The organism is Kitasatospora sp. Ki12 (assembly GCF_054601375.1).
The window spans coordinates 54628-96924 of sequence record NZ_BAAIHT010000007.1; the positions used below are offsets into that span (position 1 = coordinate 54628).

48 protein-coding genes and 6 pseudogenes (1 of these 54 only partly in view) are annotated in these 42297 nt (G+C 73.7%); 34 read left to right on the forward strand and 20 right to left on the reverse strand.

Translation table 11 applies throughout. From position 1 onward, the window contains the following. The 3 genes from ACYP53_RS43275 to ACYP53_RS43285 all read left to right on the forward strand — a co-directional run. Window positions 1-255: the 3' portion of a hypothetical protein gene (locus ACYP53_RS43275; RefSeq protein ID WP_459651337.1), read on the forward strand. It extends 615 nt beyond the left edge of the window; the window shows 255 of its 870 coding nt (coding positions 616-870); its start codon lies off the left edge, out of view; its stop codon occupies window positions 253-255. Beyond that, window positions 252-1145, forward strand: coding sequence for a hypothetical protein (locus tag ACYP53_RS43280; RefSeq protein WP_459651338.1), 894 nt, complete (start codon window positions 252-254; stop codon window positions 1143-1145). The genes ACYP53_RS43275 and ACYP53_RS43280 overlap by 4 nt, the downstream gene beginning before the upstream one ends. 340 nt (window positions 1146-1485) lie before the next feature. Continuing rightward, window positions 1486-2127, forward strand: coding sequence for a hypothetical protein (locus tag ACYP53_RS43285; protein ID WP_459651339.1), 642 nt, complete (start codon window positions 1486-1488; stop codon window positions 2125-2127). Between the two features lie 182 nt (window positions 2128-2309). Here the strand turns inward: ACYP53_RS43285 and ACYP53_RS43290 are convergent, their stop codons facing one another. The 3 genes from ACYP53_RS43290 to ACYP53_RS43300 form a co-directional block, all read right to left on the reverse strand. Next, window positions 2310-2732, reverse strand: coding sequence for a carboxymuconolactone decarboxylase family protein (locus ACYP53_RS43290; RefSeq protein ID WP_189924348.1), 423 nt, complete (start codon window positions 2730-2732; stop codon window positions 2310-2312). A gap of 164 nt (window positions 2733-2896) precedes the next feature. Beyond that, complete coding sequence (locus ACYP53_RS43295; RefSeq protein WP_459651340.1) at window positions 2897-4000, reverse strand: NADH:flavin oxidoreductase/NADH oxidase; 1104 nt, start codon at window positions 3998-4000, stop codon at window positions 2897-2899. A gap of 139 nt (window positions 4001-4139) precedes the next feature. Continuing rightward, window positions 4140-6854, reverse strand: coding sequence for an ATP-binding protein (locus tag ACYP53_RS43300; RefSeq protein ID WP_459651519.1), 2715 nt, complete (start codon window positions 6852-6854; stop codon window positions 4140-4142). A 364-nt stretch (window positions 6855-7218) separates the two neighbouring features. Between ACYP53_RS43300 and ACYP53_RS43305 the strand changes: the two genes are divergently transcribed. After that, the gene (locus ACYP53_RS43305; protein WP_459651343.1) at window positions 7219-8178 is read left to right on the forward strand and encodes a hypothetical protein; all 960 of its coding nucleotides are present in this window, start codon (window positions 7219-7221) and stop codon (window positions 8176-8178) included. 100 nt (window positions 8179-8278) lie between these two features. Here ACYP53_RS43305 and cspE read toward each other — a convergent pair whose 3' ends face one another. The 4 genes from cspE to ACYP53_RS43325 all read right to left on the reverse strand — a co-directional run bounded on the left by cspE (window position 8279) and on the right by ACYP53_RS43325 (window position 12036). Then, complete coding sequence (gene cspE, locus ACYP53_RS43310) at window positions 8279-8488, reverse strand: transcription antiterminator/RNA stability regulator CspE (RefSeq protein WP_117123100.1); 210 nt, start codon at window positions 8486-8488, stop codon at window positions 8279-8281. Window positions 8489-8653: 165 nt separating this feature from the next. Next, window positions 8654-10039: an MFS transporter gene (locus ACYP53_RS43315; protein ID WP_459651344.1), complete on the reverse strand. Its 1386-nt coding sequence runs from the start codon at window positions 10037-10039 to the stop codon at window positions 8654-8656. Window positions 10040-10384: 345 nt separating this feature from the next. Further along, window positions 10385-11017 carry a TetR/AcrR family transcriptional regulator gene (locus ACYP53_RS43320; RefSeq protein ID WP_459651345.1) on the reverse strand — a complete coding sequence of 211 codons (633 nt, stop codon included), beginning with the start codon at window positions 11015-11017 and terminating at the stop codon, window positions 10385-10387. 56 nt (window positions 11018-11073) lie between these two features. Then, window positions 11074-12036 (reverse strand): quinone oxidoreductase family protein, encoded by a 963-nt coding sequence (locus ACYP53_RS43325; protein ID WP_459651346.1) that lies wholly within the window; start codon window positions 12034-12036, stop codon window positions 11074-11076. 140 nt (window positions 12037-12176) lie between these two features. On the opposite strand from ACYP53_RS43325, the gene ACYP53_RS43330 reads away from it, so the two are divergent. From ACYP53_RS43330 to ACYP53_RS43350, 5 genes are all read left to right on the forward strand, one after another. Beyond that, complete coding sequence (locus ACYP53_RS43330) at window positions 12177-12668, forward strand: NUDIX hydrolase (RefSeq protein WP_459651347.1); 492 nt, start codon at window positions 12177-12179, stop codon at window positions 12666-12668. Between the two features lie 80 nt (window positions 12669-12748). Continuing rightward, window positions 12749-13144 (forward strand): hypothetical protein, encoded by a 396-nt coding sequence (locus ACYP53_RS43335; RefSeq protein ID WP_459651348.1) that lies wholly within the window; start codon window positions 12749-12751, stop codon window positions 13142-13144. Window positions 13145-13199: 55 nt separating this feature from the next. Then, entirely contained in the window at window positions 13200-14396 is a 1197-nt protein-coding gene (locus ACYP53_RS43340) for an erythromycin esterase family protein (protein ID WP_189924366.1), read from the forward strand. Between the two features lie 277 nt (window positions 14397-14673). Then, a complete protein-coding gene (locus tag ACYP53_RS43345) occupies window positions 14674-15039 on the forward strand; it encodes a hypothetical protein (RefSeq protein ID WP_459651349.1) in 366 nt (121 codons plus the stop codon). Then, the gene (locus ACYP53_RS43350) at window positions 15036-15830 is read left to right on the forward strand and encodes an alpha/beta fold hydrolase (RefSeq protein WP_459651350.1); all 795 of its coding nucleotides are present in this window, start codon (window positions 15036-15038) and stop codon (window positions 15828-15830) included. The genes ACYP53_RS43345 and ACYP53_RS43350 overlap by 4 nt, the downstream gene beginning before the upstream one ends. Window positions 15831-16028: 198 nt before the next feature. Here the strand turns inward: ACYP53_RS43350 and ACYP53_RS43355 are convergent, their stop codons facing one another. Both ACYP53_RS43355 and ACYP53_RS43360 read right to left on the reverse strand, forming a co-directional pair. Beyond that, complete coding sequence (locus tag ACYP53_RS43355; RefSeq protein WP_459651351.1) at window positions 16029-16559, reverse strand: hypothetical protein; 531 nt, start codon at window positions 16557-16559, stop codon at window positions 16029-16031. Beyond that, on the reverse strand, window positions 16531-17175 hold the full coding sequence (locus tag ACYP53_RS43360; protein WP_459651352.1) for a helix-turn-helix domain-containing protein: 645 nt from the start codon (window positions 17173-17175) through the stop codon (window positions 16531-16533). Before ACYP53_RS43360 ends, ACYP53_RS43355 begins: the two co-directional genes overlap by 29 nt. Before the next feature lie 186 nt (window positions 17176-17361). Here ACYP53_RS43360 and ACYP53_RS43365 point away from each other — a divergent pair, with 186 nt between their 5' ends. The 3 genes from ACYP53_RS43365 to ACYP53_RS43375 all read left to right on the forward strand — a co-directional run bounded on the left by ACYP53_RS43365 (window position 17362) and on the right by ACYP53_RS43375 (window position 19777). After that, window positions 17362-17901 carry an NUDIX hydrolase gene (locus tag ACYP53_RS43365; protein WP_189924372.1) on the forward strand — a complete coding sequence of 180 codons (540 nt, stop codon included), beginning with the start codon at window positions 17362-17364 and terminating at the stop codon, window positions 17899-17901. Window positions 17902-17962: 61 nt separating this feature from the next. Continuing rightward, window positions 17963-18829: a nucleotidyltransferase family protein gene (locus ACYP53_RS43370; RefSeq protein ID WP_459651353.1), complete on the forward strand. Its 867-nt coding sequence runs from the start codon at window positions 17963-17965 to the stop codon at window positions 18827-18829. A gap of 15 nt (window positions 18830-18844) precedes the next feature. Beyond that, window positions 18845-19777, forward strand: coding sequence for a phytanoyl-CoA dioxygenase family protein (locus ACYP53_RS43375; RefSeq protein ID WP_459651354.1), 933 nt, complete (start codon window positions 18845-18847; stop codon window positions 19775-19777). On the opposite strand, the gene ACYP53_RS43380 is transcribed toward ACYP53_RS43375, so the two are convergent. Together ACYP53_RS43380 and ACYP53_RS43385 are read right to left on the reverse strand one after the other, a co-directional pair. Then, window positions 19671-20177 carry an NUDIX domain-containing protein gene (locus ACYP53_RS43380; protein WP_459651355.1) on the reverse strand — a complete coding sequence of 169 codons (507 nt, stop codon included), beginning with the start codon at window positions 20175-20177 and terminating at the stop codon, window positions 19671-19673. The two genes, ACYP53_RS43375 and ACYP53_RS43380, sit on opposite strands and share 107 nt — an antisense overlap. Further along, the gene (locus tag ACYP53_RS43385) at window positions 20174-20449 is read right to left on the reverse strand and encodes a hypothetical protein (RefSeq protein ID WP_459651356.1); all 276 of its coding nucleotides are present in this window, start codon (window positions 20447-20449) and stop codon (window positions 20174-20176) included. The genes ACYP53_RS43380 and ACYP53_RS43385 overlap by 4 nt, the downstream gene beginning before the upstream one ends. 138 nt (window positions 20450-20587) lie before the next feature. On the opposite strand from ACYP53_RS43385, the gene ACYP53_RS43390 reads away from it, so the two are divergent. The 8 genes from ACYP53_RS43390 to ACYP53_RS43425 all read left to right on the forward strand — a co-directional run bounded on the left by ACYP53_RS43390 (window position 20588) and on the right by ACYP53_RS43425 (window position 25132). Further along, on the forward strand, window positions 20588-21418 hold the full coding sequence (locus ACYP53_RS43390; RefSeq protein WP_189924378.1) for a helix-turn-helix domain-containing protein: 831 nt from the start codon (window positions 20588-20590) through the stop codon (window positions 21416-21418). Next, the gene (locus tag ACYP53_RS43395; protein WP_189924380.1) at window positions 21415-21627 is read left to right on the forward strand and encodes a DUF397 domain-containing protein; all 213 of its coding nucleotides are present in this window, start codon (window positions 21415-21417) and stop codon (window positions 21625-21627) included. The genes ACYP53_RS43390 and ACYP53_RS43395 overlap by 4 nt, the downstream gene beginning before the upstream one ends. Window positions 21628-21637: 10 nt before the next feature. Next, window positions 21638-21850 (forward strand): DUF397 domain-containing protein, encoded by a 213-nt coding sequence (locus ACYP53_RS43400; RefSeq protein WP_459651357.1) that lies wholly within the window; start codon window positions 21638-21640, stop codon window positions 21848-21850. A gap of 275 nt (window positions 21851-22125) precedes the next feature. Then, window positions 22126-22368 (forward strand): hypothetical protein, encoded by a 243-nt coding sequence (locus ACYP53_RS43405; RefSeq protein WP_459651358.1) that lies wholly within the window; start codon window positions 22126-22128, stop codon window positions 22366-22368. Next, complete coding sequence (locus ACYP53_RS43410; protein WP_459651359.1) at window positions 22340-22864, forward strand: DUF6879 family protein; 525 nt, start codon at window positions 22340-22342, stop codon at window positions 22862-22864. The genes ACYP53_RS43405 and ACYP53_RS43410 overlap by 29 nt, the downstream gene beginning before the upstream one ends. Window positions 22865-22891: 27 nt before the next feature. Continuing rightward, entirely contained in the window at window positions 22892-23740 is an 849-nt protein-coding gene (locus ACYP53_RS43415; protein WP_189924388.1) for a helix-turn-helix domain-containing protein, read from the forward strand. Between the two features lie 118 nt (window positions 23741-23858). Further along, on the forward strand, window positions 23859-24314 hold the full coding sequence (locus ACYP53_RS43420) for a glycine-rich domain-containing protein (RefSeq protein ID WP_189924390.1): 456 nt from the start codon (window positions 23859-23861) through the stop codon (window positions 24312-24314). Between the two features lie 107 nt (window positions 24315-24421). Continuing rightward, window positions 24422-25132, forward strand: coding sequence for a class I SAM-dependent methyltransferase (locus ACYP53_RS43425; protein ID WP_459651360.1), 711 nt, complete (start codon window positions 24422-24424; stop codon window positions 25130-25132). Between the two features lie 80 nt (window positions 25133-25212). Here the strand turns inward: ACYP53_RS43425 and ACYP53_RS43430 are convergent, their stop codons facing one another. Both ACYP53_RS43430 and ACYP53_RS43435 read right to left on the reverse strand, forming a co-directional pair. Next, window positions 25213-25935 (reverse strand): heparin lyase I family protein, encoded by a 723-nt coding sequence (locus ACYP53_RS43430; RefSeq protein ID WP_189924400.1) that lies wholly within the window; start codon window positions 25933-25935, stop codon window positions 25213-25215. A 127-nt stretch (window positions 25936-26062) separates the two neighbouring features. After that, window positions 26063-27457, reverse strand: a complete 1395-nt coding sequence (locus ACYP53_RS43435) for a uracil-xanthine permease family protein (protein ID WP_459651361.1) — start codon at window positions 27455-27457, stop codon at window positions 26063-26065. 386 nt (window positions 27458-27843) lie between these two features. Here ACYP53_RS43435 and ACYP53_RS43440 point away from each other — a divergent pair. The 7 genes and pseudogenes from ACYP53_RS43440 to ACYP53_RS43470 all read left to right on the forward strand — a co-directional run. Further along, window positions 27844-28032: pseudogene (locus ACYP53_RS43440) on the forward strand (AfsR/SARP family transcriptional regulator); the annotation flags it as partial. After that, window positions 27960-28472 (forward strand): annotated as a pseudogene (locus ACYP53_RS43445) (AfsR/SARP family transcriptional regulator); the annotation flags it as partial. The pseudogenes ACYP53_RS43440 and ACYP53_RS43445, both read left to right, overlap by 73 nt. Before the next feature lie 350 nt (window positions 28473-28822). Beyond that, complete coding sequence (locus ACYP53_RS43450) at window positions 28823-29746, forward strand: NB-ARC domain-containing protein (RefSeq protein WP_459651362.1); 924 nt, start codon at window positions 28823-28825, stop codon at window positions 29744-29746. 154 nt (window positions 29747-29900) lie between these two features. Further along, window positions 29901-30188: a hypothetical protein gene (locus ACYP53_RS43455; RefSeq protein WP_459651363.1), complete on the forward strand. Its 288-nt coding sequence runs from the start codon at window positions 29901-29903 to the stop codon at window positions 30186-30188. Between the two features lie 307 nt (window positions 30189-30495). Then, window positions 30496-30636: a hypothetical protein gene (locus tag ACYP53_RS43460; RefSeq protein WP_459651364.1), complete on the forward strand. Its 141-nt coding sequence runs from the start codon at window positions 30496-30498 to the stop codon at window positions 30634-30636. A 103-nt stretch (window positions 30637-30739) separates the two neighbouring features. Further along, a complete protein-coding gene (locus tag ACYP53_RS43465; protein ID WP_189924406.1) occupies window positions 30740-31225 on the forward strand; it encodes a RipA family octameric membrane protein in 486 nt (161 codons plus the stop codon). Next, window positions 31222-31515 (forward strand): DUF7701 domain-containing protein, encoded by a 294-nt coding sequence (locus ACYP53_RS43470; RefSeq protein ID WP_189924408.1) that lies wholly within the window; start codon window positions 31222-31224, stop codon window positions 31513-31515. The genes ACYP53_RS43465 and ACYP53_RS43470 overlap by 4 nt, the downstream gene beginning before the upstream one ends. Window positions 31516-31542: 27 nt before the next feature. Here the strand turns inward: ACYP53_RS43470 and ACYP53_RS43475 are convergent, their stop codons facing one another. Then, window positions 31543-31968 carry a tautomerase family protein gene (locus tag ACYP53_RS43475; RefSeq protein ID WP_459651365.1) on the reverse strand — a complete coding sequence of 142 codons (426 nt, stop codon included), beginning with the start codon at window positions 31966-31968 and terminating at the stop codon, window positions 31543-31545. 231 nt (window positions 31969-32199) lie between these two features. On the opposite strand from ACYP53_RS43475, the gene ACYP53_RS43480 reads away from it, so the two are divergent. The 3 genes from ACYP53_RS43480 (at window position 32200) to ACYP53_RS43490 (ending at window position 34318) form a co-directional block, all read left to right on the forward strand. Then, a complete protein-coding gene (locus ACYP53_RS43480) occupies window positions 32200-33102 on the forward strand; it encodes a SigB/SigF/SigG family RNA polymerase sigma factor (RefSeq protein ID WP_459651366.1) in 903 nt (300 codons plus the stop codon). 95 nt (window positions 33103-33197) lie between these two features. Then, the gene (locus ACYP53_RS43485) at window positions 33198-33593 is read left to right on the forward strand and encodes an STAS domain-containing protein (RefSeq protein ID WP_459651367.1); all 396 of its coding nucleotides are present in this window, start codon (window positions 33198-33200) and stop codon (window positions 33591-33593) included. A 260-nt stretch (window positions 33594-33853) separates the two neighbouring features. Next, on the forward strand, window positions 33854-34318 hold the full coding sequence (locus ACYP53_RS43490; RefSeq protein WP_189924417.1) for an ATP-binding protein: 465 nt from the start codon (window positions 33854-33856) through the stop codon (window positions 34316-34318). An 85-nt stretch (window positions 34319-34403) separates the two neighbouring features. On the opposite strand, the pseudogene ACYP53_RS43495 reads toward ACYP53_RS43490, so the two are convergent. Together ACYP53_RS43495 and ACYP53_RS43500 are read right to left on the reverse strand one after the other, a co-directional pair. After that, a pseudogene (locus tag ACYP53_RS43495) lies at window positions 34404-35083 on the reverse strand (glyoxalase). Between the two features lie 180 nt (window positions 35084-35263). After that, window positions 35264-35899, reverse strand: coding sequence for a hypothetical protein (locus ACYP53_RS43500; protein ID WP_459651368.1), 636 nt, complete (start codon window positions 35897-35899; stop codon window positions 35264-35266). Between the two features lie 135 nt (window positions 35900-36034). Here ACYP53_RS43500 and ACYP53_RS43505 point away from each other — a divergent pair, with 135 nt between their 5' ends. Beyond that, the gene (locus ACYP53_RS43505) at window positions 36035-36709 is read left to right on the forward strand and encodes a M14 family zinc carboxypeptidase (protein ID WP_459651369.1); all 675 of its coding nucleotides are present in this window, start codon (window positions 36035-36037) and stop codon (window positions 36707-36709) included. Then, a complete protein-coding gene (locus tag ACYP53_RS43510; protein WP_459651370.1) occupies window positions 36709-37371 on the forward strand; it encodes a hypothetical protein in 663 nt (220 codons plus the stop codon). Before ACYP53_RS43505 ends, ACYP53_RS43510 begins: the two co-directional genes overlap by 1 nt. A gap of 29 nt (window positions 37372-37400) precedes the next feature. Here ACYP53_RS43510 and ACYP53_RS43515 read toward each other — a convergent pair whose 3' ends face one another. Then, window positions 37401-37985, reverse strand: a complete 585-nt coding sequence (locus tag ACYP53_RS43515; RefSeq protein WP_189924425.1) for a TetR/AcrR family transcriptional regulator — start codon at window positions 37983-37985, stop codon at window positions 37401-37403. Window positions 37986-38081: 96 nt separating this feature from the next. On the opposite strand from ACYP53_RS43515, the gene ACYP53_RS43520 reads away from it, so the two are divergent. Next, a complete protein-coding gene (locus ACYP53_RS43520; RefSeq protein WP_459651371.1) occupies window positions 38082-38951 on the forward strand; it encodes a class I SAM-dependent methyltransferase in 870 nt (289 codons plus the stop codon). 118 nt (window positions 38952-39069) lie between these two features. Here the strand turns inward: ACYP53_RS43520 and ACYP53_RS43525 are convergent, their stop codons facing one another. From ACYP53_RS43525 to ACYP53_RS43535, 3 genes and pseudogenes are all read right to left on the reverse strand, one after another. Beyond that, entirely contained in the window at window positions 39070-39492 is a 423-nt protein-coding gene (locus ACYP53_RS43525; protein WP_459651372.1) for a GlcG/HbpS family heme-binding protein, read from the reverse strand. Beyond that, window positions 39489-40719, reverse strand: a pseudogene (locus ACYP53_RS43530) (MFS transporter). Before ACYP53_RS43530 ends, ACYP53_RS43525 begins: the two are co-directional and overlap by 4 nt. Window positions 40720-40975: 256 nt before the next feature. Next, window positions 40976-41440 (reverse strand): annotated as a pseudogene (locus tag ACYP53_RS43535) (MarR family winged helix-turn-helix transcriptional regulator). A 248-nt stretch (window positions 41441-41688) separates the two neighbouring features. Between ACYP53_RS43535 and ACYP53_RS43540 the strand changes: the two are divergent. Beyond that, window positions 41689-42287 (forward strand): annotated as a pseudogene (locus ACYP53_RS43540) (lytic polysaccharide monooxygenase). The last annotated feature ends 10 nt before the right edge of the window (window positions 42288-42297 follow it).

The following is a 42297-nucleotide window of genomic DNA, read 5'->3' on the forward strand; positions in this document are numbered from 1 at the left end:
TACACGGCGGTCTTCACCGGCGACACCGGCCTGTTCCGGATCGGCCCCACGATCCCGGGCCACCCCGAGGCGCACTGCTACCTGATGCCGGCGCCGCCGTCCGCGCCGATCGACTACCTGGAGTGCTCGGCCGCCGAGGGCGACCTCCTGGTCGTCATGAACGCCGAGGGCGTGGCACCGCTGCCCAAGGACAAGATCGTCGCCCTCTTCACCCTGCAGCTCGACCGCCTCGCCCGCCCGGGAGCGACCGCATGACCGACCACGTCACCCCGCCGCCGCCCGCCTCGGACCCGCTCCCGCCGGTCCCGGCCGCGGCCCCGGAGGCCCCGGCCGCTCCGCCGGTCCCGGCTCCGGCCGCCCCGCCGGTGCCGCCGATGGCCGCCCCGCCGGTGGCCGGACCGGCCATCGGGGCACTGGAGTTCACCGATCCCGCGCAGAGCGCCGAGGCGATCGCCGCGCAGGAGGCCCGCCGGGCCCGGCGCCGCAAGGCCGCGGTGCGCTGGAGCTGCGCCGCCCTGGTGTTCGCCCTCGCCGGCACCGGCACCGCGCTGGCCGTCACCGCCCCCGAGCGCACCGACATCCCGGGCCTGGCCACCGCGAGCGACGGCCGCTACACCTTCCCGCCGCTGGCCCTGCCGCCGCTGCCCTCCGGCAAGGCCGCGCCGGACGGCAAGGGCAAGGCCCTCCACTACGCGGACCTGCGCCACCTGCTGCTGCCCGTCCCCAAGGAGGCCGGCGGCGCGCTGACCGCGCCGACCTTCCCGGCCCCGACCGCGAGCCCCGCCGCCTCCGGCTCCCCGACGGCGTCGCCGACCGCGTCCCCGACGGCCTCGCCGACGGCCGCAGCGAGTCCCGGCCCCGCCGCCGTGGCCGACTGGGTGCCCTGCGACGCGATCCTCGCCGAGCAGCAGGACCCGGCCAAGCTGCGCGAACTCCTCCTGACGAACGCCTGCCGCGCGGCCACCGTCCGGGAGTGGACCGCCTCCGACGGCACCCGCACCCAGATCCGGCTGCTGCGCTTCGGCTCCACCGGCGAGTCCTGGGGCACCTACAACTCGCTGCGCGCCAAGAGCGCCCGAAGGCCGCCCCCGACACGAAGTCCACCTCCCACGAGGACTGGGACACCGTCAACGGCGTCGACCTGACCACCCTGGAGTCCACCGGGAACGGCCCCAAGGGCAACCCCACCGCCCGTGTCGCCTACCTCTCCGCCGCCGACATCCTGGCCGTCATCACGATGACCAACCCCGACGGCATCCCCACCGCCCCCTTCCGCCAGGTCGTCACCCTCCAGTCCGACCTCCTGGCCTGACCCCTCGGCGACGGCCGCGCGCGTGGGAAGTCGGCCCGTCCGACTTCCCACGCGCCGAACCGTCCTGCCCCCGTGGTGACTTGCGACGAATCCGGGACACCCCGAGGCCTTGTCGGCCGTCCCGTCGGGGCGGAGCCTGGCCTGGAGACAACGGTCTCCACGGGGGGCAGGCGATGAACCGCGGGCAAGGGGCTCTGTGCTGGGCGGCGCTGCTGGGGGTCGCGGTCGTGGCCGTCTGGGCGGCGCAGACCGGGAGTGGCGGGCCCCACCGCCACAGGGTGGTGCTGCCCGAGCCTGCCCCGGCGTCGGCCCAGTGGATCGTGGACACGGTGACCCCGGCGGACGCGAGGCCAAAGCAGTGCCCGGCGCCGACCCTGGCGACCCTGGCCGTGCTCGACTCCGACGGACAGGGCCGGGCGGAGGCCTTCTGGCTGGTCGACAGCGTGGACGTCTGCTGGGCGGTCATCAGCGCGAACGGCGCCCGGAGCGTCGGGTTCGGCTCCATCGACGGCCTGACCACCGACCGTCTCCTGCCCTTCGACTCGGGGGCGGGAGGGGACTGGTACACGGTCACCGCCTTCCACGGCCGGGTCGAGAACCTGACGGTCACCGGCGACACCGACCACGTCCTCGGCCCCGTCCGCACCCGCACCGTCGACCTCGGCAGCGGCGAGCTCGTCACCTTCGTCTCCTACGGCATCCGGATCCCCGAGGGGGACCAGGACCTCGCCCTGTCCCTGTGCCCCCCGGTCGGCGACTGCCGTGACACCAGCTTCCACCCGTTCGACTCCCATCGGCGCGGGGACCGGGGATAGGAGAAGGAGCAGACCCGCCGGGCCGTCACCCCCGCTCTCCCCGGCGGGGGAGCCCGCGCCCCCCTGCGGCGGGGCCGACAGGTGCGGCAGGTGCGCGACGAGGTCGAGGTGGTGCAGCGTCCACTCGAGTACGTACGCGTCCAGGAAGTCGGCGGTGGTCAGGACCTGTCCGCGGCGGCGTGTCAGTCGGCCGCGACCGGGAGCAGGCCGCGCTCGGCGAACACCTTCTTGGCGACGAAGGTGGCGTTCAGTGCCCGGGGGAAGCCGCAGTAGCCGGCGGAGTGCAGCAGGGCCTCGACGATCTCCTCGGGGGTGAGGCCCACGTTCAGGGCGGCGTTGACGTGGACCTCCAGCTGCGGCTCGCACCCGCCGAGCGCGGTGAGCATGCCCAGGGTGACCAACTGGCGGTCGCGCGGCACGAGTCGGGGGCGGCTGTAGATCTCCCCGAAGCCCCAGGCGACGATCTGGTGCCCGAGTTCGGGGCTGATGTCGTCCAGCGACTCCACGACCCGCCGCCCGACCTCCCCGTCGATGCGCTCCAGCACCTCCATCCCGCGCTCGAAGCGCTCCTGGCGGGCCTGTGCGTCGTTCGCGCTCGTGCTCATCGTGGTGCTCCTGTCTCCCGGCCGCCCGGGCGGCGGCCCACGTCCCGTACCGTTTCGTCCGGCCCGCCGGGGTCGGCGGGTCGGACTTACGGCAGAACCGTAGGACTTGGAGTGCACTCCAACTCAAGTCCGACACGGGGCGGTGCCGGAGCGGTGCCGGGGCGTCAGGCGCGGTGGTACTGGAGCGGGGTGGGGACCTCGCCGCCGAGTTCGGCGGCGGCGTGGCGGGCCCAGTACGGGTTGCGCAGCAGCTCGCGGCCGAGCAGGACGGCGTCGGCGCGGCCCTCGGTGAGGACGGCCTGGGCCTGGGCGGGGTCGGTGATCAGGCCGACGGCGGCCACCGGCAGGCCGGTCCCGGTGCGCACGGCCTCGGCGAAGGGCACCTGGAAGCCGGGCGCGGCCTCGATCCGGGCGTCGGGGACGAGGCCGCCGGTGGAGACGTCCAGCAGGTCCACGCCGTGGGCCTGCAGTTCCTTGGCGAGGCGGACGGTGTCCTGGGAGGTCCAGCCCTCGCGGCCGTCCTCGGGGTTCTCGGTGAGCCAGTCGGTGGCGGAGACGCGGAAGAAGACCGGCAGCTCCTCGGGCCACACCGAGCGCACCGCGTCGACGACCTCCAGCGCGAAGCGGATGCGGCCCTCGAAGGAGCCGCCGTAGCCGTCGGTGCGGCGGTTGGTGTGCGGGGAGAGGAACTGGTGGACGAGGTAGCCGTGGGCGCCGTGGATCTCGGCGACCTGGAAGCCGGCGTCGAGCGCGCGCCGGGCGGCGTCGGCGAACTGGCCGACGATCTCGGCGATCTGCTCCCCGGTCAGTTCGTGCGGCGCGGTGTGGGCGGGGGAGAAGGCCTCGGCGCCGGGGCCGACCGGCGCCCAGCCGTGCTCCTCGTCGGCGCCGAGGGGGCGGCCGCGGTCGACCCAGGTCCGCTCGGTGGAGGCCTTGCGCCCGGCGTGGGCGAGCTGGATCGCGGCGACGGTGCCCTGGGACTTCAGGAAGCCGGTGATCCGGCGGAAGGCCGCGGCCTGCTCGTCGTTCCAGATCCCGAGGTCGTACGGGCTGATGCGGCCCTCGGGGCTGACCGCGGTGGCCTCCGTGACGATCAGTCCGGTGCCGCCGGCGGCGCGCGCCGCGAGGTGGGTGAAGTGCCAGTCCGTCGGCACCCCGGCCGCGTCCCCGTCCGGCTGCGCGCTGTACTGGCACATCGCGGCCATCCAGATCCGGTTGGGGACGGTCAGCTCCCGCAGGGTGTACGGGGTGAAGAGGGTGGTGCTCATGGTCGGACTCCCGGTGGGTCGGCGGCGCCAGGACGCGTGGCGTGCATGCCCGCAACTGATTGCAGCTGCAACTTATGAACCTAAAGATAGTTGCGCGCGCAGGTATCTGCAAGGGTCTGCATCCGGCCCTGCCCCGGTCTCAGCCTGCCCCGCCCGCTCCCAGCAGCCCCCGGGCCCGGGCCGCCAGCCCGTCCGCCCCGCACCGGACGGCCAGCTCCAGCCCCCGGGTGAGCGCCGCCCTGCCGTCCGCCGTCCCCGGATCCACCGCCCCGCCGCCCAGCGCCTCACCCAGGTCCACCAGCGCGAGCGCGTGCTCGTACCGGGCCGGCGACCGCTCCAGCAGGCCGACCGCCTCCACCAGCAGCCCGACCGCCCGGGGCCGCCCGTGCACCGCCGCGCTCAGCCGCAGCGCGCTGCCGACCGCCGACTCCGTCCCCGACACCCGGGCCCGGCGCACCGCCTCCGCCGCCAGCTCCCGGGCCCGCTCCGGCTGCTCGGCGGCCACCGCCCGGGCCAGGTGGCCCAGCCACGGCGCCCACACCGTGTTGCGCCACCCCGCGCGTCCAGCACCTCCCGGCGGCGGCCAGCGCCGCGGCCGCCCCGCCGCGTCGCCCCGCGCCAGCAGCAGCCGCCCGTACAGCGTCTGGGCGTCGGGCAGCACCATCACCGTCGGGTACGGCGGGCCGAACGCGTGCTCGCGCGTCAGCTCCAGGGCCTCCGCCAGCCGCCCGCGCGCGGCCAGGGTCTCCGCCAGCGCCCCGACCGCGTCCCAGTGCAGCGGGATGTCCCGGCCGATCCGCCCGGCGATCCGCAGCGCCCGGCGCAGGTAGTCCTCCGCCGCGGCGAGGTCGCCGCAGCGGAAGCGCAGCATGCCGGTCAGCAGATAGGCGAAACCGAGGTGACCGCCGCTCCACCCGGCGACCTCGTAGGCCCGCACCGCCTCCCCGAACAGCTCCTCCGCCCGGTCGACCCGGTCGGCGTACAGGTAGCTGATGCCCAGGATCCCGGGCAGCTCGAAGCCCCAGGTGGTGTTGGTCCAGCCCAGGCTGCGGGGCAGCCGCCCGCCCGGCAGCGCGGACTCGCCCAGCGCGATCGCCTCCGCCCGGTCGACGCCGCGCAGCGTCAGGTCCCAGCAGCGCAGTACCGCCACCGCGTGCGCCAGGCCGTCGCGTTCGAACACCGTCCCGCCCGGGGTGCCTCCGCCCGCCTCGGTGTCGGCGTCGCTGAAGGCCAGCCCGACCGTCCCCAGCATCCGGTCGAACTCCGCCAGCCGCCGCGAACGCCCGGGCCCGTCCGCGTCCTCGAACTGGAACGCCCCGAACATGAAGTGCGCGACCTCCAGCCGCAGCCGCCCCGGCCCCGGCCCGGTCCGCGCCGCCTCCTCGGCGCACAGCGCCGCCGCCTCACCGACCCGGTTGCCGTGCGCGAGCGCCTGCGCCAGCCGGAACGTCGCGTCCACCCGCAGCTCGGGGCCCAGCCCGTACGGGTCGGCCAGCGCCAGCCGCAGCTGGTTGACCGTGGTCGCCGGGTCGGTGAGCAGCGCCGAACAGCCCAGCTCGTACAGCACCGTCGCCCGGTCCTCGTCCGCCGGCGGCTCGCTGATGGCCCGCCGCAGGCAGCGCTGCGCCGCCTCGGGCGCGCCGATGGCCAGGTGCTCGCGGGCCGCCCGGCGCAGCTTGTCGACGATCTCGCCGTCCCCGTCGGGCAGGATCTCCAGCAGGTGGCGGGAGGCCGCGAGCAGGCCGAGGCCGGCGTTCTCCAGCTCGACGGCGGCGACCCCGTGCATCCCGGTGCGGGCCGCGGGCGGCATCGACTGGTACACCGAGGTGGCGACCAGCGGGTGGACGAACTCCAGCCGGCCCGCCGAGGTGCCGGTCAGCACCCGGTGGTGGCGCAGTTCCCGCACCGACCGGGCGGCGGTCTCCGGGCCCTGGGCGCAGATGGCGGCGGCGAGGTCGGGGCGGATGTCGGTGTCCAGCACGGACGCCGCCCAGGCGAAGCACAGCGCGGTGGGGCCGACCCGGTCCAGCCAGTGACGCAGCGTCATCCCCCGTGCGGTGGCGGCCAGTTCGCGCAACTGACCGGTGCTCTCCTCGACCGGGTCGAGCCGCTGGTCGGCGACCTCGCGCAGCAGGGCGGCGGTCTCGTACGGGTTCCCGCCGGTGACCGCCCACACGTGGCGGCAGAAGGCGTCCTCGGCCGCGGTGCCCAGGGCCGCGCGGACCAGCCGGGCGACCGAGGCGGGCTGCAGCGGGCGCAGTTCGTGCCGGCGGTCGGCCCGCTCGGCGAGGCCGCGCTGCAACGCCAGGGCGTCGTCGGGGAACTCGTCGCGGCAGGCGAGCACCAGCAGGGCCGGCAACTCCCGTACGCGCAGCGCGAAGCCCGCCAGCCAGCCGAGCGACTCCGGGTCCGCCCAGTGCAGGTCGTCGACGATCACCGCCACCGGGGAACGCAGCTGCACGAGGCGGGTGAGGACGAAGTCCAGCCCGTCGCGCACCCCTTGGGGATCGATCTGCCCGCCCGGCGGCAGCAGCCCGGCCGCCGGGCCGACGACGTCCTCCCACGGCCCGAAGACCCGGGCCCGCTCCTCGGCCGACAGGGCCGCCAGCACCGGACGCACCAACTGGCGCACCACATGGAACGGTTCGTGGCACTGCCGCTGCCCGCCCCGGGCGAACAGCACCGTGCAGCCCGCCCGCCGCGCCGCCCGCCGCACCTCGGTCAGCACCGCGGTCTTGCCCAGCCCGGCCGCGCCCGTGTACAGCAGCAGCTCGCCGACCTCGGTGCCCACCGGCCCGGTGAGCGCCTCGATCGCCCGGCCCGCCGAACGGATCTCGGCCTCCCGCTCGTGCAGCGGCCCGCCGCCTCCCGAGCCGGCCCCGCCGTTCCCGTTGCCGTCCCCGGGCTTCGCCTCGGCCACCTGTGCCTCCAATTCACCGTGTCGGAACGGTCGTTGAGAGGACGACGGTACTGCGGCGGGCCCGTGCTCCGGTACGGGCTTGACAAAGCCGTCCGGTGCTTCCGGTGGACGGCCGCCCCTCGGGTACGGACGACCGGCCGCCACCTGCGGGAACCCCGTCCCATGAGGGAGCGGCCGGCCTTGGGTCCGTCGGCCCCCGGCCGGCCGAAAACCCGTTGGCCCCCGGCCGCCCGGCCCGCGATACTCGCCAGCCGGTACCAGCCGGTACCGGACGGGGTCACAAGGGGGAACACGCGGTTTGGACGTCTTCACGTGCGAGGGGTGCGGCGCCGCGCTCACCGCGCCGCTGTCCCGGGTCGCCTTCCCGCTCTACGCGGGCTTCTCCTACGGCAACGGCCACCCCATGCCCGTGCTCATGGAGGCGGGCACCTACGCCGTCGACGAGGACCCGGCCGCCTGGCAGGCCCACTCGATCGTGATCGCCCCCGGTGACGCCCACGGCACCGCCCTGGTCCAGCGCCGCGAGTACGGCGCCTGCTGCGGCATCGACGGCCGCAACGGCCCCAACGTCACCTGCGCGGGCTGCGGCCGCAAGGTGGCCACCCGGGTCGACGACTGCTCGCTCTGGCAGGCCACCTGGCTGGAGCCCGCCGCGGTGCGCCTCGTCGCCGTGGGCCCCGCCCGTCCGGTCGCCGACTGGGCCGAGCTCGCCGAGGACCGGTGCGGCACCCCGCTGCTGGACCTGACGGGGGCGTGGGACCCGCGCTGGGAGTCGGAGGTCTCCGTGACGCTGGCCCACCTGGTCGCCGCCGCGGACGGCTCGCCCGTCACCGTCGACCGGCTCCTCGCCGACGCCTTCCGCCAGTTCCTCGCCGCCCTCCCGCAGACGCGCTCGGCCAAGCGCGCCGTCCTGGCCGGGCCCGGACTGCCCCTGCCCGAGCCCCTGCCGGACATCGCCGTGGTCCCGCGCCACCCGCAGACCGGCGAGCCCTGGCCCGTACCCCCCGGTGTGGCCGCCGCCCCGCTGGACCTCGGGTTCTGGCGCCAGCTCGCCTTCCACCGGGAGCACCCCGCCCGCCCCGCCATCGGCCGCCTGCCCCCGGGCGTCGAACGCGACGACCCGCTGCCGCCCCACCCCTGGCGCCCGGTGATGGTCTGCCACAGCCTCTTCTTCCACGCCCTGTCCCGCATCCCCGACGTCCGCCCGGCCTGGCAGGACCACGTCCGTACCAACGCCGCGGCCCTGCTCCACCCCTGACCCCGTCGGCTCCCCGGCCGGGGGCCGGCGGAAAACCCGTCGGCTCCCCGGCCGCCCGCTTCCGCGACCGCCTGCTCAGGCCGGGACGGCGCGGTTCCGGTCAGACGGCGGTGACATTGACGGCGGCCGGGCCCTTTTGTCCGTCTTGAATCTCGAACTCGACGTTCTGGCCCTCGGCGAGGGTCTTGAAACCGTTGCCCTGGATCGCCGAGAAGTGGACGAACACGTCCTTACTGCCGTCCGCGGGGGTGATGAAGCCGAACCCCTTGCTCTCGTTGAACCACTTGACCTGGCCCTTTATCTTCGCCATCTGCTTCTCTCTTTGATCGAGTCCCGATATCCAGCCGTGAAGCGGCCGAGACTTCTTCGTCGTGCCCACGGAGTGGATCACGCAACCCTGGAACCACACCGACCTGTCAGCACGGCGCCGCCCGGGAGGTCCGGGCGGCGCCGTCGAGGCGTTATGCGGTGGCCGTCAGCGCACCGGCTGGGGGAGGCGCTGGGCGGGGACGGCGGGGGTGTGGGTCCGGGCGGAGGCGGCCGGGGCGGCGCCCAGGGCGGTGCCGCGGGTCTCCTCCGCCCACAGCACGCACACCAGCAGGCCCAGGGCCGTGGTGCCGGCGGCGATCAGCATGGTCGGGCCGGTGCCGAGCCCGGTCAGCGACAGCGGCAGCAGGTAGGTGCCGACGGCCGCGCCGATCCGGCTGACCGAGGTGGCCACGCCCACGGCGGTGGCCCGGATCTCGGTGGGGAACAGCTCGTTGGGGTAGGTCCAGTCGAGGACGTTGGGCCCGCCGCACAGGAAGGCGTACGCGCACAGCGCCAGCAGGGCGACCGCGGCGGGGGCGGTGGGCCACACGCCGAGCAGGGCCAGCGGCACGGTCATCAGGGCGAAGGACCAGATGATGACGGGGCGCCGGCCGCGGCTGTCGATCAGGCGCAGCGCCGGGTAGCAGCCGAGCAGGAAGACGAGGCTGATCAGGCCGGTGCCGAGGGTCTCCATCACGGTGCCGCCCGGCATGCCGAAGGAGGAGAGGATCTGCGGGCCGAAGGTGAGCATCGCGAACAGCGGGCCGACCTGGCAGAGGAAGAACAGGCCGCAGAACAGGGTGCGGCGCCGGTAGGGCTGGGTCATCAGCAGGCGCAGTCCGGCGGGGCGGCCGCGTTCGGCCGGGTCGGGCATCAGCTCGCGGCCGTCGACCCGTACCCCGAGGTGCTTCTCGACCACGCGCACCGCGTCGCCGACCCGCCCGTTGGCGGCGAGCCAGCGCGGCGACTCCGGCGAGCCGCGGCGGATCACCAGGAAGACCGCGCACAGCACCGTGGAGCTCGCCAGCATCCACCGCCAGCTGCCCGGCCCGGCCAGTTCCAGGAACAGGTAGCCCACCACGTAGGCGAGCACGGAGCCGGCGTACCAGGCCACGATCTGCTGGCCGAGCAGGCGGCCGCGCTGCTTGGCGGGCAGCCACTCGGCGAGCAGGGAGGTGGCGATGGGGTAGTCGGCGGCCACGGCCATGCCGAGCACGAAGCGCAGCAGGGTGATCGCCCACACCGCGTCGACCCAGAAGGAGAGCACCGAGCAGGCGACCATCACCAGCAGGTCGGCGGTGTACATCACCTCCCGGCCGATCCTGTCGGTCAGCACGCCGAAGAGCGCGCCGCCGACGAACATGCCGACCAGGGCGGCGGCGCCGATCAGGCTGACCTCGGCGGTGGACAGCCCGAGGTCGGGACGCATCCCGATCAGGGCGACGCCGACGATGCTGAGGATGTAGCCGTCCAGCAGCGGCCCGCCCGAGCAGGCGAGGGCCAGCCTGCGGTGGAAGGCGGTATACGGGGCGTTGTCGATCGTTTGGGACATGTGCTTGGGGTCCTCCGGAGCGTACGGCGGCGGGCGGGGCCCGCCCCCGTGCGCCGGGTAGACGGCGGGGGTACGACGCCGCCCACCTCGGGCGGCGCCACCGCCCGATCACACCGGGCGACCGTCCACGGTTGCCCGGGTCCGCCACCGTCACCACCGGGCCGAAGGTCGACCGGATTCATGACCTTGGTCCCGAAGCGGACGGGCCCTTGGCCTGTGCCGATCAACGGCTTGTCCAGTCCTGCCGGGGCCCGTCGCCGTCCGGGCGCCCGATCGCGCGGGGGGCGTGACCCTGGTCACTTCGGGGGCCTCAACCGGCCTTTATGTGTGGCCCGTGCCACATCGTCAGCCGTTCGCCGTCAGATCCGACCCTCGTCGGGCCGACCCGGGCCGGGCCGCGCGCAGCCGGGCGAGGGAGACGTCCAGGGCGGCCTCCAGGTGCGCGATCGAGCCGGTGGTCATCAGGATCAGCACCCCGCCCTGGACCCCGGCCAGCAGCGCCGCGGCCTCCTGCTCGGCGTCCAGGGCGGGGGAGACCTCGCCGGCGTCCTGGAGGTGGCGGATGCCGGCGGCGAGCTGGTCCTGCCAGCGGGCCAGCAGTTCGCCGGCCACCGTCCGGGCCGCGCCGGTGGCCGAGCCCAGCTCGGACAGGGCCACGTGCAGCGGGCAGTCCGAGCCCTGCGCGCGGTAGCGGGCGACGACCTTGTCGCGCCACCGCTGCCAGGCGTCCCAGGAGGTGAGGGAGCCGAGTTCGGGCTGCTGCTCGTCGAGGACCCGGTCCGCCTCGTGGCGGGCCACGGCCAGCAGCAGTTCGTCCTTGCCACCGGGGAAGTAGTGGAACAGCTGGCTCTTGCTGGTCGCGGTGCGGGCCATGACGTCCTCCAGGCGCAGCCCGAACACGCCCTCCTCGTGGATCTGCCCGGCGGCGCCCTCGACGATGCGCCGCCTGGTTGCGGCGCCCTTGCGGGTCAGCGGCACGTGCCCTCCCGGTGCTGGTGGTCGGGTCCGATCCTCGCGCACTGCGCCCCGTCCGGTCACGGGAGGAGGAGCAGCTTGCCGGTGGTACGGCGGGACTCCAGGTCGGCGTGCGCCCGGGCCGCCTCGGCGAGCGGGTAGCGGCCGGTGATCAGGGGGGTCAGCCGCCCGTCCCGGACCAGGCCGAACACCTCGCCGGCGCGCCGCACCAGGGCCTCGCGGGTGGCGACGTGGTGGTGCACCACCGGGTAGGTGAGCAGGATGCTGTTGGGCAGGTCGGTGGGCCGCAGGGTCGGCACGCCCATGAACGGCCCGTAGTAGGCGTGGACCCCGTGCGGGCGCAGGGCCAGCTGCGAGGAGGCGAAGGTGTCGGCGCCGCCGCCGTCGTAGACGACGTCGGCCCCGCGGCCGCCGGTCAACTCCCGTACCGGTTCCTCGAAACCGGCGCCGGAGTGCACCAGTACGTGGTCGGCACCGGCCCGGCGGGCGGCGTCGGCCTTCTCCGGGCGGGAGACCAGGCCGATCACGTTCCCGCCGCGGGCCTTGACCAGCTGGGTGAGCAGCAGCCCCACCCCGCCCGCCGCCGCGTGCACCACGGCCGTGTCGCCCGGGCCGACCGGGTAGGTCTCGGTGCTCAGGTGATTCGCCGTCAGGCCCTGCATCAGCAGGCCGCCCGCGACCTCGTCCGGCACGTCGTCGTCCACCTTGACCAGCGAGGCGGCCGGGACGGCGAGCAACTCGGCGTAGCTGCCCGGGTGGTAGAACCAGGCGACCCGGTCGCCGACCGCCAGGTCCCACACCCCCGGCCCCAGGGCGGTGACGTACCCCATCCCCTCGGCGCCCAGGACCGTCGGCGCCGCCCAACCGCCCGTGCCCTGCGAACGGGCGCCGACGTCCATGTAGTTCACCCCGGCGGCGCCCAGGCGCACCAGCGCCTCGCCGGGGCCGGGCACCGGGTCCGGCAGCTCGGTCCACCGCATGACCTCGGGGCCGCCGTGCTCCTCGATCCGGATCGCGTACATGGGGTGACCGCCTTCCTGTGCGGGCTCGTTCGGGAGGGAACGAACAGCACGGTAGGCAGCCGAAATTGGACCCACAAGTCCAGAAAGCCGGTGCGGCGGCGGAGGCGAGAACGCTGGCGGGTCGTGCGATCGTTGGTGCCGTGGGTGAACTCGTGGAGCGAGTGGACGATCAGGACCGGGTGCTGGGGGTGGTGGACCGGGGCGAGGCCATCCGTCGGGGCTGGCTGCACCGGGTGGCGACGACGGTCTGCCGCGACCGGCAGGGGCGGGTGCTGGTCCACCGGCGGCCCGAGAACCTGTCCCGGTTCCCCGGCCAGCACGAGGTGATGTTCGGCGGGGCCGTGGGCGTGGGCGAGTCCTATGAGCAGGCGGCGGCCCGGGAGTTGACCGAGGAGCTGGGCGTCCGGGTGCCGGTGCGCCTCCTGTTCACGTTCCTGTGCCGGGGTGTGATCGCCCCGTACTGGCTCGGCGTGCACGAGGCCGTGATCACGGGCGAGGTGACGCCCGACCCGGGGGAGGTCGCCTGGCACGGCTGGCTGACGGAGGCGGAGCTGCGGGAGGCCGTGCGGCGGTGGCGCTTCGTCCCGGACGGGCAGGAGGCGTTCGGCCGCTACCTCACCCACCCGCGGTGACTCGCGCTGACCGCACGGGTTCCGCCGGGCCCGGATCAATTCGGTCGAGACGGGGCCGGCGGCCCCAGTAGCCTCGCCCTGTGACGGAACAGACGGAACAGACGGAACAGACGGAACAGACGGAACATGAGCGGTACGCCCTGTACCGGGAAGACGCGAAGCTGCTGGCGCAGATCGGGGATCACGTCCACGCCCAGGTCGGCCGTGTCACGGTGCGACTGCCCAGGGCGGTGGCCCAGGCCGCGATGGACGCCTGGGAGCGGGACGACTCGGACGGCGAACTCGGCGAGGAGACCCGCGAGCAGTACGAGGCACGGGACCAGGCCGGAAACCTGGCGCTGATCGGCCTGGCGATCTCGGATGACGGCCGCTGGGAGGGCGACGAGGTCGTCGTCGACCTGCATGTCGCCTCCGCGGGGGCGGCCTGGCTCAGTTACGCCGAAGCCGCGGGGACGGCCTACCGGGTGCAGGAGTAGCCGGCGATCGTTGCCGCTTGACCTCAAGTCAGCTTGAGGTACAAGACTGAGCGGCATGCCGAACGACACCGCACCCCTGCACCACCCCGCCCCTTCGAACACTGACCACACCCTGGCCCTCCCGCTGTCCGACACCGTGCTCGACCAGATCGCCGCACACCTGGCCGCCGGGGCGACGGTGATCGGCCTCGGGGAGTCCACGCGCTTCTCCCGGGAGACCTTCGGGGTACGGGACCAGCTGTTCCGCCGGCTGGTCCGCGACCACGGCTTCCGCGCGCTGGCCGTCCAGGACAGCGCGGGCGCCGCCGCGGCCCTCGACGCGTACGTGGGCGGTGACGGGGGCTCCGCCGCGTCCGCGCTGGACGGCGCCTGGCGGCCGTGGCGCACCGAGGAGATGGCCGGCGCCCTGGAGTGGATCCGGGCGTTCAACCGCGACCACGCGGACGACCCCGTCCGGATCTTCGGCGTGAAGCCGGCCCAGGCCGCGCCCGACGACTACGACGCCGTCCTGGCCCACGTCCGCGCGTCGGCACCGGAGCGGCTCGCGCAGCTGGCGGCCCACCTGGACCCCATCCGCACCGCCCACCAGATCGACGAGCACGTGCAGCGGGCGCGGGGAGTCCACCCGGGACGGCCGTTCGCCGAACACGCCCGCGACGCACTCGCGTTGGTCGAGTCCCTGGCGGGTCCCGGCGCCGAGGACGTGGTCGCGAGGATGCGCCTGATCGTCGACTTCCACGAGCACAGCGTCGCCGGGCGCGGCAGCTTCGCGGGCGACGCCGAGGTGGGCGCCGACATCGTCGGAGACTTCCAGCACACGACCGGCCTGCGCACCGTGTACTGGGACGGCATCGCCCACACCTCGGCGACCGAGACGGTGCTGGGCCTGGCCCCCGAACGCGGCCCGCAGACCACCGCCGGCACCCTGCTGCGCAAGCGCTACGGCACGCAGTACGTCTCCGCCGCGATCGGCTTCCACCACGGCGACCTCGGCGTCGCCGTCCTCCCGGCCCCGGGCGCGGACCTGGTCGACGCCAGGCTCGGCGAAGCCGGCCTGCCCGCCCACTGGCTGGACCTGCGCCACGACGACGTCCGCGGCCAGTGGGACGGCCCGGCGAAGGCCCGCGTCATCAGCGGCGTCTACACCCCGGACCGCGACGCCGCCGAACACCTGGCCGTCGCCTCCCTGGCCGACGCCTTCGACGTCCTCATCCACATCCGCGAGGTCACCCCGGTGCACCGGCTCCCGTGAGCCCGGCGAGGGCACCCATCACCGCGGGCCCGGACCGTTCGCGGTCCGGGCCCGATGTCCCACGCCCGTCGTCTGCCGGCAGTCCATGTGCCATGGGGCGTCACCCACGGCCGGAACGCCGTGGCGTGCCGTCAGTGACGTTCGGCGATGTTCGGCGGCGACCCCTTCGGGCGCCGCCGCCGTTCTGCGCTGGATCCGATGACGATCTCCGGCCGGCGACCAGGTTCGCGGATCAATTCGGTCGAGACGGGTCCGGCGCTCCCAGTAGCCTCGCCCCGTGACGGAACATGAGCGGTACGCCCTGTACCGGGAAGAAGCGAAGGTACTGGCGGAGATCGGGGACCACGTCCACGCCCAGGTCGGGAAGGTCACGGTGCGGCTGCCCCGGGCGGTGGCCCAGGCCGCGGTGGACGCCTGGGAGCGGGACGACTCGGACGGCGAGCTCGGCGAGGAGACCCGTGAGCAGTACGAGGTGCGGGACCACGCCGGCAACCTGGCGCTGATCGGCCTCGCGATCTCGGACGGCGGCCGCTGGGAGGGCGAGGAGGTCGCCGTCGACCTGCACGTCCACTCCGCGGGGGCGGCCTGGCTCGCGTACGCCGAAGCCGCGGGGCCGGACTACCGGGTGCCGGAGCAGTCATGACGCACGCGATCACACCGGACGGCGTCCGCATCGCCTACCAGTTCCACCACGGCCAGGGGGCGCCGCTGGTCCTGCTGGCCGGCCAGGCCAACAACCACCACTGGTGGGACGCGGTCCGCGCCGACTTCCACCCCGCCCGCAGCACCCTCACGCTCGACTACCGCGGCACCGGCGACAGCGACAAGCCCGACACCCCCCACAGCACCGGACTCTTCGCCGAGGACGTCATCGCCGTCCTCGACGACCTCGGCATCGACCGGGCCGACGTCTACGGCACGTCCATGGGCGGACGGGTCGCCCAGCACCTCGCGGCCCGCCACCCGCACCGGGTCGGCGCCCTGGTCCTCGGCTGCACCTCACCCGGTGGCCCGCACGGTGTCGAACGCGGCAACGACGTCCGCCGGGCCCTGGCGCAATCCCAGCCCGGCGCCGCCCGGCAGGCCCTGCTGGACCTGATGTACACCCCGGGATGGCTCGACGCCCACCCTGGCCCGCACCACACCCTCGGCGACCCCGACATGCCCGCCCACGCCCGGCGCCACCACCTCGTGGCCAGCAACCGGCACGACGCCTGGGACCTCCTGCCGCAGATCGGCGCGCCCACCCTGGTCGTCCACGGAGGCGACGACCTGCTCAACCCCGCCGCCAACGCGCCCCTGCTCGCCGACCGCATCCCCGGCGCCCGGCTGCACCTGATCCCCGGAGCCCGGCACGCGTACTTCGAGGAGTTCCGCGCCCAGGCCGGGCCCCTCGTCCTGGACTTCCTGACGACGGCCCCGAGCAGGCTGTAGGTGCTCTTGCTGGTCCCGGTCAGCCGACCGGGACCGGGACCCCGCGCACGAGGAGGGGGACGCCGGCGCCGTGCTCCCAGGCGTCCCAGGCGTCCTCGACGCGGCGGTACTGGTGGTCCGTCATGACCGTGCGCAGCTTGGCCTGCGGCGCCCAGTGCAGGGCGCGAACCTTCCGGCCTGACCGTGTTCGGTGATTCGTCACCGGGCCGTCAGCGCACCGGCGGCGTGACGCATGTCGGCGAGAGCGGAGGCCAGCCGGGTGGAGCCGACGGTGGCCGCGAGCGCGGCCGCCTGGGCGGCGTGGTGGTCGGCTTCGGCGCGATCGCCTTGCCGATAGAGCACAGTTGCCAGGCGCGTGGTGGCCATCGCCCGCACCCGGGCCTGGGAGGTGTCGGCCTCGGCGGCCCGACGCAGGTCGGCGACGACCTGGGGGTTGTCGCGGCCGGTGGCGGCGGAGAGCAGGTAGAGGGCGAAGCCGGTGTCGCTGCCGAGCTTGGCGACGGTGATGGTGGTCGTCCATGGTGGACCCGAGGCGAGATCGGTGACGCGCTCGTAGGCGCGTTCGGCGGCCAGCAGGTGCCGGGCCGCCTGCCGCTCGTCCCCACCCAGAGCGTGGGCCTGGGCGCGGACGGCGGCGAGCATCGCCCGGGCCGCGGCGGGCAGGCGACCGTCCACCTGCCCGGCCAGGAGCAGGGCTTGGTCACAGCAGGCCGGTGTCGCCGTGCTCACGGCCGGCGGTCAGACCGAGCCGGAACAGTGGGCGGGCTTCGTCGTGCAGACCGGCGTCGAAGCTCGACCAGGCAGTCAGGTTGGCCAGGCGGGTGATCGCGCCGAGCAGTGCGGTGCGCACGGCGGGGGTGGTCGACGCCGAGGTGAGGTCGATGGCGGCGCGCAGCTCTCGCAGTGCGAAGTCGCGCACGGCCCGCCCACCGGATCGGCGATCCCAGCGCTCCAGCACGCCGATGCGCTCGGCGATCGTGGTGACGTCTGCCCTGCGCAGGCGGGAGAGCGGTCTGGCCGGCGGCAACAGGCCGGCCAGCGCGGCGGCGAGGGCGTCTCGGCGGTTCGAGGGACTCACCTCATCGGGGTGATCGTGGTGGTGGACCTGCTTGGGAACCAGACCCAGTTCGGCTGCCGTTCCCGCCTTCAGGACCAGGCAGAGGGCCTGCCGGTAGTGCCCGTGCGGCCAAGTGATGAGGCCACGTTCTATGCGGGAGACATAGCCGGCGTCAAACGGCGATTCCCGCCCGGCCACCGTCTCGACCAGCCCCCGGACCTGTTCGGCGACCTGGCCCTGTGTCAGGCCCAGCGCAAGCCGCGCGTGCCTGAACAGCGCGTTCGCCATGAAACCCCACCCCCAACTCTCGGTGCAGGGAGAGAATCCAGCGTATCGAGCGGTCTGCGAACTGCCCACCGATCTGCCCTGTCCCCATCACCCGATCAGGTGGTCTCCTGGATGCGCCCCGCCTGCCGACGGGCACCGGCTCCGGCGCAGAAACTACCGGCCGGGCCAGGGCCGTACAGTCTGGCCATGACCGACACCACCGCGCCGTGGCGCGAGATCGAACGCGCCACCGTCTTCAGCAAGTTCGGCCGGTCCGTCGACCGGGTCGACTTCGAGTTGCCCGACGGACGGAAGGAGGAGTTCTACCTCAAGCGTGAGCGTCCGGCCGGCGCGGTGCTCGCGCTCACCCCCGACCGACGCGTCATCCTCGCCCGCCAGTACCGGCCGGGCCCCGACCGCGTGCTGTACGAACTGCCGGGCGGCTTCCTCGAACCCGGCGAAGAGGCGGCGGACGCCATCGCCCGGGAACTGCTGGAAGAGACCGGCTACCAGGGCCGGATCCACCCCGCCGGACCGTACTGGCACGACGCCTACTCCAACGCCCTGCGCTTCGCATTCCTCGCCACCGACTGCGTCGAGGTCGCCGAACCGCAGCCGGAACGCACCGAGTTCATCGATGTCGTCACCCTCACCCTGGACGAGTTCCGCACCCGCGTGCTCCGCCGGGGCGAGCTGACCGACACCGCCGCGGCCTACCGCGCCCTGGACATGCTGAACCTCCTGTAGCCCGGGAGACGGCGGGCGGGCCGGGCCCGACACCCCACGCTCACCCACCCGGGAGGACGCCATGGCCGAACGGAGCACCACCGACACCCGCCCCGCCGACTGGTACACCAGCACCCTCGTCTCCCTGCCCGCCCGGGCCGTCGCCCTGGTCCTGGCCGGTGGCAAGGGCAGCCGCCTGCGCGCCTGCGACGACCCCGAGCTGCACCGCACCCCGAAGGTCCTGGTGCCGATCGACACCCCCACCGGCCGCACTCCCATGCTCGGCCACGCCCTCACCCAGCTCACCGCCGTGGGCTTCCGCCACATCGCGGTGCTCACCAGTACCGACCCCGCCAGCGGAGCCCAGGACGTCGAGACCTACGCCCTCACCCACTCGGCCCGGCAGGCGGAGCTGACCATCCACCGCGAGGACCACCCGCTCGGCACCGCCGGAGCCGCCTACGCCGCGCTGGCCCACCTGCCCGACACCTCGATTGCTGTGGTCCTGCCCGCCGACACGCTCTTTCCCACCGCCCTGCTGCCCGCCGCCGTCGCCACGCACCGCTCCCGCCAGGCGGTGGTGACCTGGACCGTCACCACCGCGCCCGGCCGCTGCGCGCAGAACGCGGGCCGGCTCTTCCTCGACCCCGGCTGCCGGTTCGTCGTCCACGCGCTGGAGGGTGTGGACGTCACGCTGCCCACCGGCAGCCGACAGGGCTTGCGACAGGCCACCAGTACCGGTGCCGTCATCCTCACCCCCGGCCCGTTCCGGGCTCTGTTCGAGGAATACGTCCAGCGCCAGACTCAGCCGGACGAGGCGGACCTGTACCGGCAGTTCATGCCCTGGGTCATCAGCCAGGGGCACCCCGTCAGCGCCCACGACATCCGCACCGCAGCCCCCGACCTCGGTACCCCCGACCGGCTGGCCGCGTTCGGCCGCACCGCCTGAAGGAGACCGGCCACTGTGTCCATCACCTGCCGGCCCGCGCTGACCGAACAGCAGGCCCGCCACTTCCGCGACCTCGGCTACCTGCGGCTGCCCGACCCCGGCCTGCCTCGCGGTCTCCTGGCCGCTGTCGCCGAGGTCATCCGTACCCGTGCTGCCCGCCTGCCCGCCGGGCAGACCAAGGTCTACCGGCTCTACCAGCACGACCGGGCCCTGCTGCACCGCCTCGTCGCCCACCCCGCCCTCACCGCACCGCTGACCGCGCTGCTCGGCCCGAACGTGGTCTACGTCCTCAACCGCCACAACCAGGGCTCGCTGAACGCCCCCGGTGCCCAGGAGGTCCGACTGCACCGCGACATCCTCCAACCCACCCGCGGTCTACTCACCGCCGTCGTGTACTTCGAGGACGCCGGCGTGGAGACCGGCTGCACCTGGATCGTCCCCGGCTCCCACCGCGCCCCCTATGTCGGCGTCCCACAGCCCGGTGGCGGCGGCACCTGGATGGACGAGCACCCCGAACTGGCCGACCTCGTCGACCAGGCCCTCCCCGTTCCCGTCCCCGTCGGCGGGGTGCTGCTCTTCGACGCCTGCGTCTTCCACACCGTCGGCCCGAACACCGGCGTGAGAACCCGCACCGGCGCGGTCCTCGGCTACCGCAGCGCGGACGAACTCGACGCCAACCCCGACCCGACCCGACAGATCGTCGTCGCCGGGACCCAGCTCTACCGGGGCAACGACGGCCGGGCAGCGGCGAGTTCGGCGGAGTCTGAGCCGGAGCCCGACCTGAAGGCCCGGACCGTTCGCGGTCCGGGCTCGCGGGCGTCGTCGCCGGTTGAGGTCCCGGTCAGCCGACCGGGACCGGGACGCCCCGGACGAGGAGGGGGACGCCGGCGCCGTGCTCCCAGGCGTCCCAGGCGTCCTCGACGCGGCGGTACTGGTCGTCCGTCATGACCCGGCGCAGCTTGGCCTGGGGCGCCCAGTGCAGGGCGCGGACGTCCTGGGGTGGTTGGTGCGGTCGGACGGCTCCGGCCTGCCGAGAGGTGACCACCCCGCCGGCGTACACGAAGTCCAGGCTCTCGGGGAGTTCGGCGGCGGGGGAGTAGTCGACCGTGAGGATGGTTCGGAGGGGCAGGACGAGCCCGGTCTGCGTTTCGAGGTGACGCCGGGCGGCGAGGTGGGGGAGCTCGTTCTGCTCGGCGCTGCCGCCGGGCAGGGTCAGCCCGTCGTGGTGGACGGAATCGACCAGGAGGACGAAGAAGTCGCCCGACCCTCCGGGGTCCTCTCGCAGGACGAGGGCCTGCTGGCCCGACCGCCGGCCGGGGGGCTTGCTGCTGAAGAGGGCCTTGCTCAACTCTGCTCCAGATGTGAGGAATTGCTGTCGGAGGGCAAAGGCCACCCGTCGAACGGCCGGCGACGCGACGTCCCGCAGGTCCCCGGTGCGAACTCCCGGGGCTCCAGCGGCCGGATCGAGGAGAGCTCGACCCGCCGCAGGGGGCCGCTCGCCCCCAGCGGCCGGAGAACCGCCTTGCCGAACTCGACGTCGACGAAGACGCTCTCGTGGCGGCTGAAGTCCCGTACCACCTCGTGGAGTTGGAAGAAGGAGGGGTCCTGCGCGTCAGGCATGGGGGCTCCACGGGTAGCACTGTGCTTCCGGTGAATTACCGGGTGTAGCCATGGTGGCGTGGTTGCCCCTACTATCGGAAGGCGTTCCCACTTGACAGTTTCCCGTTGTGGTATTCGCTTGGCGTCGGAGGCCTGACGATGCGTGAGTCTCAGCTGGATCCATCGGCTTCGCCCCTCAAGGCGTTTGGGGCCCAACTGCGCAGGTTGCGCAAGGCGGCGGGCCTGACGCAGACCCAACTCGGCAAGCGGACGGTGCTGAGTGATAGTCAGATTTCGAACCTCGAAAGAGGGACGCGCAATCCCACACTCGACTGGGTCCGTGTCGCTGACGGGGCCCTGGATGCCAGTGGATCGCTGGAACTGACGTACTGGAGTCTCAGCGGCTCGTCCTTGCTGGAAGGGTTTCCCGAGTATGCGCAGCAAGAGGCACGAGCTCAGGGGATCTCCCACTTCGAGCTGGGCATCGTGCCTGGCCTGATGCAGACGATGGAGTACGCCGCCGCCTTTGCACACGCGGCCGTACGACGCGGCAGCATCACCGAGGAGCAGGCGGCGGATCGACTCGACTTCCTGGCCACACGCCAGAAGCTTCTTGGCCAGAAGTCGGCGCCGCGCCTGCACTTCGTCCTGGACGAGGGGGCCCTCCTGCGAAAGGTGGGAGGGCCCAAGGTCATGGCGCGGCAGTTGGCGCATCTTGAAGACCTTGCGAGCCGTCCGAACATCACCATCCAGGTGGCGCCGTTCTCGCTGGCAGAGGAACTGCCGTTCACCATGGTTGTCACGCTGTTGACCATGACGGATCGAACACTCCTGGCATACTCGGAGTGCCAGTTGCGTGGCTTCCTCGCGCGAGACGCCGAGACTGCTCAGGCTTGGGAGCGGGACTTCCGTCAGCTCCAGGTGGAAGCGCTGTCGAAGGCCGCGTCACTGGAGAAGATCCGCAAGCAAGGCGTGAGAGGAACGTCATGATTCCCCGTGTAGACCTGGCCGACGCCCAGTGGTTCAAGTCCTCCTACAGCAACAACGGCGGTACTTGCGTCGAGGTCACCGCCGACTTCGCCGGCCTGGCCCCCGTCCGTGACTCGAAGGACCCTCAGGGGCCTGCCCTCGTCTTCCCGATCGAAGAGTGGGCGTCGTTTGTCGCTGCTGTCCGTGGCGGCGAGTTCGGCGAGGTCTGAGAGGAGCGTCATGGCGGATCGTGTGGACCTGGCCAGCGCTGCGTGGTTCAGGAGTAGCTACAGCAACAACGGTGGTGACTGCATCGAGGTAACCGCAGACTTCCCCGGTCTGGCGCCGGTCCGTGACTCCAAGGACCCCCAGGGCCCGGCTCTCCTCTTCCCCTCTGCAGCCTGGGAGTCGTTCGTCGCGGCTGCCCGCGGTGGCGAGTTCGGCGACATCTGAACCCAGACATGCCGCAGGCCCGGACCGCCCCCACATGCGGTCCGGGCCTGCGGCTGGTGCGGGGGCCTATGAGCCGGCGGTGGCGGCTTCCAGGGTGGTGGCCATCACCGGGCCGGTGAAGGTGTTCGTCGTCGGCGTGCCCACAGCGTGTGCGACACGTGCTCGGTGTCCCACTTCTGCAGCCGGATATGCCGTGATGGGGGGTCTTGACGGTGGTCGCTCAGTCGTGGAACGTCTGGCAAATCCGCGCAATCAGCTTGCGAGAGGGAGTCGGCATGGCACTACGGTTGATCGGGATAGACCCCAACACGGGGGACGACGAGTGCCCGACCGTCTGGTACGACGACGAAGCTGACGAGATCGTCGTGCAGGGCTGGAAGGCCGCCGAGAACCTGCGCGCCAAGTGCCTGGAGACCGGCAGCATCCCCAGCACGGAGGATGTGGTCCGGCTGCCGGCGCGGATGGTGCCGATCTTGAGGAAGGCGTGCGATGCCGCAGAAGGTGCCGAGGTTCGCTGAGCAGCTGGCCGCCGCCCGATCCAGCGCAGTCCATTTGGAGATGCGCGACTCCTACAGCGTGGCCAAGGAGATCGGGGCATTCGCGGCGTGGCGGGACGGCTTCCGCCACGACCCTGACGACCGGGTGTCCTGGTGGCGGCCGTGGCTGACACTGATCGAGGAGACCGTCACCCGGGGCGTCGAGATCAGGCGCGTCCGGATCGTGTCCGAGCCGGTGTCGGAGTACATCCGGTTCGAGCACTCCGGCACCTTCACCAACATCGCCGCGGGCGAGCGGATCCGGTGGCTGCCCCGGAGGCAGGCGTCGGACATCGCCTTGCCGGGTAACGACTTCTGGTTGTTCGACGGCGAGTTGGTGCGGTTCAACCACTTCACAGGTGACGGGGAGTCCGCCGGGCCGTCCTTCAGCGACGACCCCGCAGTCGCCGGCCTGTGCGCCACCGCGTTCGAGACGGCCTGGGAGCGGGCCGTGCCGCACGAGAAGTACGCCGTCTGATTACGTAGGCACTGGCCAACAGCATCGATGTCGATCTCCCCGTCCTCCGGCGCCCAGGCTGCCCGTCTGGCCCTCGCCGCGCGCCTCGGCGAGCTGATGCGCGACGCCGGCCTGAAGGGCGGGGAACTGTCGGCCCGCTGCGGCTGGCATCCGGCCAAGACCTCCCGAATCCTCAACGCCAAGGTCGCCCCGTCGGACTCCGACGTCCGAGCCTGGTGTCGAGCCTGTGGAGCCGACGACCAGGCGGCCGACCTGGTCGCCTCGAACAGGGCCGCGGACTCCCTGTACGTCGAGTGGCGGCGGATCACTCGCACGGGCCTGCGCCGGGCACAGGAAGCCCGGGTACCGCTCTACACCCGAACCCGCCACTTCCGCGCCTACTCTTCCCGCGTAGTCCCCGGTGCCCTGCAGACCAGGGAGTACGCCGGCGCCCTGCTGCGCATTGTGGCCGACGTCCGCCAGACCCCGGACGATGTGGAAGCCGCCGTCGAGGCCCGGCTCGCCCGTTCCGGCGTCGTCTTCGGAGGAGGGCGCCGGTTCGTCGCGGTCATCGAGGAGTCCGTCCTGCGGTACCGGATCGGCGACGACGAGGTGATGGCCGGGCAGCTCGGCCATCTGCTCGGGGTCATGTCGATGCCGTCGGTGTCGCTGGGCGTCATCCCGTTCACGGCTGCCCGCACCATGTGGCCGACCGAGACCTTCAACCTCTTCGACGACCGGCAGGCCGGGGTGGAGCTGTTGTCGGCCCAGGTCACCGTGACCGCGCCCAGCGATCTGGCCCTCTACGCACGGACGTTCGCCCGTTTCGCCGAGCTGGCCGTGCACGGCGGCGCCGCTCGCGCACTGATCACCGCAGCGATCGAAGCGCTGGGGTGAAGGGCCCGCAATTCTTCGCAACTTCCTTGATGCGCAAAGGGGTTGGTCCGTAGTTTTTCACAGTGGCGCCGGGCAGTGCCCGGCACCACCAGGTGCCCCAACAGCAGTCGGAGGAACCATGGCAACCGCAGTTGCACCCACCGACCCGATCGTCGGCCCGCTCCGGAACGTTCGCGACCACATCCCCACCGATCTGTGGGACAAGCAGGTCAACCTGCTGATGCGCGACTACCCCTACGACTCCGTCATGGCCACCCGCGTCCTCGGCCAGGGCTACGCCTACCTGCTGACCGCGATGGCCCATCGCGGCGAACACCTGAGCCTCGGCCCCAGCTCGCTGGTGGACATCGGCGTCCACACGATCATCCTGGACACCGTCGCCTACGCCGAGCTGTGCCGGACCCACAACGAGGGCCACTTCCTGCACCACGTGCCGGCCGTCGAGTTCAAGAACGACGGCACCGTCCTGCGCACCGCCCGGCTCATCGCCGCCGACGGCTGGGACGTGGACCTTCCGCTGTGGGCCGACGCCGCCAACTGCAGCCCCTGCCACCCCGGCAACGACTCGCACTGATCGGCTAGTTGCGGTGGTCCCGGCTGGGCCGGGACCACCGCAACACGGACGGGTGCGGTTCACCCGAATCCCTACGCCCGGGTGCACCGGGCACCAGGATGGCCCGGGTGAAGACCACCTCCCCCGCCCAAGGCGCCGAGCCAGACCTCTGGCACCACTACGGCCGCACCCGCGCCGACACCGACCGGACCGTCCCCGACTCCTTCTCCTGGGTCTGGGCCCAGGACGGCGGACCGGGGGCCGAGGTACTGGGTGACCTCACCGATCTCGTCGTGGCCGACCTCGGCGCGGGCGCAGCCCGACACGCCGCCCACCTCGTCGCCCACCAGGCCCCGGCCCGGGTCGACGCCATCGATGCCTCCTCCGCCCAGCACGCGATGGCATGCAGCCTCTACGGCTGTCTCGCGCCGCGCCTGCGCCCACTGCACGCCGACGCGATCGAGCACCTGGACGCGTATCCGGACGAGTACGACGTCCTCTACTCGGTGTTCGGCAGCCTCTGCTTTGCCGACCCCCACCGGCTGCTTTCCGTCGCCGCCCGTTCCCTGCGTCCCGGCGGACTTCTCGTCGCCTCCACCCTGGGGTGCTACGTCGGTGGAGCGCCCGCCGAGCCGGACGTCCGGCACGCCGACATCCCGGCCCGTACCTCGGACGGCACTCCGACAACGATGCGCCGCTGGGTCCTCCAAGAGCACGTCTGGACGAAGCTGCTGGACGAGGCTGGGTTCACGGAGATCAGTATCGACCGGCTCCCCTCCACTACTTCGGGTTCACGCTCGGCCGACACGTTGCTCGTCCAGGCCTATCGGCAGGGGTGAGGACCCGGGCGCGACCTCTGAAAAAGCCTCAGGCCCGGACCGCCCCCACAAGCGGTCCGAGCCTGAGGTGGTGCGGGGGCCTACGAGCCGGCGGTGGCCGCCTCAAGGGTCGTCGCCATCACCGGGCTGGTGAAGGTGTTCGTCGCGTCCGCCGTGGACTCGTGGTACGAGCCCCACTTGAGGTAGTTCCGGTCGCCGTCCCAGGTGGTGCCCTTGAAGGTGCCGGAGCCGGTGGTGAAGGTCTGCTTCTTGCCGTCGAACCAGAAGTCGATCGTTCCGTCGGTCCGGCCCAGGCGGATCTTCAGCGCGTACGAGTGCCACTGGCCGTTCGTCGTCGGCGCGGTCCACAGGGTGTGCGACACGTGCTCGGTGTCCCACTCCTGCAGCCGGATGCGGCCGTTGGTGGCGTCGATCTCGATCGGGTGGTTGGCCGTGTCGGTGCTCGGCGAGCACTTCAGCTGGAAGACGTACCGGCTGTTGTCGTCCTTGATGTCGACCTTGGACGACCACCCCAGGTAGAACGTGTCGCCGTTCTTCAGGTCGGGGCCGACCGTCTCGCAGCGCTCCTCGCCGGCCGCCTGGTACGCCCGCCACACCTTGCCCTTGGCCGCGTCGTTGACGACCTTGAAGTTGCCCGAGGCGCACTGCACGGAGGGGAAGGAGGACGGGCCCTTGCTCGTGCTCGGGGTCCACAGGACCTGGCCCGCCGCGCTGCTGGGGGTCACGGAGGCCCAGGAGAGGGCGAGTACGGCGGTGGCCACGCCCCCGTAGGTGAGCTTGCGGCGGTCGGACAGCAGGGACATGCCTCTCCCGAGGTCGAAATGGGCTGCGACGTGGGCTTACGCAGCGATTCGACCATCCGTCGGGCTTTCAAACCAGGCGGAAACACCGGCGGAAGTAATCCTGCGACCACTTCCGCCGGTGCCCCCGTCAGCTCCCGGTGCCGGTCCCGGCCTGCTCGTCGTACGAGGAGGTGCCCTCGTCCAGCAGCGGCTCCTGGGTCTTGAGGTGGGCCGGGGCCAGTGCCCGCAGCGCGTGGTAGCCGGTGATGACGACGAGGGTGCCCAGCGCGATGCCGCTGAGGCTGAAGGTGTCGGTGAACTTGAGCGTCACGTTGCCGATGCCGATGATGATGCCCGCCGCGGCCGGCACCAGGTTGAGCGGGTTGCGCAGGTCGACCCCGGACTTGGTCCAGATCTGCGCGCCGAGCAGGCCGATCATGCCGTACAGGATGACGGTGATGCCGCCGAGCACCCCGCCGGGGATGGCGGCCACGATGGCGCCGAACTTGGGGCAGAGGCCGAAGAGCAGGGCGAAGCCGGCGGCGGCCCAGTACGCGGCGGTGGAGTAGACCCGGGTGGCGGCCATGACGCCGATGTTCTCCGAGTACGTGGTGTTCGGCGGGCCGCCGACGGCGGTGGAGAGGATGGAGGCGACGCCGTCCGCGGAGATCGCGGTGCCGAGCTTGTCGTCCAGGTCGGCGCCGGTCATCTCGCCGACGGCCTTGACGTGCCCGGCGTTCTCGGCGACCAGCGCGATCACCACGGGCAGCGCGACCAGGATCGCGGACCACTGGAAGGACGGGCCGTGCAGGGTGGGCAGGCCGACCCAGTCGGCCTTGCCGACGCCGGACAGGTCCAGCCGCCAGTGGTCGGTCAGGTGCCCGCTCGCGTCCACCGAGTGGATCTTCCCGAAGACCCGGTCGAACAGCCAGGAGATCCCGTACCCGAAGACCAGCCCCAGGAAAATCGCCACCCGCGACCAGAAGCCGCGCAGGCCGACCACGGCCAGCCCGGTGAAGAACATCACGAGCAGCGCCGTCCACTGGTCCTGCGGCCAGTACGTCGAGGCGGTGACCGGGGCCAGGTTGAAGCCGATCAGCATGACGACCGCGCCGGTGACGATCGGCGGCATCGCCGCGTGGATGATCCGCGCCCCGAACCGCTGGACGGCGACGCCCACCAGGAACAGCGCCACGCCCACCACGAGCACCGCGCCGGTGACGGTGGCGCTGGTGCCGCCCTGCGCCCGGATCACCGCGGCGACGCCCACGAAGGACAGCGAGCATCCCAGGTAGCTGGGCACCCGGCCGCGGGTGGCCAGCAGGAAGATCACGGTGGCGACGCCGGACATCATGATCGCGAGGTTGGGGTCGAGCCCCATCAGCACGGGCGCGACGAAGCTCGCCCCGAACATCGCCACCACGTGCTGGGCGCCGAGTCCTACGGTGCGGGGCCAGGAGAGCCGTTCGTCGGGGCGGACGACCGCCCCCGGTTCGGGCGTGCGCCCGTCACCGTGCAGCTTCCAGCGCACGCCGAGATCCATGATGGGGTCTGCTTTCTGTACTTCCGAAGATCGGTCCGCACCATTCTGGTGGCCGCCGCGGGTTCCGCCGAATCCGTCCGCGTTTCGGCGGCGCGTTCCAGGTGTCCGGCATCCGCCCTGGTCAGGGCCTGCTCGGGCGTTCCACCGTTCCGGATCGCCGGTGATCCCTGGCGGCCGGTACGGTCCACGGCGCAAGCTCTGGGCCAAGGGCCGCGGACCGGTCGGCGGTGCGGTGGGCGAAGCCGTGGTACCCGGCCGTCATCCGGTGGCCACCTTGGCGTCACCCGGGCGACATCCCGTGATCGCCGAGTCGCCTACTGTCATATGCTTGTCACGTTGAATGAGGGCGGGTCTTGGATTTCCGACTGCTGGGATCGGTGGCCGCGGTGGCCGCGGACGGCCGGGAACTCCCGGTAGGGTCCGCCAAACGGCGCAGCCTGCTGGCCATGCTGCTGCTCAACCCCGGCGCACCCGTCACCGTCGACCGGCTCACCGAGACCCTGTGGGACGAGGAACCGCCCCGGCACTCGCGCACCGTCATCCACAACCACGTCTCCGGCCTGCGCGCCCTGCTCGCCGCCCACGGCGCGCCCGACGGCGGCGTCGAACTGGTCACCGACGGCGGCGCCTACCTGCTGCGGGTGCCCGACCTCGCCGTGGACACCGACCGCTTCGAACGCCTGCTGCGCTCCGCCGGACGACGCCCGACGCCGCCGAGGCCGTCACGGCGCTCCAGGAGGCGCTCGCGCTGTGGCGCGGCCCCGCGCTGGCCGGCACCGCGCCCAGCGTCCCGCTGCAGTGCGCCGCGCACGCCCTGGAGGAGCTGCGGCTCGCCGCCGTGGAGGAGCTGGCCCGCGCCCACGGCCGGCTCGGCGACCACGGCGCCGCGGCCGGCGTGCTGTCCACCGAGGCCACCATGAACCCGCTGCGCGAGCCGCTGGTGGCCGCGCTCGTCCTGGCGCTCGGCCGGGCCGGGCGGCGCTCGGAGGCGCTGGACTGGTTCCACCGCACCCGCCGGGCCCTGGCCGAGGAACTGGGCATCGACCCGGGCCCCGACCTCGTCGAGGCCTACGACTTCCTGCTGCACACCCCCGCCGCGCCGCCGCGCCGCTCCGACCGGGTCCCGCCGCCGCGGGTGGCCACCGTCGGCGGGCTGTCCTCCGTCCCCGACTCGCACCCCGCGTCCGGAGCGGCCCCCGTCCCTGGGGCCGCCGGCGCACCGGTCGCGCCGCCCACACCCGTACCGCCCGCCCGCCCGCCGCGCACCGCGCCCTGGCCCTTCCCCGGCGCCCGCGCGGCTTCTCCGGCCGCGAGGACGAACTGGCCGCGCTCGACCGCGCCGCCGCCGGACCCGGCGCGATCGCCGTGGTCACCGGCGGCGCCGGGATCGGCAAGACCACCCTCGCCCTGTACTGGGCCCACCGCCGCCAGGACGACTTCCCCGACGGCCGACTCTTCGTCGACCTGTGCGGCCACAGCCCGCTGCCGGAACGTTCCACCCCCGCCGTGCTGCGCGAACTGCTGCTCGGCCTGGGCCTGCCCGCCGAGCAGATGCCCGCCACCCCCGAGGCGCTGGCCGCCCGCTACCGGGAACTGACCGCCGACCGCCGGATGCTCATCGTCCTGGACAACGCCCGCCGCTCCGACCAGGTCCGCCCGCTGCTGCCCGACGGCGAGGACTGCGTCACCCTGGTCACCAGCCGCGACCGGCTCGGCGGCCTGGTCGCCTCCGACGCCGCCCGCCCCGTCCCGCTCGCCGAACTCTCGCCCCCGCAGGCCGTCACCCTGCTCGCCGCCACCCTCGGCGCCGACCTGGTCGCCGCCGAACCCGAGGCCGCCGCCCGGCTGGCCTGCCTGTGCGACGGGCTGCCGCTCGCCCTGCGCCTGGCCGCCGCCCGGGTCGCCACCGGACCGGCCCGCGACCTCGCCCTGCTCGCCGACGAACTCGCCGACGAACAGAGCCGGCTGGACCTCCTGGAGATCGAGGACACCAGCGTCGCCGCCACCCTCGCCCTCACCGTCCAGCACCTGTCCGAACCCGCCCGCCGGATGTTCCACCGCCTCGCGCCCACACCGGCACCACCCTCGACAGCCGCACCGCCGCCGCGCTCGCCGACTGCCGCCCCGCCGAGGCCGCCACGGCGCTCGGCCAGCTCGCCACCGCCCACCTGCTCGTCGAGATCGGCCGCGACGCCTACACCCTGCACGACCTCGTCCGCCTCTACGCCCGCAGCCTGCCCGGCGACATCGACGACCAGGTGCTGCCGCGCCTGCTCGACCACCTGCTGAACACCCTCGTCGCCGCCTGCGACGCCGCCGAACCCGGCAGCGAACCCTGCTGCGCCCTGCCGCCCGCACCCGGCCCGCCGACGTCCGCCCCTTCCCGGACCGGGCGAGCGCCCTCGCCTGGTACGCCGCCGAACGGGACACCCTGCGCGGCGCGGTGGACGCGGCGGTCGCGGCCGGGCTGCACGACCGCGCCTGGCGCCTGGTCCTGCTGCAGTGGCCGCTGATCGTCTGGCAGGTCAGGGACGGCTGGGTGCCGCTGCTCGAACACGGCCTGGCCGCCGCCGAGGCCGACCACGACCCCGCCGCCCAGTCCCGCGCCCGCGCCCTGCTCGGCTGGGTCCTGCTGGAGGAGGGCCGCCACGAACAGGCCCTCGTCCACCTGGAACGCGCCCCCGACCTCGCCGCCCGGGCCGGGGACGGCGCCGCGCAGGCCGTCGCCTGATGAACCTGGCCGTCGCCCTCGGCCGCTACGGCCGCAACGCGCGGGTACGCGGCCTGCTGGTGCGCGCCCTCTCCCTCGCGGAGCGGGCCGACCGCGCCGACCTGGCCGCCCTCGCCCGCCAGCACCTCGCCCACGCCTGCCTCGCCGACGGCATGCCCGAGGAGGCCGCCCACCACGCCGCCCGCGGCCTGGCGCTGGCCGAACCGCCTTCCCCGCCGCCCGCCGGGTCCTGCTGCAGACCCTCTACGGCCGCGCCCTCGCCGCCACCGGCCACCCGGAGGAGGCCGCCCGCCACCTCGACGCCGCCGTGCGCACCGCCCGCGCCCACCAGTACGAGGACGGCGAGGCGGGCGCCCTGGCGGCCCTGGCCGCGCTGCAGGGCCTCCCGACCGCGACGGCGACGGCCTCGGCGGGCGCCACGGCGAGCGCCTCCGCACCCGGCCGGTAGAACCACGCCCCCACCGGGAACATGACGCTCCATCAGCGCAGGCGGGGGCGCCACCGTGCCCGAACGGTTCGTCCCCGCCGCCCGCCCGCCCGAGGGAGCAGCGATGACCGTCCCGCCGGAGCCGACCCGCCAGAACGAACTGCTGGAGCTCTACAAACTCGCCGTGGAGATGGCCGACCGCGTCTCGGCCCGCCGGGGCACCGCCAACACCTTCTTCCTGTCCGTGCAGACCGCCCTGGTCACCCTCATCGGATTCGGCATACCCAGGCTCTCCGAGTCCCCGTGGTGGGTGGCGACCGCCGTCGCGCTGGCCGGCATCACCCTCTCCGTCGCCTGGTGGATGCAGCTGCGCAGCTACCGCGACCTCAACGCCGCCAAGTTCAAGGTCATCAACGCCCTGGAGGCGGACCTCGCCGCGCGGATCTACACCGACGAGTGGGACACCCTCAGGAGCGCCTCCCGCCGGGGCCGCTGGCACAAGCACTACACCGAACTCGGCACCAGCGAGCGGGCCGTGCCGGTGGTCTTCGCGGCAGCCCACCTGATCCTGCTCACCGGCACCCTCGTCACCGGCACACTGGCCGTATGAGCCACCTCGACCCCATCGCCGAACTCATCCGCGACTGCCTGCCCACGGAGGCCAGACCCCCCGCGGGCTCCGACGACCTCTTCCGCATCTACGCCGTCCTGCTCCAGGCCAAGGGCGAGGCGGTCACCGACGAGGACGTCCACAACGCCTGGACCGCCTGGACCCAGGCCACCGACGACACCCACCGGGCCCTGGTGCCCTTCGCCGAACTCGACGCCCCCACCCGCGCCCTGGACGCCCCCTACACCCGCGCCATCCGCACCGCGGCCCGCAAGCTCCACCAGCGCTAGCCGGCTTCGCGGCTCGCCCCCCGCAGGTCACTCCGGGGGGCACTCCTGCGGCGCGGGGTCCTCCTGCGGCGCCGGGGCGTACTGGGCCTCGCCGTGGCCGAGCGACCAGTCGACCGGCGCGTTCTCGGTGAGGACGACGAACACGTTGCGCGGCTCCGTCCCCGCGTGGGCGTGGGCGAGTTCGGTGATCCTGCGGTACAGGGCGCGCTTGCGCTCGTCCGGGCGCCCGGCGCGCAGCGTGATGGACACGTAGACGATGCCCTCGTCCCGGTGCACGCCGAGGTAGCCGCCGTAGCGCAGCGCGCTGCTGACGCCGTCGTGTCCGGTCAGCACCTGGAAGTGGTCGTCGGGCGGGATGCCGAGGGTCTCCGTCAGGGCCTGGTGGACGGCGCGTCCGAGGGCGTCGAGCCGGCCGGGGTCGGCTCCGGACGCGTCGATGCGGACGAAAGGCATGGCGACTCCCCCTCCGGGGCCGGGTGCCGGGCCGGTGCCGGGCTCGACACCGTGCCGTACATACTAGTAGGTACAGATGGGTTGGGGTCAGCCGTCGTCCGGAGGTTTCGCCGTCGCCTCCGGGGCAGTCGCCGGGTTTCACCAAACCTCCACCCCGGGTGGGCGCATCGATCGGCCCTCACCGGGTAGCCGGGGCCTTCGACCGCGCCGACGCAGGAGGAAGGGAATCCGATGGTCACGCCCACTGGTGAACTGCCCGTTTCCGCCGATCCGTCGACGGGTGGGCCGTCGTCCCCGTCGGCCGTGCCCGACGGGGGGCTGCGGGACCTGCTCCCGTCGCGGCTGGCCGCCGTCGACGACCCGCGGGAGATCGCCCCGGCCGACGCGCGGGAGCTGACCCGGGTGCTGCTGCGGCGCCTCTCCGCGCTGGAGGAGGGGACGCGGGAGTACTCCTACGTCCGGGCGACCCTGGTGGAGATGAACCTGTCGCTGGTGCGGTTCGCGATCCGCCGCTTCACCGCGCACCGCGAGCCGCAGGAGGACCTGCTGCAGGTCGGCGCGGTCGGCCTGATCAAGGCCATCGACCGCTTCGACCCCGGCCTCGGCGTCGAGTTCACCACCTTCGCCCTGCCGACCGTCCTCGGCGAGATCCGCCGGCACTTCCGGGACACCACCTGGGCCGTCCACGTGCCGCGCCGCCTCCAGGAGCTGCGGATCGTGCTGGCCCGCGCCCAGGAGGGCCTGGCGCAGCGGCTGGACCGCGCCCCCACGGTCGCCGAACTCGCCGAGCACCTCGACCTCTCCGCCGAGGAGGTGATCGAGGGCCTGACCGCCGCGAACGGGCACACCGCCGGCTCCCTGGACCTCGGCACGGAGGACGACGACGGCCCCGGCCCGCTGGCCGAGCGCCTCGGCGAGGACGACCCGGACCTCTCCCTCGTGGAGGACCTGGTAGCGCTCAAGCCGCTGGTCGCCGCCCTGCCCGAGCGGGACCGGCTGATCCTGTCGATGCGGTTCTGCGAGGACCTGACGCAGTCCCAGATCGGGGAGCGCCTCGGGCTGTCCCAGATGCACGTCTCCCGGCTGCTCGGCCGCACCCTGCGGCGCCTGCGCGAAGGCCTGGAGGACGCCTGACCGTGCCGCGGGGCACCGTCCGGTCCGTGACCCCTGCTTGGCCCGCGGGCGCGACCTCCGTAAGGTCGGAGGGCAGGGCTATCGAGGGGACGACGATGACGCCATCCGACGACGACCGGCGGCAGACCGCCCCGGCGGCCGCGCGGGCCCGGGCGGAGCGGGCGGTGGAGGTCCGTCCCGGGACGGGCGGCGCGGCGGTGTGCGTCCTGGCGGGCGACCTCGACATCGAGACGCTGGGGCCGGCCGCGGAGGCGCTCGCCGCCCTGGTCGCGCGGCGCCCCCGCGCGGTGGTGATCGACCTCTCGGGGGTCGGCTTCTGCGACTCCTCCGGCCTGAACCTGCTGCTCAAGACGCGGCTCGCGGCGGGGGAGGAGGGCGTCGCCCTGCACCTGGCCGCCGTGTCGGCCACCGTCATGCGGGTCCTCGAACTGACCGGCGCGCAGGCGGTGTTCTCCCTGCACGCCTCGGTCGAGGAGGCCCTGGCGGGCTGAGCGGGGCGCGGTCGGGCCCGCCCGTCCACGGGCGGCGGCCGGAGTGCCGGCCGGAGCGCCGACGGGGTGTCGGCCGGAGTGCCGTCGGGGTGGTGACCGGAGTGCCGGTCGGGTGCCGGTCGCGTGTCGGCCGGGTGGTGGCCGGGTGTCGACGGGGTGTGCCGTCCGGGCCGCGGGCCGGGCCGCGGCGGTGCATAATCCCGAAAGCGCCGGGAAACCGACCATGCGACAACCGCCGTCGAGCCGAAGGGTGCCCTCGTATGACGATGAGCCGGGGAACCCTCGACGGTGATCCGCACCGAGCCGGGCGTACGCTGCCCGCCGGCGGCCAGCGCAGACGGCTGACCCTTGCCGGGCTCCCCAAGCCGGTCGCCCACGCCCGGACCTTCACCGCCGGCGCCCTGGCCGACTGGTACGCGTGCACCGGCGAGGGCGTGGCCGCGGACGTCCTCCTGCTGGTGGCGGAACTCGTCGCCAACGCCATGCTGCACGGCGACGGCCCGCTGGAACTGCTCCTGGACGCCACCGGGGCCCGGCTGCGGGTCGGCGTCAGCGACCGCAGCCCGGCCCTGCCCGCCCCGCGGCTGCCGCACGAGCCGGCCCTGCCCGGCGGCCACGGCCTGGTCATCGTGGAGCGGCTGGCCGACCGCTGGGGCGCCGAGCCGCACGGCCGGGGCAAGACGATCTGGGCCGAGTTCGACGCCGCCCGCCTCACCCGCACCTGACCCGCCGCGCCTGAACCGTCGCACCTGACCCGCCGCGCCTGAACCGCCGACCGGACGCTGAGGTCGGGCCCGGCCGGGCCGGCCGTCAGGACGGCACCGGGGCGGGCGGCGCGGCGGCCTCCCAGGCGAAGCCGTCCGGGTCGGCGAAGGCGTCGGCGGTGCCGCCGAGGACGACGCGGTGCGAACCGGTGCCGTCGGCGGGGACGCCGAGGTCCTTGGCGAGGGCGCGGCGCTTGTACAGCGCCAGCTTGACGGGGCCGGGCCGACCGGGGCCGGCCTGGCCGGGGCGAACTCGGTGTACTTGCCGCCGAAGCTCTTGGCCACGGTCAGGCCCCGGCCGACGTAGAACTGCCTGGTGGCCTTCACGTCCTCGACGCCGATCAGCAGGACGACCTCGTCGATCTCGCGGGTGGCGGGGCCGGTGTCCTTCTTCGCCGAGGTCGCGATCTTCCAGATCGTCCCGTCCGGGGCCTGGACGACGCCGCCGTAGCCCCACAGCGACTTCGCGGCGGGCTTCAGCACCGTGGCGCCGGCGTCCACGGCGGCGCCGACGAAGCCGTCGACGGTGGCCGGCCCGGCCACCGTGAGCGCCAGGGTGAAGCCGCGGAATCCGGCGGAGTGCGCCCCGGACGCCCGCAGGCGTACGTACGCGTCCACGCCGAAGGCGCGGTAGAAGCGGCGGGCGGCCTCGGGGTCGGCCACCTCGAGGGTGACGGACGCGAGGGAGGCGGGGGCTGCGGTGGAAGCGGTGGTTGCCATGACCATCACGCTAGGGGCCGCACGGCGCCCGGCGCTTCTCCAATCCTGACCGGTCCCGGGACCGGCCCCGCCACGCCCGCCGGTCCCGCGGCCCCGCCGGTCGTCCCCCGCGACCGGCGGGGCCGCTCAGCGCCCGCTCAGTGCCCCGCGACCGGCGGGGCCGCTCAGTGCCCGTTCAGTGCCCGCTCAGCGGGCGTCCAGGGCGGCGTCGGGGGTCTGACCGGCGGCCGTCTGCTCGACGCGCCGGGCCAGCATCGTCGCCAGCTTCTCCAACTGCTTGACGTCCGAGGACTCCTGGAGCATGACGCCCGCGACGGTGGTGCCCACCCGCATCAGCACGACGTTGCGCGGCCCCTTGCGGAAGGTGGCGCCGTAGGCCACGGTCTCGTTGCCGATGGTCGGCATCGCCAGCTTGGCCGGCGACTGGGCCTTCTTCTCGAACGACGTCGCCGTCTTCGCGAGGTAGGCGCCGGCCTGTTCCTTGGTGGCGAAGGTGGTGACGTCGAAAGTGGCGGTGACCTTGCCGTCCTCGAACTCGGCGGTGGCCTCCAGCTTGCAGCCCTGGCAGTCCTCGTCGTCGTCCTTCGCCTTGACGTCGCTCTTCTGGATCTCCCAGGCGGGCAGCGCCGCCCGGTCGGGCACGGTGTGCTTCAGCGCGTCCTTGTCGGAGAGCACGGTCGTGAAGTCCGCCCATTTCTGTGCCCCGGCGGCCAGTTCACCCGAGACCGCGCTGGAGCCGCAGGCGCTCAGCGCCCCTCCCAGGACGATCGCCGCCATACCGATGCCCAGCCCCCGTGCGCCGGCGCCGATCCGCGTGACCATGTCGAAATCCCCGTTCCTAGCCTTCAAGATCATCGGATGATACGTCAGATCAAAGGCGGTGTGGGACGCTCCCGCCACGCCCCCGCCCGTCGTACGCTCCCAGCCCGGGGGAGACGACCACAGGGGGAAATCCGGATGCTCACCGACACCTCGACCGGCGCGGGCCAGGCGGTCCTGCTCCACGACCGCTGTCCCACGCTCGCCGAACTCGCCGACACCGCCCACCGGCTGGCCGCCGCCCGGCCCGACCTGTGCCGGGTGCGCACCGTCGGCACCTCCCGCGCCGGCCGCCCCCTCACCCTGCTGACGGTCGGCCGCGCCGAACGCAACGTCCTGGTCGTGGCCGGCGCCCACGCCGACGAGTTCGCCGGCCGCGCCAGCACCGTCGAACTCGCCCACCGGGTCCTCGCCCGCCCCGCCCTGCGCACCGCGGCGACCTGGAACTTCCTGCTCTGCCTCGACCCCGACGGCGCCCACCTCGCCCGACGCGCCGTCACCGCCCGCACCCTGCCCGAGTACTTCGCCGGCTACTTCCGCCCCGCCGCCGAGGAACAGCCCGAATGGGCCCCGGCGATCGGCGCCCCGCTCCCCGAGAGCCGCGCCCTGCTCGACCTCATCGACGAACTGCGCCCCGCCCTCCAGTTCACCCTGCACAGCATGGACGTCGGCGGCACCTTCCTCCAGGCCACCCGCGACCCGGCCGACCTCGCCGCCCCCTTCGCCACCTCCGCCGCCGCCCTCGGCATCCCCGTCGAGACCGGCACCTACGACACCTTCTGGCTGCGCGAATCCGGCCCGGCGTCTTCCTGATGGAACCCCACCACATCGACCGGCAGGAGAGCAGCACCGGCATGCTCGCCCCGCACCCCTCCGCCCGGCCCGGCGACACCGGCGGCGTCCGCGCCTCCACCTGGTTCGCCCCGCAGCGCCACGGCGGCGAGACCGTCATCGTCGAAGTGCCCGCCTGGACCAGCGACCGCCTCGGCGACACCCGCCCCGCCGACGACGCCCCCCGGGGCCTGAGCGCCGCCGCCGACCGGCTGCGCACCCGCGGCGCCCTGCTCACCGAACTGCTCGACACCGCCCTGCCCCACCTGCCCGCCGACGACACCGCCCTGCTGCGCGCCGTCCGCAGCCCGCTGACCGCCTCCGGACAGCTCGCCGACGAATGGGACCCCGGCGCCCTCGGCCGCGGCCTGCTGCGACCGGGCCTGATGACCAGGGCCAAACTCGCCGGCATCGACCTGTGGGCCCACCGCGTCCCCGTGCGCGCCGCCGCCCTGCTGCGCCGCGCCATCGAGCCCGCCGGGGCCCGCACCGCCCCGGAGGCCGCCCGGCTGGACGCCCTCCTGCACGACTGGTGCGCCCGCTACCAGCACCGCTTCCGCCCCGTCTGGCTCCCGGTGGCCCGCCAGGCGGAGCACCAGGCCAACATCGTCCAGGCCGCCGTCGAACTGCGCCTGACGGCCTGACCGTTCAGGGCGCCGTACCGGTTTCCGGCTCACACCCCGGGGAGCAGCGCGGCGACCAGCCGCCGGACCAGCGCGGGGCCGTCGGCCGCCCGGTCCCCGTACATCAGCAGGTGGTGGACCGAGCCCGCGAGGGCGAGCGCCAGCATCGCGCAGTCGGCGTCCGCGCCGACCCGGCCCAGCCGCTGCTCGGCCTCCAGGTAGCGGGCGAGCGCGACCTCGACCGCGTCCGGCCCCGGCGCGCCGGCCTCCCAGGCCAGCCGCACCCGCTGCGCGGCGCCCTGCCGGGAGACCGCCGCCGCCGCGATCACCGGCCCGGTGGTGCCGAGCAGGACGAGCGCGGCGCCGGCCAGGTTCTCCCGTACGTCCCCGCTGCCCGCCCGCTCCGGCAGCGGGGCGACCTCGGCGGCGATCCGCTCGAAGCGGTCCAGGACGAGCTGGGCCACGAAGTCGTCCAGGTCGGCGAAGTGGTTGTACAGCAGCCCCTTCGCGCAGTCCGCCTCCTCGGTGACGGACCGGTTGGTCAGCCCGGCCGGCCCCTCCCGGGCGAGCACGCGCTCGGCCGCCGCGAACAGCCGCTCCCGCGCGTCGGGGATCGCTACGCCGCGTGGTGACATCCAGGTCCTCCGGAAAGGGTCTTGCACAGTATGGGCACTGGCCCATACCTTGCTATGGGCACTCGCCCATACTAGTGGTCCGACAGGAGCGAACCCATGCGCACACCCGTCAACACCGCCCAGAACCACGCCTGGAACGGCGACGAAGGCCGACACTGGAGCGACCACCACGACCGCTGGGACGCCGTCAACGAAGGCTTCGACCCGCTGCTCCTCGCCGCCGCCGCGATCACCCCCGACGACCGCGTCCTCGACATCGGCTGCGGCGCCGGACACACCACCCGCCGCGCCGCCGAAGCCGCCACCCGCGGCTCCGTCCTCGGCCTCGACCTCTCCGCCCCGATGCTGGAACGGGCCCGCGCCCTGACCGCCGAACGGGACCGCGTCGTCTTCGAGCAGGGCGACGCCCAGATCCACCCCCTGCCCACCGCCGCCTTCGACGTCGCGATCAGCCGCTTCGGGATCATGTTCTTCGAGGACCCCGCCGCCGCCTTCGCCAACATCGCCCGCGCCCTGCGCCCCGGCGGCCGCCTCGCCTTCGTCTGCATGGCCGACCCGGCCCGCACCGAATGGGTCCGGGTCTTCGAGCAGGCGCGCGCCGCACTCCCGCTCCCGCCGCGGGCCGCCGCCCCGCCCACCGGACCCGGCATGTTCTCCCTCGCCGACCCCGCCGAGATCCACCGCGTCCTCGACGCCGCCGCCCTCACCGACGTCCGCACCGAACCCGCCGAGGCCCACGGACACTTCGGCCGCGACGCCGCCGACGCCGCCGGCCACCTCCTCGGCTCCGGCCCCGCCCGCCACCTGGCCGACCTGCTCGACCACACCCACCCGGCCCCCGCCGGCACCCCCACCGGCGCCGACCGCGTCCGCGCCGCCCTCACCACCGCCCTCGCCCCCCACGCCCGACCCGACGGCGTACGGCTGCGCACCTCCGCCTGGCTGGTCACCGCCACCCGCCCCTGAGGCGGCCCGGGCCTCGCCCTCGCTCCGTCCGGGCGTAGGGGAACGGCGGCCCCGCCCGTCACGGGCGGGGCCGCCGTCGGGCGGAGCGGGCGGGGTCGCTGTCAGGCGGGCCGCTCCGTCAGGCGAGCTGCTCCAGGGCGGTGGTGGCGAAGGAGTGGTCCTGCTCGGGGGCGCCGCCGCCGATGCCGATGGCGCCGATCAGGCGGCCGTCGCGGTGGACGGGGATGCCGCCGGCGATGAACAGCAGGGGGCGGTCCAGCGCGGTGGGCAGGGAGTGGAACGGGCCGTCCGGCTTGACGAGGTCGACCAGCTCGGCGGTCGGGGCATTCAGCTGGAGGGCGGTGTAGGCCTTGCGGGTGCTGGTCTCGCCGGAGATCAGCACGGCGCGGTCGTCGCGGCGGAAGGCGAGCAGGTGCCCGCCCGCGTCCAGGACGGTGACGCTGACCGTGGCCCCGGCCGCCTCGGCGGCGGCGCGGGCGGCGGAGACGAGGGTCTCGGCGTCGGCGGTGGTCAGCGGGGCGACGGCGGTGGTGGTGCTCATGGTGGTGCTTCTCCAGGGGTGAAGGGGGAGGGGGAAGGCGGGAGCGGTCGGTCAGTGGTGGACGGGGACGGCGGCCGGTGCGGGGGCGGCGGCGGCCGAGGCCGCGGGGCGCGGCGCTCCAGGGCGGCGGACCAGAGGGCGAGCAGGAGCGCGGCGGCGGCGAGGGCGGCGCCGACCCAGTTCGGGGCGGTGTAGCCGAGGCCGCCGGCGATGACGATCCCGCCGAGCCAGGCGGCCAGCGCGTTGCCGAGGTTGAACGCCCCGATGTTGACGGCCGATGCCAGGGTGGGCGCGCCGTGGGCCTGGTCCAGCACCCGCTTCTGCAGCGGCGGCACGGTGGCGAAGCCGAGGGCGCCGACGAGCAGGATGGTGACGGCGGCGAGGACCTTGCTGTGCGCGGTGAGGGTGAACACCGCCAGGACGACCGCGAGGCCGCCGAGGGTGGTGTAGAGCATCGGCATCAGCTTGCGGTCGGCGAACTTGCCGCCGAGCAGGTTGCCGAGGAACATCCCGACGCCGAACAGCACCAGCAGCCAGGTGACCGCGCCCTCGGAGTAGCCGGCGACGTTGGTCATCATCGGCGCGATGTAGGTGATCGCGGCGAAGACGCCGCCGAAGCCGAGGACGGTCATCGCCATCGCCAGCAGCACCTGAGGGTTGCGGAAGGCGGTCAGCTCGCGGCGCAGGTGGGCGCCCTCGGGCGCGGCGTGGCGGGCACCAGCCTGGCGATGCCGAGCAGGCCGGCCACGCCGAGCACGGCGACGATGCCGAAGGTGGTGCGCCAGCCGACGGCCTGGCCGATGAAGGTGCCGGCCGGCACGCCGACGATGTTGGCGACGGTCAGCCCGGTGAACATGGTGGCGATGGCGCCGGCCTTCTTCTCGGGGGCGACCAGTTCGGCGGCGACGACGGAGCCGATGCCGAAGAAGGCGCCGTGGGCCAGTGAGGTCACGATGCGGCCGGCCAGCATCAGCGGGAAGTTCGGGGCGACCGCGGAGAGCAGGTTGCCGACCACGAACAGGCCCATCAGCAGCATCAGCATCGTCTTGCGGCTGATCGGGTGCCGAGGGCGGTCATCAGCGGGGCGCCGATGACGACGCCGAGGGCGTAGCCGGTGACCAGCAGGCCCGCGTCGGGGATGGAGACGCCGTAGTCGCCGGCGATCTGGGGCAGCAGGCCCATGATCACGAACTCGGTGGTCCCGATCCCGAACGCGCCGATGGCCAGGGCGAGGAGTGCGAGGGCATGGGCCCGAACCCTTCCGTGAGTGCTTGAGTGGGCGTCTAGCGTGCTTTCACAATAGTTGCAGACGCGTGATAAGTGCAAGCGCAGACAGGAGCGTGTGCAGGAGGATGTGGTGGGAGGGGCGGCGCGGGGCCGTCCGGAAACGCCGACGGGCCCGATCCGTCCGGTGCCGCGGGGCGGCGGGGACGGGTCGGGCCCGGTGGGGGTGGCGGGGGAGCGGCCGGCGGGCCGCCCGGGGTCAGGGGCGGGGTGCGGCGGCGTCCACGGCCTCGACCGCCTTGACCAGCGAGACCAGCTCGGGGTTCCGGGCGGCCTCGTCGAGCGCCTCCCGCAGGGCGGCGTCGTTGGTCGGCCGGGCCTCCTCCAGGAGCTTCAGGCCGTCCTCGCTCACGTTGGTGTAGATCCCGCGGCGGTCGGTCGGGCACAGTAGCGCGCCAGCAGGCCGCGGTCCTCCAGGCGGGTGACCAGGCGGTGGTGGCGCTCTGGCTGAGCACGACGGCGTCGGCGACCTGCTTCATCTGCAGGTGCCCGCCCTCGCCGTCGTGCTGGCGGCTGAGGACGTCGAGCAGCGAGTACTCCCGCACGCTCAGGTCGTGCTTGGACTGCAGGCGCGCTCGATGTGCGACTCGATCCTGCCGTGCAGGAGGGACAGTGCGCCCCAACCGCTGGCGAGGGCGGTGAGCGCGGGGTCCGTGGCGGTCATGGGGCCTGGCCTCCTTCCGGATGCGGGTGTGCTCCAGCCAGGATAAGCCATGGATTGAAATATCGGCTAGAGCCTGTATAGCGCTCATGCAATTACTTAGGGCTTTCTCGCGGGCCGGATGGCACATCAGATGGCACCGCGGGGGCGGGGGCCGCCGCAATGGTTCAGACCATTGACGCCCGGAAGGCGGCTCCTACGTGTCGGGCAACCGGCCTGGCGCGAGCACGCCAGTCGTCGGCCGGCGCCCCGTGCGCACCCCCACGCGCACGCCCGTCCGCACGCCCCGCGCCGGGCGCACACTCCATCCACCCCCACGGAGGGAGCACCATGCGCAAACGCCACCTGATCGGGGCCCCGCGGCCGCGATCGTCCTGCCGATCGCGCTGGCCCTGCCGGCCCAGTCGCACGGCTTCGTCAACCAGCCCCCCAGCCGCTCCGCGCTCTGCGGCGCCGACGCCGTCCCGTGGGACTGCGGCGACATCCAGTGGGAGCCCCAGAGCGTCGAGGGCCCCAAGGGCTTCCCGGGCCGCGGCCCGGCCGACGGCACCATCTGCGCCGGCGGGGACGGACGCTGGGCCCCGCTGGACAACCCGCGCGGCGGCGCCTGGCCCACCACCAAGGTGACGGCGGGCCAGCAGCTCACCTTCACCTGGGAGATCGAGGCCGCCACTCCACCACCAACTTCAAGTACTACCTGACCAAGCCCGGCTACAACGCGAGCCAGCCGATCACCCGGGCCGCCCTGGACCTGACCCCCTTCCTGACCGTCCCCTACAACGGCCGCCAGCCCGCCGCGACCACCACCCACACCGCGACCCTGCCCACCGGCGCACCGGCCACCAGGTGATCGTCGCCGT

Bases quoted from the DNA above. Each gene is read 5' to 3' on its own strand.
- ACYP53_RS43280 (WP_459651338.1), top strand. From the start codon at position 252: ATGACCGACCACGTCACCCCGCCGCCGCCCGCCTCGGACCCGCTCCCG.
- ACYP53_RS43285 (WP_459651339.1), top strand. From the start codon at position 1,486: ATGAACCGCGGGCAAGGGGCTCTGTGCTGGGCGGCGCTGCTGGGGGTC.
- ACYP53_RS43290 (WP_189924348.1), bottom strand. From the start codon at position 2,732: ATGAGCACGAGCGCGAACGACGCACAGGCCCGCCAGGAGCGCTTCGAG.
- ACYP53_RS43295 (WP_459651340.1), bottom strand. From the start codon at position 4,000: ATGAGCACCACCCTCTTCACCCCGTACACCCTGCGGGAGCTGACCGTC.
- cspE (WP_117123100.1), bottom strand. From the start codon at position 8,488: ATGGCGAAGATAAAGGGCCAGGTCAAGTGGTTCAACGAGAGCAAGGGG.
- ACYP53_RS43315 (WP_459651344.1), bottom strand. From the start codon at position 10,039: ATGTCCCAAACGATCGACAACGCCCCGTATACCGCCTTCCACCGCAGG.
- ACYP53_RS43325 (WP_459651346.1), bottom strand. From the start codon at position 12,036: ATGTACGCGATCCGGATCGAGGAGCACGGCGGCCCCGAGGTCATGCGG.
- ACYP53_RS43340 (WP_189924366.1), top strand. From the start codon at position 13,200: ATGCCGAACGACACCGCACCCCTGCACCACCCCGCCCCTTCGAACACT.
- ACYP53_RS43350 (WP_459651350.1), top strand. From the start codon at position 15,036: ATGACGCACGCGATCACACCGGACGGCGTCCGCATCGCCTACCAGTTC.
- ACYP53_RS43360 (WP_459651352.1), bottom strand. From the start codon at position 17,175: ATGGCGAACGCGCTGTTCAGGCACGCGCGGCTTGCGCTGGGCCTGACA.
- ACYP53_RS43365 (WP_189924372.1), top strand. From the start codon at position 17,362: ATGACCGACACCACCGCGCCGTGGCGCGAGATCGAACGCGCCACCGTC.
- ACYP53_RS43370 (WP_459651353.1), top strand. From the start codon at position 17,963: ATGGCCGAACGGAGCACCACCGACACCCGCCCCGCCGACTGGTACACC.
- ACYP53_RS43385 (WP_459651356.1), bottom strand. From the start codon at position 20,449: ATGCCTGACGCGCAGGACCCCTCCTTCTTCCAACTCCACGAGGTGGTA.
- ACYP53_RS43390 (WP_189924378.1), top strand. From the start codon at position 20,588: ATGCGTGAGTCTCAGCTGGATCCATCGGCTTCGCCCCTCAAGGCGTTT.
- ACYP53_RS43395 (WP_189924380.1), top strand. From the start codon at position 21,415: ATGATTCCCCGTGTAGACCTGGCCGACGCCCAGTGGTTCAAGTCCTCC.
- ACYP53_RS43400 (WP_459651357.1), top strand. From the start codon at position 21,638: ATGGCGGATCGTGTGGACCTGGCCAGCGCTGCGTGGTTCAGGAGTAGC.
- ACYP53_RS43405 (WP_459651358.1), top strand. From the start codon at position 22,126: ATGGCACTACGGTTGATCGGGATAGACCCCAACACGGGGGACGACGAG.
- ACYP53_RS43410 (WP_459651359.1), top strand. From the start codon at position 22,340: ATGCCGCAGAAGGTGCCGAGGTTCGCTGAGCAGCTGGCCGCCGCCCGA.
- ACYP53_RS43415 (WP_189924388.1), top strand. From the start codon at position 22,892: ATGTCGATCTCCCCGTCCTCCGGCGCCCAGGCTGCCCGTCTGGCCCTC.
- ACYP53_RS43420 (WP_189924390.1), top strand. From the start codon at position 23,859: ATGGCAACCGCAGTTGCACCCACCGACCCGATCGTCGGCCCGCTCCGG.
- ACYP53_RS43430 (WP_189924400.1), bottom strand. From the start codon at position 25,935: ATGTCCCTGCTGTCCGACCGCCGCAAGCTCACCTACGGGGGCGTGGCC.
- ACYP53_RS43435 (WP_459651361.1), bottom strand. From the start codon at position 27,457: ATGGATCTCGGCGTGCGCTGGAAGCTGCACGGTGACGGGCGCACGCCC.
- ACYP53_RS43465 (WP_189924406.1), top strand. From the start codon at position 30,740: ATGACCGTCCCGCCGGAGCCGACCCGCCAGAACGAACTGCTGGAGCTC.
- ACYP53_RS43470 (WP_189924408.1), top strand. From the start codon at position 31,222: ATGAGCCACCTCGACCCCATCGCCGAACTCATCCGCGACTGCCTGCCC.
- ACYP53_RS43475 (WP_459651365.1), bottom strand. From the start codon at position 31,968: ATGCCTTTCGTCCGCATCGACGCGTCCGGAGCCGACCCCGGCCGGCTC.
- ACYP53_RS43480 (WP_459651366.1), top strand. From the start codon at position 32,200: ATGGTCACGCCCACTGGTGAACTGCCCGTTTCCGCCGATCCGTCGACG.
- ACYP53_RS43485 (WP_459651367.1), top strand. From the start codon at position 33,198: ATGACGCCATCCGACGACGACCGGCGGCAGACCGCCCCGGCGGCCGCG.
- ACYP53_RS43490 (WP_189924417.1), top strand. From the start codon at position 33,854: ATGACGATGAGCCGGGGAACCCTCGACGGTGATCCGCACCGAGCCGGG.
- ACYP53_RS43500 (WP_459651368.1), bottom strand. From the start codon at position 35,899: ATGGTCACGCGGATCGGCGCCGGCGCACGGGGGCTGGGCATCGGTATG.
- ACYP53_RS43505 (WP_459651369.1), top strand. From the start codon at position 36,035: ATGCTCACCGACACCTCGACCGGCGCGGGCCAGGCGGTCCTGCTCCAC.
- ACYP53_RS43510 (WP_459651370.1), top strand. From the start codon at position 36,709: ATGGAACCCCACCACATCGACCGGCAGGAGAGCAGCACCGGCATGCTC.
- ACYP53_RS43515 (WP_189924425.1), bottom strand. From the start codon at position 37,985: ATGTCACCACGCGGCGTAGCGATCCCCGACGCGCGGGAGCGGCTGTTC.
- ACYP53_RS43520 (WP_459651371.1), top strand. From the start codon at position 38,082: ATGCGCACACCCGTCAACACCGCCCAGAACCACGCCTGGAACGGCGAC.
- ACYP53_RS43525 (WP_459651372.1), bottom strand. From the start codon at position 39,492: ATGAGCACCACCACCGCCGTCGCCCCGCTGACCACCGCCGACGCCGAG.